The organism is Sphingomonas sp., from assembly GCF_039594485.1.
In the GTDB taxonomy this organism is placed as follows: domain Bacteria; phylum Pseudomonadota; class Alphaproteobacteria; order Sphingomonadales; family Sphingomonadaceae; genus Sphingomonas.
The window spans coordinates 1-57,671 of record NZ_JBCNNI010000025.1 but is presented as its reverse complement, the minus strand read 5'-3'; the positions used below and the strand labels follow the sequence as shown (position 1 = coordinate 57,671).

Genomic DNA, 57,671 nt, shown 5'->3' with positions numbered 1-57,671 from the left:
GGTGCCCAGGTGTCGCCCAATGGATTGCCATATGGCTTGTGGCATCGGGGTGCGGCCTATCCATATCGAACGCGGATTCCATCTGACCTGATCGACATCATCGGTCAGGCCCGGATAATCATTCGCTGAAGCCCGCCCTCGATACAAATCAGCTATCAATAATTTCGTTGTAGAATATGGACGATGAACTGTTGAAATCCTCAATATCTTGCAGCCAGGAATCCTAGATTGTCCAATATTCCTAGTACTTTGGCAATCGATCGCGAGATTCGCCGTCTGAACCGACTACGCTTTTCACCGGCAGTGGAAGCACAGTTTGATTCGGAAGGCGTGGAGCACCGCAAGCGTGTCGGCCACATTTCGCTGCTGGCTGGAATCATCATATTCAACGCGTTCCTTCTGGCCGATCAAAAGATCCTGCCCGATGTCTTCGGGTGGCTCGCCTTCGTCCGGCTGGGAATATTCACGCCGGTCTGCCTGCTCATATTATGGATCCTGCCCCGGACATCCACCACGTTGCAGATCGACACAATGGCGGTGGCGGGCACCGTCCTCGCCGTCCTGTTACCCACGGCGACCATGGTGTTCAGCCAGTCCCATTATGTCCTGATATATCAGTTCGCCAGCATGATAACGATCACCTATTTCACGCTCGTTCAGCGGGTCCGGGTCCGAATGGCTGCCATCGGGCTGGTGATCGTGGTCGCGGTCCAGCTTTCCTGCGTTTCGCTTCGGCCCGAGATCGATGGCCCGTCCTTTGCGTTTGTGGTCGATTTCTATCTGGCCGGCTCGGCGCTGCTGTTGATGGGCGCCTATATCCAGGAGCGGGTCGAGCGGCAGGCCTTTCTTGAGCATTTGCGCAGCGAGTTGCTGATCGAGCATATCGAATGGACCGCGCGCACCGACCTGCTCACGGGTCTCTCCAACCGCCATCACCTAGCGCAGCTTCGCGAGCAGCTGGCGACCGCTCCAGCAATGGAACCGATCGCGGCGATGATGATCGACATCGATCACTTCAAGACGTTCAACGATACGCAGGGACATCTGGCCGGGGACCACTGTATCCAGACGGTCGCAAAGGCGATCCTCGCCGCGCTGGAAGAGGCCGACCCGGGCGACGCCGCTCGCGGCCACGCATTCCGCTTTGGCGGCGAGGAGTTCCTGCTCCTGCTGATCGGATGGGACAATGCGCGGGCCGTAGAACTGGGAACCGCGGTCCGTCGCCATTTGCAGACGGCGCGCATCCCACATCCCGCGACGGGGGAAGGCGCCTGTGTGACCGCGTCGATCGGCGTCGCGACGTGCGAAGGGGACAGATACGATATCGACGACCTCATCGGCCGCGCCGATGCCGCACTCTACCGCGCCAAGCAGGACGGGCGTGATCGACTGAGGCTGGCCGCCTGATCCTGTCCTTTCGTCAGCACCAAGGATCAAGGCCGTACCGAAAGGCGTCCAGGCACCGGAACGCGCCTACGTCATGGATGAAAAACCATGGGACGGTCGGATCCCCCGGTTGTCGACCCAGGCGAAATGATACAGGGTATCTCGCAACTGCCATTTGCGAGATCGGCCCATGCTCCTGCCTGTCACCCCCCTGTCGTCGCCCGCTGCCCGTCGTCCGCTGCGCACCGTGGCGGTCGTCGCGAGTGGCCTGCTCCTCGCGCTCGGCACCGGGGGCAGCGCCGCGCCCAGGGAGGGCCGTACCGGCTATCTGACCCCCGGCGAGTTCGACGTGACGCAGGTGATCGAGCCCGCGCCGCGCAAGGGCGATCCGCGCTACGACACCGACCGCAAGATTTTCCGCGCGACGCGCAAGCTGGCGGATACGCCGCGCTGGCAAATGGCGACGAGCGATGTCGATACCTCGCCGCCCGCGCTGATGCGGGATTTCAGCTGCGCCGTGGGCGTCGCGCTGACGCCGGAGGATGCGCCCCTGACGCTGCGCCTCGTGTCGCGTGCCGGGGCCGACACCGCCGCGCAGACCAATATCGCCAAGAATGTCTATCGCCGCGCCCGGCCCTTTCATCAGGACAAGGGGCGGGTGTGCCAGCCGGTCGCGCAGCTCGCCGACAGTTTCGACTATCCCTCCGGCCACACCACCTGGGGCTGGACCTGGGCCTTGATCCTCGCCGAACTGGCGCCCGACCGCGCCGGGCCGATCCTGCGCCGTGGCCGCGCCTATGGCGACAGCCGCTTCGTCTGCGGCGCGCATAACGAAAGCGCGGTGGAAGGCGGCATGCTCTCCGCCAGCGCGACGATGGCGCTGGTCCGCACCAAATCGGCGTTCCAGGAGGATCTTGCCGCCGCCCGCGCGGAGATCGCCCGCCTGCGCGCCGATCCCGCAAGCCCCAGGCCGCAAGGCTGCACCGCCGAGGAGGCATTGGTGGCGCAACGCGTCATGCCGAAGCTCGACCGATGAAGCGTGCCCTATCCGTTCTGGCGCTGCCCTTTCTGGTGCTGATCAGCGCCACAGCGAGCGCGCAGGATTACAAGCCACGCGAGACCTTCGCGCCCTTCGACATGCCCCAGCCGGTCAATCGCTATCGCAGTGCGAATGGCCTGCCCGGCCCCGATTACTGGCAGAATCGCGCGGACTACCAGTTGCGCGTGGCGCTCGCCCCCGCGACCCGGACGATCGCGGGCACGGCGACGATCACCTATACCAACAACAGTCCCGACACGCTCGACGTGCTGTGGCTGCAGATCGACCAGAATCTCTACAAGCCGGGATCGCGCGGCGGCATGGCGAGAGGCGGTGCCCCGGCGGGCCATACCGACGGGATGGTGATGGAGGCGGTGAGTGTCGCGCTCGCCGGCGGTCCGGCGACGGCCGTGACGCCGCTGGTCAGCGATACGCGCGCGCAACTCCGCCTGCCGACCCCGCTCGCCCCGCATGGCAAGGCGGTGGTCACGATCCGCTATCACTATAGCATTCCCGAGGCCTGGGGCGGTCGCACCTCCTGGGGGAAATCCCGCGACGGCGATATCTACGACATCGCGCAATGGTATCCGCGCATGGCGGTGTACGACGATATTCGCGGCTGGGATACCGCGCCCTATCTCGCACAGGAATTCTACCTCGAATATGGCGATTTTGATTATTGGGTAACACTGCCCGCCTCGATGCTGATGGCCGGGTCGGGCGAGCTTGTGAACCCGCGCGAGGTTCTCACCCCGACGCAGGTCGCGCGGCTGGACACGGCGCGGGGCAGCGATGCGACGGTCGCGATCCGCAGCGTCGCGGAAATCGCCGATCCCACCTCCCGCCCCGCGCGCGGCGACACGCTGACCTGGCACTACCGGATGCGCAATACGCGCGACGTCGCCTTCGCCGCTTCGTCCGCCTTAGCCTGGGACGCGGCCCGCATCCGCCTGCCGGGCGGCGGCACCTCGCTCGCCATGTCCTATTATCCGGCCGAAAGCGCGGGCGACGCGCGCTGGGGTCGCTCCACCGCCTATGTGAAGGACACGGTCGAGCGCTTCTCGGCGCGCTGGTATCCCTATCCCTGGCCCGCCGCGATCAATGTCGCGGGGCCGACCAGCGGCATGGAATATCCAGGCATCGTGTTCGACGCGCCAGAGGATGCTGGCAAGGAACTGTTCTGGATCACCGCGCATGAGATCGGGCACAACTGGTTCCCGATGATCGTCGGCTTCGACGAACGCCGTCATGCGTGGATGGACGAGGGGTTCAATACCTTCATCGACGTCTATCAGTCCGACGACTTCAACCACGGCGAATATGGCCCCAAGCGCGACAGCGAATATGCCGAAGGCGGCGGCAATCCGGTCGACGAGATTCTTCCCGTGCTGGCCGACACGGCGGCGCCGCCGATCCTGTCCCGCGCCGATACGGTGGTCGAGACGTGGCGGCATCCCGTCACCTATTTCAAATCGGCGCTGGGCCTCGTCCTGCTGCGCGAACAGATATTGGGGCCGGAACGCTTCGACCCCGCCTTCCGCCGCTTCATCGCGGCCTGGGCCTATCGCCATCCGCAACCCGCCGATTTCTTCCGCGCGATGGAAAGCGAGGCGGGCGAGGACCTGTCCTATTGGTGGCGCGGCTGGTACGCCAACAACTGGCAACTCGATCTGGCGGTGACGGGAATCGAAACCGCGAAGGACGGCACGCCGCTGGTCCGCGTCGCCTCGCGCGACCGGCTGGTGATGCCGGCGACGCTGCGCGTCAGCTATGCCGATGGCACGACGCGCGATGTCCGCCTGCCCGCCGAGACCTGGATACGCCAGGCGTCGACAGCGGTGCCGGTGCCGGCGGGCAAGGTGGTGAAGGCGGAACTCGACCCCGACCACATGCTGCCCGATCGCGACCGCGCGAACAACATCGTCCGAAGCTGACGGCAGGTCGCGCGAAAACCTCTCCCGGGCCCTGCGCGGCCGATGAAGCCCCGCATCGGCCCGGCGGCCCGTGACATGAGGCTTGCCAATGCCGGACCATTGGCGGATGACCGACCGGATACGTCACGCCGGCCGTCGCCGGTAACACAAGGGCGACGATGGTCCTTATCAAGACTGGGTTGATCTATTTCGATCAGGCGATCCGCCACGGTTCGATCCGCAAGGCGGCGGAATCGCTGAACATCGCATCCTCGGCGGTCAACCGGCAGCTGTTGCAGCTCGAGGACGAACTGGACGTGCAACTGTTCGTCCGCATGCCGCGCGGGATACGTCCGACCGCGGCGGGCGAGGCGCTGCTGGCCTATATCCGCCGCTGGAAACGCGAGAGCGTCGCGCTGCGTCACGAGATGTTGCGGTTGCGTGGTGGGGAGCGCGGCCTGATCCGCATCGCCGCCGCCGAAAGCCTGGCCGACGACCTCGTTCCGCGCACCATCGTCCGCTACAAGGAACGCTATCCCCTGATCGAATTCTCGCTGCTGGCGGGGGACAATCACCGAGTGAAGGCGGAACTGCTGTCCAAGGATGCGGATGTCATCTGCGCCTTCGACCTGACCGGAACCTCGCGCACCGCGACCGTGGCGCATGTCCAGACGCCCATCGGCGTCATCGTGCCGCCCGGCCACCCGCTGGCCGAGCTCGACCAGGTGACCTTGTCCGACTGCGTTCCCCATGCGGTCGTGACGCCGCACGACGACTGGCTGAAGCAGAGCGTGCTGTACGATCTGTTCGACATGAGCGACGTGCCGCTCAAGCGGGTCGCCACGGTCGAGCGGATCGATACGCTCAAGAACCTGGTGCGCGCAGGGGTCGGCATCGCCTTCCTGTCGCGCATCGGGCTGGAGCGAGAGCTGGCGGCGGGCGAACTCTGCTGGATTCCGCTGGCCGAGGGGATCGTCCGCCCGGCCAGCGTGTCGATGCTGCTTCAGCGCGGGCGGGTGCTGCCCATCTATCTCAGCACCTTCGTCGACATGCTGAAGGAGGAATTCGCCCGGCTGGGCGACTAGCGGCCTTATCCCGAGGTCACCGCACGCGGCATGGCGGGCTCGGGCTCGGCCTCCACCGCGTCCGCCAGCCGCCGCGCGAGGAAGGCGCAGGCGATGAGCTGCAACTGGTGGAACACCATGAGCGGCAACAGGACGACGCCGACCTGCGCGGGCGGGAACAGCACGCCCGCCATCGGCACGCCCGTCGCCAGGCTCTTCTTCGATCCGCAGAAGCGCATCACGACTGCATCCTCCGGCGCCAGCTTCATCGCCCGCGCGATCAGCCCGGTCAGCACCAGCACCAGCGTCAGCATCAGCGCGCACCATCCGACGAGTTCCGCCAGTTCCAACGCCCCGACCTGCGACCACAGCCCCTGGGTCACCGCCGCACCGAAGGCGGTATAGACGACCAGCAGGATCGACCCGCGATCGAGCGTCGTCACCAGCCGCTTGCGCGCCGCGATCCAGTCACCGATCCAGGGGCGCAGCAAATGCCCCGCCGCGAACGGCACCAGCAGTTGCAGCACGATCGCCCGCACGCTGTCGAACGACAGATCGACTCCGCCGGTGCCGGGAAGCAACAGGGCGGCCAGCGCGGGCGTAATGACGATGCCCAGCAGGTTGGACAGCGAGGCGCTGCACACCGCCGCCGCGACATTGCCGCGCGCGATCGCGGTGAAGGCGATCGAGGATTGCACCGTCGAGGGCAGCAGGGTCAGGAACAACAGGCCGGTGGCGAGATCCGGCGCCGGCAGGCCGCTTGCCGTGATGGCAAGGCCAAGCAACGGGAACAGCACGAAGCTGGTCGCAAGGATCGCCGCATGCAGCCGCCAGTGCCGCGCCCCCGCCAGCAGCGCGCCGCGCGACAGTTTCGCGCCATGCACGAAGAACAGCGCGACGATCGCGGTATCGGCAGCGATGTCGAAGATCGGAACGCCGACGCCGCGCGGTGGCAGAACGGTCGCGAGCAGTACGGTCGCGAGCAGCATCAGAATATAGGGCTCGATGGTGGCGAGCAGTCGACGGATCATCGGGGCACTCCGGCACGAAAACGGGATCAACTGCCCCGATAGGTGGAATAGCTGTAGGGCGAGACGAGCAGCGGCACATGATAATGACCGCCGTCCGGCGCGATGCCGAAATCGATCGTCACCCGGTCGAGAAAGGGCGGATCGGGCAGCTTCACCCCGACCTCGCGGAAATAGTCGGCCACCGCGAAGCACAACGCATGGCGTCCCGGCGCGATCGATACGGCGGCCAACGCGGGACAGCGCCCGTCAGCGTTGGTCACCCCGTCGAACAGCCGCGCGCCATTGCCGTCGAGCAGGGTGACGGCGATGCCCGCCGCCGGCTTGCCATGCGTCGTGTCGAGGACATGGGTGGACAGGGTCGCGCTCATGCCGCCGCCTCCGTGCGCGGCCACGATCCGACGAATTCGGGCTCGTCATAGTCGAGATAGGCGGCGATCATGGCGTCGCGGTCGTCGAGGAACAACTGGTCGGCCACCCCCGCCACCAGCCGGGGCAGCGCGTGGCGCAGGCCCGACAGCGCCGAGGCCGACAGGCCCAGGCTGATGAGTCCCGAATAGTTGAACGCGAACAGCCCGTGCAGCGCCGCCGCATCGTCGGGCGTGCGCGGCAGGAACTGGAATTGCGGCCCAAGATAGGGATGCGCGTCGATCAGCGGATGCGACGCCGCCGCGTCGGCCGGGCAATAATGGTCGGACCAGCGCGCAATCCCATCGGCGACCAGTGCCAGTTCGGGCCGCAACGCCGGATCGGTGACCAGCCCGGTCGACAGGACGAGGAAATCGAACCTCTCCGTCCCGCGCGGGGTCGTGACCGCCACCGCGTCGCCGGTGTCGGCCACGTCCAGCCACGGGGTGCCGAGATGCAGGTGGAAGCCGGGCAGCGCCGAGGCGCGGTCGAAGGTGTCGTTGGTCGGCGGCTGGCTGCGGTCGAAAAAGGCGACCATCATCCGGTATTTGGCGGCATCGTCCAGCGCGGGAAAGCGGCCGATGATCCCGCTGCTCTCCATATGGCGGATCGGATTGACGCGGGGCAGCGCCGGACGGCGGACGAACACATGCGCCTCGGCCACCCCGGCGGACAGCGCCGCATGGGCATTGTCGAACGCCGAGGCCCCCGCCCCCAGCAATGCGATGCGTTTTCCGGCAAGCGCCGCATAGTCGATCGCCGCCGAGGTATGGGCATAGCGCGTGCCCGGCAGGCGATCGCGCACCAGCTCGGGAACATGCCAGTTGCCGCCCCCCTGGATACCCGTCGCCAGCACGACCTTGCGCGTCAGCAGCGGCGCATCGCCGGCGATGTGGACGCGGAACCGGCCGCCCAGCGGCTCGATCAGCGTGACCCGCGCCTCATTGCGCACCGGCAGGTTCAGCACGGCGCGATACCAGCGCAGATAGGCCATCCAGTCGCGGCGCGGGATCTTGTCCAGCGCGTCCCAGCCCGCGCTCCCATGCTGCGCCTCCCAGAAGGCGCGGAAGGTCAGCGAGGGCAGCCCCATGTCGATCGCGGTCAGATGCTTGGGCGTGCGCAGCGTCATCATCCGCGCATAGGTATCCCACGGCCCCTCATAGCCCGCCGGATTCTCATCGAGGACAAGGATGTTCGACACGCGCTCGCGCAGCAGCCCGAACGCCGCGCCCAGCCCGCTCTGCCCGCCGCCGACGATGATGACGTCATGGACATGGCCATCGGGCGTTTCCTGCGGCACGGTCCAGGCGGGGCCGCCATGCGCAAGCCGTTCGAGATCGGTCGCGACCTGCTGCGCCAGGGCGGCCAGGCCGATGGGTTGGGTCATGCCATGGTCTCCAGTCGCAGGCGGACGATGTGGCCGATCTCGGCCAGCGCCGTCGCCACCTCGGTCTCGCGGTCGTTGCTCAGGCGCTCGGCCATCGCGCGCAATATGCCCGCCCGGTCGGTCCGCCGGACGCAGATGACGAAGGGAAAGCCGAACTGGTCACGATAGGCGGCATTGAGCGCGTGGAATCGCTCGAACTCTTCCCGAGTCATGCGGTCCAGTCCGGCCGAGGCCTGCTCGCTGCGCGACTCCTCGGTCAGCGTGCCTGCGATCGCCGCGCGTCCCGCCAGTTCGGGATGGGCGCGGATCACCGACAGGCGTTCGTCGGGCGTCGCATCGGACAGCACCGCCGCTATGCCCTCCGCCAGATCGGCAAAGGGCCGCCGCGCCGCCGCCCGCTCCACCACCCATGGCGAATGCTCGACCACGCCACGATAGCGCGCCACAAAAGCATCGGGCGACAGCGTGTTGAAATCATGGATGTTGCAATCCCCATTGGTCATGATCCCGCCCCCTCGATCGAGACATGCGCGGCGACGACCTTCCAGCCATCGGGAAAACGGACCCAGGTCTGGCTCTGGCGTCCGCGCCGCGTATCGCCTTCACGGAAGAATTCGGCATTGGCGGTGGCATGGTCGCGGCCGAACGTATGGATCGCCACATGCCCCAGGCGACGCTGCGGCGATCCGCCCCGCCCCTTGCGAAAGGCGCGAATGGCGTCCGCGCCATAGAGCACCTCGCCCACGCCATAGCGGATCGTGGTCGGATGGTCGTGGAACAGCCGATCCATCGCCGGCACGTCATCGGCCATCAGCGCCGCTTCATAGGCGTTGAAGGCGGCGGTCACCTCTGCCACCACATCGGGTTCGTCGATCATCATGTCGGTCGTCATGCCGGGTGCTCCTGCTGCCAATGTCGTGCGATATCGATGCGGCGGGCGATCCATGCGTCGCCGCTGGCCACCACATGGTCGACGAAGCGGGCGAGCGCCGCCGCGCGGCCGGGCCGACCGGCGATGCGGCCGTGCAAGCCCACCGACATCATCCGCCCGCCCTCGCGGCGCAACTGCTCGAAGGTGTCGCGCAGATAGCGGAAAAAGGGCTCGCCATCGGCAAAGCCGTTATAGGCGACGAACTTCATGTCGTTGGCGTCGAGGGTATAGGGCACGATCAACTGCGCCCGCCCGCCATTGGCCTCGGCATGGCGACGATCCCAATAGGGCAGGTCGTCGGCATAGCTGTCGGCGTCATAGACGAACCCGCCCTCGGCGGCGACCAGCGCGGCGGTCGCGGGCGAGGTGCGCCCCTGATACCAGCCCAGCGGTCGCGTGCCGGCAAGGCGGGTGTGCAGCGCGATCGCCTCGGCGATATGCGCGCGTTCCACCTCGGGCGGGACATATTGGTAATCGATCCAGCGCAGGCCGTGGCTGGCGATCTCCCAATTGGCGGACAGCATCGCATCGACCGCCGCCGGATTGGCGGCCATGGCGGTCGCCACCGCGAACGCCGTCACCGGCACCTGCCGCTCGGCGAACAGCCGGTGCAGCCGCCAGAAGCCCGCGCGCGCGCCATATTCGTACAGGCTTTCCATCGCCATCGCGCGGGCAGGATGGCTAGCCGCACCGACCATCTCCGACAGGAACGCCTCCGACCCGGCATCGCCGTTCAGGACGCAATTCTCCGCGCCCTCCTCGACATTGACGACGAACTGGACGGCGACGCGCGCGCCGCCGGGCCAGCGGGGATCGGGCGGTGACGCGCCATATCCCACCAGGTCGCGCGGGCCGGTCATACGGCATAGCTTTCGAGCGCGGCATCGACCCCGGCCCCGGAGGGCAGCGTCATCCCCTCGGCCCGCAACACCGCCTCCAGCGCGGCCAACGTCAGCAGCACCTTATGCTTCATCGCATTGTAGCCCATCGCGCCGATGCGCCAGACCTTGCCCTGGAGCGGGCCGAAGGCGGTGCCGATCTCGATCTCGAAATCCTCGCGCATCCGGGCGCGCACGCGCTCGCCGTCCACCCCTTGCGGGATGACGATGCCGGTGACGTTGGTCATGCGGAAGCGATCGTCGCCGAACACCTCCAGCCCCAGCGCGCGGGCCCCGGCCACCACCGCCCGGCCCGCCGCCGCATGGCGCGCGAACCGTGCCTCCAGCCCCTCGCCCAGCGCGACACGGGCGCATTCGCGCGCGCCGTAGAGCATCGTCGTCGCTTCGGTATGGTGGTTCAGCCGCTTCTCCGACCAATAGTCCATGATCATGGCGAGGTCGAAATAGTTGGTGCCGATCCGCACCCCGCCGGCATCGGTCAGGTCGTCGCGACGAATGCCCTTCTCGACATGACGGCGGCCCAGGATGTGCTCGGCGGCGCGGGGCGAGATGGTGATCGGAGCCGATCCCGACGGACCGCCCAGGCATTTCTGCAAGCCGCCGGTGACGATATCCGCGCCCCAGCGGTCGGCGGCGATCTCCATCCCGCCGATCGTCGCGGTCGCATCGACATAGAGATAGGCACCCGCTGCCTTGCACAGCGCCCCCACCCCGTCGAGCGGCTGCGCCATGGTGGTCGAGGTGTCGCCATGGACGCAGGCGACGACCATCGGAGCGGTCCGCTCGATCGCGTCGGCGATGGCGTCGAGCGGCACGGTCTCTCCCCAGGGCACCGACAGCCGCTCGACCTGCGCACCGATCCGTTCGCCGATCTCCTGCAGCAACAGCCCGAAGCGGCCGAAATCGACGACCAGCAACCGGTCCCCCGGCGCCAGCAGCGACACCAAAGACGCCTCGATCGCCGCGCGTGCGGTGCCGTCGATCAGGAAGGTCCAGTGGTTCTCGGTCCCGAACACCGGCCGGTAGAGCGCCATCACCTGGTTCATATAGCCGGTCATTTCCGGGTCGAACTGGCCGAGCAGGTCGGCGCTCATCGCGCGCAGCACGCGCGGATGGGCGTTGACCGGCCCCGGTCCCATCAGCAGGCGCTGCGGCGGATCGATCTCGCCGAAAAGGTCAGGCGTCACGATAGTCTTCTCCCAATCGGTCGATAAAGCCGCGCATTGCGGCAAAGGCGGCATCGGCGTCGGCCGGATCGACATGTTCGGCCGGGTTGTGGCTGATCCCCCCGGCACAGCGAAGGAACAGCATCGCGACCGGCCCCAGCGCGACCATCGCCATCGCGTCATGCCCCGCCCCCGACATCAGCCGGCGCGAAGGCTGTCCGGTGGCGGCGACCGCCGCGTCGAGCAGGTCCATCAACCCCGGATCACACGGGCAAGGCGGCAGGTCGTGGACCGTCGCGACGGTCAGCGTCACGCCCCGGTCGCGCGCGATCGCGTTCATCACCTCGCCGATCGCGGCGGCGGCGCGGTCGCGGCGGTCGGTCGCGCCCGCGCGGATGTCGACGGTGAAGCGCACCTCGCCCGCGATCACGTTGGCCGCGCCGGGGGCGACCTCGACCCGCCCGACCGTCGCGACCAGATCGGACGCTGCGGCGACCGCAATGTCCTCGATCGCCGACACCATCCGCGCGGCGGCGGCCAGCGCGTCGCGGCGCAGGGGCATGGTGACGGTCCCGGCATGGCCCGCGACACCGTTCACCGTCACCTCAAGGCGGAGCTGCGCCGCGATGCCGGTCACCACGCCCAGCGCCAGCCCCTCCGCCTCCAGCACCGGGCCCTGTTCGATATGCGCCTCCAGATAGGCGAGCATGGTTCCAGGCGCGCGGCGCGCGGTGGCGAGGGCGGCGGCGTGGCTGCCGAACGCGCGCAGCGCGGCATCGACGCCGATCCCCGCCGCATCGGCCATGTCGGCCGCGCCGGGCGTCAGCGTGCCCGCCACCGCGCGGCTGCCCAGCATCGCGGCGGGGAAGCGCGACCCCTCTTCGTCGCCGAACCCGATCACCTCGATGGCGAAGGGCAGCCTGCGCCCCTCGGCATGAAGCGCGGCCACGCATTCGATGCCCAGCATCACGCCCAGCGGCCCGTCATAGGCCCCGGCATCGCGCACGCTGTCGAGGTGACTGCCGATCACCAGCGCGGGCGCGTCGGGCCGTAAGCCTTCGTAGCGGCCGATCAGGTTGACGGCAGCGTCGCGGCGCACCGTCATGCCCGCATCCTCCATCCACGCGCCGACGCGTTCGATCGTCGCGCGATAGGCGGGGGTCAGCCAGCCTCGGAACAGCCGGTCGGGCCGGTCGCTATAAGGCGCGCGCGACAGTTCGAGGCAGCGCGCCGCCGCGCGGGCGCCGGATGCGGTTGTCGTTACCATGTCGCCACCATCCCGTCGCTGCGCGGATCGGCCGCGCCCTCGATCATGCCGCCGGGATGGCGCAGGATCGCCCCGGCATGGCCCATCATCGACGACCAACCGGGCACGCGTTCGACCGCATGGCCCGCTGCCTCCAATTGTTCGTACAGCACCGGATCGAACCCCGCCTCGATCTTCAGCGTCGTGCTCTGATCGCCCCAGGTCCGCCCGAGCAGCCAGCGCGGGGCATCCACCGCCGCCTGCAAAGGCTGGCCGAACAGCGCGTGGCGGGTGAAGATTGCCGCCTGGGTCTGCGGCTGGCCCTCGCCGCCCATCGTGCCGTAAGCCATGACGCGGCCATCGTCGAACCGCGCCAGCGCGGGGTTCAGCGTGTGGAACGGCCGCGCACCCGGGCGCAGCCGGTTGGGACCATCGCCGTCGAGCGCGAAGGAGCATCCCCGGTTCTGCCACACGATGCCGGTCTGCGGCAGCACGACGCCCGATCCGAACTCGAAATAGGTGCTCTGGATGCAGCTCACGACCTGCCCCCGCGCATCGGCCGCGCCGAACCAGGTGGTGTCGCCCAGCGCCGGGGGATGCGGCCATGGCGCGGCGCGGGCGAGGTCGATCGCCCCCGCCATGCGATCGAGCGCGGCACCGTCGCCCAGCAACGCCTGCGCATCCTGAGTCATCGTCGCCGGATCGCCGACATGCGCGTCGCGCCAGCGGAACGCCTGCTTGGTCGCCTCGACCAGCCGGTGGACATGATCGAACCCATCGGCCTCGGCCGCGCGCAGCCGGTCGAACAGCGACAGGATCAGCAGCGACGCTACCCCTTGCGTCGGTGGCGGCAGGTTGAACAGGCGCGCGCCGGTGATCCCCACCTCCAGCGGCGCGACAGTCCGCGCGTCGAAGGCGGCGAGGTCGGACGCCGCGAGCGGACTGCCGAGCTGCGCGAGATCCTCGGCGATCGCCTGCGCCAGCGCGCCGCGATAGAAGCCGTCCAGCCCCTCCCCCGCCAATCGCTCCAGCGTCGCTGCCAGCGCGGGCTGACGGAGCATGTCCCCCTCGACCAGCGGACGGCCTTCGGGCTCGAAGATGGACGCATAGGCACCGGGCAGGTCGCGGAGCGCGGGCGACGCGACGGCGGCGACCTGTGCCCCGCCCGCCGTGACGATCACGCCGGTCCGGGCGTGGTGGATGGCGTCGCGCAACAGCCGGTCGAGCGGCAGGGTCGCGCCGCTCTGCGCCAAGGCCGCCCGCCACCCCGCGACGGTCCCCGCCACCGTGTTCGCCGCCAAGGGGCCGCGCCACGGAATGGTCGCATGGTCGCGGTACAGCGCGCGGTCGGCCGCCATCGCGGCCGCGCCGCATCCGTCGATCGCCCAGGTCCGTCCATCCGGCTCGGCGACCAGCCAGAAGCCGTCGCCACCGATCCCGGTCATGTGCGGATAGACGACGGCGAGGCAGGCTGCGGTCGCCACCGCCGCCTCCACCGCGCTCCCGCCCTCGGCCAGCACGTCGCGCCCGGCCTGCGCCGCCAGATGGTGCGGCGCGCTGACCATGCCGCGTGAGCAACGGGGGGTCGCGCGCATCATGCCGCCTCCACCAGAGCAGGAACGGGCGTACAGGCTACCAGCCCCGCCGCAACCAGCGCCGCCGCCGTGTCAAACAACAGCGCCTCACGCCCCGGCGCGGCGATCATCTGCACGCCGATCGGTAGCGCACCCTCCGCCTGGGCAAGCGGCACCGACAGGATCGGCACCCCCGCCAGGCTCAGCGGCTGGGTATGCAGGCCTAGATCGGCGCGCGCGGACAGCGTCTGCCCGTCGATAACGATCGTCGTCGCATCGATCCGGGGTGCGGGCATCGGCGTCGCGGGGGCCAGCAACAGGTCATGCCCGGCCAGTGCGTCGGTGACCTCGGCCACGAACCGCGCGGCGACCGTTTCGGCGTCGTGCACAGCAGCCACCGGCTGAAGCGCACCCGCGATCAACCGGTCGCGCGTCGCCGGATCGAACGCCATCGCGTCGCGGCGCAGCGCGGGCAGATGGCGATGGCCGCCCTCGGCCCCGGTCAGCAGGAAACCGGCGGATCGCGCCGCCGCGGCGGAGCCCAGCACGACCGGCGACCCCGCCTCCAGATGCGCCGCGATACGGTCGATCCCGGCAAGGACGGCGGGATCGGCCCGCCCCGCGAACCAGCCGCCCAGTGCCGCGACACGCAGTCGTCCGCCCGTGACCGGCGGCAACGCCTCGCCCAGCATCACCGCATGGGCGATGGCCAGGTCTTCCGGCGACCGGGTGAAGCATCCCACCGTGTCGAGCCGCTCGACAAAGGGATAGACGCCCTCGACCGACAGCGCGCCGAAGGTCGGCCGGAGCCCGAATATCCCGCACAGGCTGGCGGGCACGCGGATCGATCCATTGGTATCCGATCCCAGCGCCAGGGGGACCAGTCCCGCCCCGACCAGCGCCGCCGACCCGCCCGACGAACCGCCCGCCAGCCGGTCGGGATCGTGCGGGTTGCGGGTGGTGCCGTAATGCGCATTCTCGGTTGAGAAGCCATAGGCGAACTCGTCCATATTGGTCGTCGCAACCAGCACCGCCCCCGCCGCGCAGAGCCGCGCGACCACTTCGGCATCGCGGGTGGCCGCCGGGGCGGTGGCGCGGTGCCGCGCACCGGCGGTCGTCGTCTCCCCTGCGACATCGAACAGGTCCTTGACCGCAAAGGGGACACCCGCGAGCGGGCCGGGATCGCGCCCGGCGGCGACGGCCGCATCAACCCGCGCCGCATCGTCCAGCGCCCGCTGCCGCAACAGCCAGGTGGCCGCGTTCAGGCCATCGTGCCGCGCGATGCGGTCGAGCGTGTCAATCGCGACTTTCTGGGCGGACAGCCGCCCTTCGCGAACCTGGGCGGCGATGGCGCATGCGGTTTCGGGCAGCCCGCTCACTGCACCGTCTCCGCCAGGGCTTCGCGCACGACAGCATGATGCCGCGCCAGCAACTGCTGGTTGGCGACGACGCCGTCCAGCACCGCCGCCGGAAGGCGCAGCCCCAGGCGTTCCGCCTGAAGAATGGCGGCGTTGCGTTCGTCTTCCGTCGCCTGGGTCATGCTATCGTCTCTCCATCGCTGGGCGCGTCAGAAGCTGTACCGAACGCGACCGATGACGGTGCGCGGCGGGATAAGCTGGTCGAAGGTGGCGTTGACGCCGAAGACGTCGGTGAAGCGCGTGCTGATCCCGTCGGTGTCGAACAGGTTCTGCGCGCTCAGGCTGACGTCCCAGCCGCCGCCGAACCGCACCCCGCCGGTCAGGTTGACCTGGCTATAGCCGGGGATGTGGTCGATCGCGGGATTGTTGAAGACGCGCGCCTCCATCGCCCCGCGACGGATGAACAGGCCGGAGGCATAGCCGCGCACCCCGTCGCCGAACTGATGGTCCCAGTTCACCCCGGCCGTGGCGCTGAACGCGGGCGTCTTGGCGAGTTGGTTGCCGTACAGGTCGCCGATGACCGCCGCGCGGGCGAGCGTCACCGCCGGCGCGAAGATGCTCATCCGCTGATTGACCACCAGGTTCCGCTCCGCCGCCGTCGCATTCACGCTGTCGAGTGCGCGGGTGTGGCCGCTGACCTTGCTGTCGAGCAGGGTGAGCCCGGTGTTGAACCGCAGATCGCGGCTGGGAGCGAAGGTCACTTCGGCTTCCGCGCCCAGGATGCGGCTGCGCGGGATATTGGCCACGCCGCTCGACCGGTTGCGCGGGTCGCTGGTCATATATTGCAGGTCGGCATAGTCATAGCCGAACCCGGCCAGATTGGTGCGCAGCCGCCCGTCAAGGAAATCGGCCTTCAGCCCCAGCTCATAGGCGTCGATGCGTTCCGGGCGGAAGGTGCGGAACACCAGATCCTCGGCCACGTCGGGAATGCCATAGGTCAGGTTGTTGCCGCCCGGCTTGAACCCGCGCGTATAGGAGGCATAGGCCATGCGATGGCTGCCCAGGTCCAATTCCACCGCCGCGCGCCCGGTCACCGCCGTCCCCTGCGACGTGATCAGCGCGGTCGGTCGCCCGGTCGGCAGGGTGAAGAAGTTGTAGTTGCGGTTGGTCGCACGGTCGTCGGTATAGCGCAGCCCGCCGGTCATCCGCAGCCGGTCGGTCGCATGCCATGTTGCCTGCCCATAGAAGGAGAAGGAACGGCGCTCGGGGAAGAAGTCGCTCTGGAAACCGATGTCACCGGCGGGCGGCAGGCCATTATTGGCGACCGCATTGAACGGATCGAACACCCCATTGCGGTTGCGGTCCACCCGCTCGAACGAATGCGCCTCGATCTTCTGCTGGAACCAGAAGGCGCCGAGCACCCAGTCGACGCTGCCGAACAAGGGCTTGCGCGACACGAGGTTCAGCTCGGAGGTGTAGGAGCGATGCGCCTGGTCCTGCCGCTCGTAGAAGCTGCGCTCGACAGCCAGCGGCCCCACCAGCGCCACGTCGGAAAAGTCGTTGTCGCGGTATTTGCGGACATCCTCGCGCTGGTGGCTGCCCAGATACTTGACCGTGAAGCCCGGCAGGTCCCAGGTCGCCACCAGGCTGTACAGTTGTGAGCGCAGGAACAGGTGCGACGGCGAATCCTGCGCGAGCTGCCGGTTGCCGTCCGCGTCGCGGCGCGGGGTCGGATCGAGCAGGCCGAAGCGCGCGGGGCCGTTGGTATCACTGCGGAATTGCTGCGCGGTCAGGTCGATATGGAAGTTGTCGGCCGGTTTCCACAGCAACTGGAACCGCCAGGCCGCGTCGTTGCGCTGGTCCAGCTTCTGTCCCAGGGTGATGTTCGTCGTGGTACCGTCCTGCTTCAGCCAGCTTCCGGTCGCGCGCACCGCCATCGTCGATCCGATGGGCAGGTTCACCGCCGATCGCAGGTTGCGATAGTCGAACGACCCATAGGCGGCATCGACATAGCCCTCGGTCCGGTCGAGCGCGGGCGCGATGGTGACCAGGTTGATCGCCCCGCCGGTCGAGTTCTGGCCGAACAGCGTGCCCTGCGGCCCGCGCAACACCTCGACCCGCCCCACATCCAGGAAGTTGCCGCCCAGCGCGAAGGGCGACACGATATAGACGCCGTCCTGGTGATAGGAGACGGACGGCGCGGCGACGTCATTCTGGTTCGCCTCCTGCCCGACGCCGCGGATGGACAGCGTCGTGCGCTCCCCCTCGGCATTGCCGACGGTCAAGCCCGGGGCCAGCGCGCTCAGATCCTGGAAGGTGTTGATGTTGTTCGCGACCAGCGCATCGCCGGTCAGCGCGGTGATCGCCTGCGGCACCTCCTGCAGGCCCGCCTCGCGCTTTTCGGCGGTGACGACGATGTCGGGCAGATACGCATCCTGCCCCCCATCCGCCGACGCGACCGGGGCGTCGGCAGGTGTGGCGACCTGGGCCGCGCAAGGTTCGATGAGCAGCGTCGCACACGACAAGAGCGACCATTTCGTCCAGTTCGTCATTTGCCCCCACAAGCGATTTCGCATGGCATGAGGCGACGCTCTCCGGTCATCCGCCGGATGGTTCTGCGCGGCGCCGCCCGCTCTCGAACGCTGTGTTAGCGGCGACGAATTGTGTATCGGAAGCACAATATTGCGCTCCAAGCGCGCGCATTTTTCGCTCACTCGGCGCATCCGGGCAGTCAGTCGAACGTCTGCCGTTCGAACCTGTCGAAGTCGTGTTCGAGGCGCGCTTCCAGGCGCGCCTTCACATGGGTCGCGACAAAGGCGCGGCAGGCGGCCGAGTCGAGGAGGCGACAGGCCGCGACGCGCGGACCACCGGCACGGTCCTGCCACAGGCTTTCCCCCGGCAGGAAGGAATAGTGCAGCGAATCGCGCGCCATCTGCTTGAGATCGGGGTAGCGCAGCTTCTGCTCGGTCACCCCGCGAAGATATTCATTGGTCATGTCGCTGCGCGAGACGCCTTCGTCATCGGTCGACAGCACCACCGGCACCCCCTCCTGCCGATAGAGGGACAGCGGATGGTCGCGCCCCTTCACGCCCAGGATCACCGCATTGCTGGTCAGGTTGATCTCCACCGCCACCCGCTCGCGGGCCATGCGGGCGAGCAATGCGCGGGCATCGGTTTCATAGGAAATGTCGATACCATGCCCGATCCGGCGCGCGCCCGCGACCTCCACCGCGTCATGGATGTGAAAGGCCAGGTCGCGCGGCGGCACGAGCCCCAGCGTCAGTTCGCCCGCGTGCAGCGACAGGGGAACGGCGGGATAACGCGTCTTCAGGAAGCGCAGCATCCGCATGTGGAGCGCATAGTCACGCAGCGCGACCGGATCATGTTCGGGCGCGACGATATTGACCGCGACGAAGCGCGGATCGGCTTGCGCCAGCGCAAATCCCAGCGCGAGTTCGGTGAACACCTGCACCGGCGGCCGGGTGCGGATGGCGGCATATTGATAGCGGATTTCCGTCGCGCAGGCGGGCTTCGGATTGGCCGTGGCGCAACCGTCGATCGACGCCATCTCCGCGTCATAGGCGTCATATTGCGTCCGCGTCGCCTGCACTGCGCCGGGCAAGTCGGGTGCGATCCTGGCATAAAGCGCGGCCAGGTCCCCCACATCGCCATCCCCGACCTTCGCCAGCAACGGCTGCGTCGCGGCCGAACCCGTGCTCAGTTCGGCATAGGAAACGCCATCGGCCGCCGCCTGCTGGCGCGCGAGGGCGATCACCTTGCCGCCATGCCGCGCGGCGATCGGCCAAAAGGCATCGAAGGTCGAAAAGAAGCGATCATAGCCGGATATGCGCGGATCGCCGGTTCCGGCTTCGAAACCACGGGTGGAGAAGGCGTCGACAAAGGCGGCGTAGCGCGGATAGTTGCGGACCAGATCCGCCGCCGCGACCCGGCCGGGCGCGTCGCAGGGTGCCGGCGCCACGCCGACCGGATCGCGCGACAGGCACAATCCGTCCGCCGCCGCCCATCCGAGCATATCCTCGGCATAGATTGCACCCCCGGCATGATTGTGCAGGTCGCCGCCCTTGGGCATGGCCTGCAGGAAGATACGCAGCCGGGGCGGGCTGTCCGCGATCCGGTCCAGATACGCCGCCGTCCTGGCCTCGGGCGTCATCGGCGCGCGGGGCGCCGTCGCCCCGCCCAGCATCGCGGCCGCCAGTACCAGCATCATCCTCGCCGCGCCGGAGCGCGCGCACCTGCGTCCGTCATTGCAACGGGCGTTCATTCGCTATCCCCCTTCATGATGCCTGTCGATCGTGGCGCAGGCCCCCTGACCGACTGTCTAGGGTCCGTCTTCCGCCTCGCCCATCGCAATATCCGGCACGTCGCGTTGCCTTAAAACGTGCGCCCGAACGGCGGACGACCGATGCGCGATGAGAGGCGAGGGACTGGAAGTGCGCTCATTTTTGCAACGATCTATGCCGTTCATTGATGTAGATCGGTCGGGTCGCTGGTGGCATGAGGGCCGCAAAGGGCGGCTTGCGGGGGATAGCATGACAGACACGGCAATGAAGGAAAGACCGACATCCACCATGCTGGAACGCCGTTTCCTGCTGACCGAGCGCGGCACCTCTGTTCGGACCGAAGTGCTGGCCGGCACCACGACCTTCCTGACCATGGCCTATATCGTGCTGGTCAACCCCGCGATCCTGGGACAGGCCGGGATGCCGGTGGCGGCGGTCGCCGCCGCGACCTGCTTCGCCGCCGCCTTCGCCTCGATCCTGATGGGCACGGTCGCCAATGTGCCGCTGGCGCTGGCGCCCGGCATGGGCCTGAACGCCTATTTCAGCTTCACCGTCGTGCAGCAGATGGGCATCGCCTGGCCGGTCGCGCTCGGGTGCGTGCTGATCTCCGGCTTCTGTTTCCTCCTCCTCACCCTGACCGGGGTGCGACAGTTGATCGTCTCAGTCATTCCGCCGCACCTGTTCGCGGCGGTGGCGGGCGGGATCGGCCTGTTCATCGGCTTTATCGGGCTGAGGAATGCCGGGATCGTCGTCGCCAACCCCGCCACCCTGGTCGCGCTCGGCCCGCTGACCCAACCCGGTGCGGCGCTCGCGCTGCTCGGCCTGGTGCTGATCGGGGTGCTGAGCATCTGGAATGTCCGCGGCGCGATGCTGATCGGGATCGTCATCACCACCGCCATTGCGTGGATGATGGGACAGGTCACGATGAAGGCCGAACCCTATAGCCTGACCATGCTGACCGAGACCGCGTTCCGCGTCGACCTGCCCGGCGTGTTCGGGGCGGGCGGGAAGCATGGACTGGGCCTGTTCGAAATCCTGTTCGTGTTCCTGTTCGTCGACCTGTTCGACAATATCGGCACGCTGGTCGCGGTGACCAAGCGGGCCGGGCTGATCGACGCGAACGGCCGCATTCCCCGGCTGAACCGCATCCTTCTCGCCGATGCGGTGGCGACCATGGTCGGCGCGGTGGCGGGCACCAGCACCGTCACCAGCTATGTCGAGAGCGCGGCGGGCGTGCAGGCGGGCGGGCGCACGGGCCTGACCGCCATCGTCACCGGATTGCTGTTCCTCCTGACCATGTTCGTCGCCCCCTATGCGCAACTGGTGCCGTTGGCCGCCACCGCGCCCGCGCTGATCGTCGTCGGCGGGCTGATGCTGCTGCCGCTGGTCGAGGTGAAGTGGGACGATCCGCTGTCGGCGATCCCGGCTTTCCTGACCGTCGCGCTGATCCCGCTGACCTTCTCGATCGCCAACGGGCTGGCCTTCGGCATCACCGCGCATGCGATATTAAAGGCGACGCGCGGTCAGGCGACCCGGGCCGACTGGTTCCTGTTCGTCCTCGCGGCCCTGTTCATCGCCCGCTTCGTATGGATGGGCGGGGCGTGACGCGATGACGATCCGCTTCCTTCTCGACGATGCGGTCGTGGAGATCGCCGATGCCGCTCCGACCGCGACCTTGCTCGACCATCTCCGCTATCGCCTGCGCCGGACCGGCACCAAGGAGGGATGCGCGGAGGGCGATTGCGGCGCCTGTACCGTGCTGGTCGGCGAGCCCGTCGGAGAGGGCATCGCCTGGCGCGCGGTCAATGCCTGTATCCTGTTCCTGCCGATGATCGACGGCAAGGCGGTGCTGACGGTGGAGAGCCTGTCGCGCGACGGTGCGCCGACGCTGCTCCAGTCGTGCATGGCGCGCAATGGCAGTTCGCAATGCGGCTTTTGCACGCCTGGCTTCGTCATGTCGCTCTATGGCCGCGCGGTGGGCGCGTCGGGGCACATGCTGCCGGTCGCCGACGTGCTCGCGGGCAATCTGTGCCGGTGCACCGGCTATGGCCCGATCCTGTCCGCCGCGCAGGAGGTGTCGCGGATCGATCGCGACGACCGGCGACTGGCCACGGCGCTGGCCGATCTTCGCGCCGCGGCAGCGCCGGAGGAGAAGAGCTGGTTCGCACCGCGATCGGCCGACGAACTGGCCGCGCTGCTGGTCGAGCGCCCGGACGCGCGGCTGATCGCCGGGGCCACCGATGTCGGGCTGTGGGTGACGAAGGGCCTGCGCGACATCGACACGCCGGTCTTCATCGGCGACGTGCCCGAACTGCGCGTGATCGAGGAGGATGCGACCGGGATCACGCTGGGCGCGGCGGTGCGCTATGCGGACGCGCATGAGGCGCTCACGCGGCTGCATCCCGATCTGGGCGAACTGGTGCGGCGCATCGGCGGGCTGCAGGTCCGCAATGCAGGCACCATCGGCGGCAACATCGCCAATGGCTCGCCGATCGGTGACGGGCCGCCCGCGCTGATCGCGCTGGGCGCGTCACTGATCCTGCGCCGTGGCGACCAGCGCCGGACCTTGGCGTTGGAGGATTACTTTCTCGGCTATGGCCGCCAGGATCGGACGCCCGGCGAGTTTATCGAGCGCATCCATATCCCACGCCCCGCGCCCGATGCGATCGTCCATATGGCGAAGCTGTCGCGCCGGTTCGACAGCGATATCTCCGCTGTGTGTGGTGCATTCGCCCTGACTTTACGGGACGACATCATCGCCGAAGCGCGAGTGGCATTCGGCGGGATGGCGGCAACGCCGCGCCGCGCTTCGGCCTGCGAAGCCGCACTGTCCGGCGCGCCCTTCTCCGAAGCGACGATCGCCCGCGCCGTCGCCGCGCTGCGCGAGGATTTCGATCCCTTGAGCGATGTGCGCGGCAGTGCCGCCTATCGGCACGAGGCGGCGGGCAATCTGCTGTGGCGGCTCTGGCACCGGGAACAGGGCGAGCCGGTGTCGGTCCTGGAGACGCTCTGATGGCCGACCATCCCGCCCCCTTCCCCTCCGCGGCCAGGCCGATCGCCAAGCCCGCGCTGCCGCATGACAGTGCCGTCCTGCATGTCACCGGCGCGGCCCGCTATGTCGACGACGAGCCCGAACCCGCCGACCTGCTCCACCTGGCCTTCGGCCAGGCGACCGAGACGCATGCCGACATCGTCGCGGTCGACCTGTCGGCGGTGCGCGCCGCACCCGGGGTCGTGGCGGTCTTCACCGCGGCCGACATACCGGGACATAATGACGTCAGCCCGGTCGCGCATGACGACCGGCTGCTCGCGGACGGCGAGGTCCTGTATCGCGGCCAGCCGGTCTTCCTCGTCGCGGCGACCAGCCGGGGCGCGGCACGACGCGCGGCGCGGCTGGGCAAGATCGACTATGCTCCCCGCCCCGCGCTGCTGTCGGTCGCGGACGCCCGCGCCGCCGCCTCGCTGATCGAGCCGACCCAGCGCATGGCGCGGGGCGATGCCGCCGCCGCGCTCGACACCGCCCCGCATCGCCGCTCCGGCCGGTTCGCCATGGGCGGCCAGGATCATTTCTATCTGGAGGGGCAGGTCGCGCTCGCCCGCCCCGGCGAGGATGGGCAGATCCATATCGCCAGTTCGACCCAGCATCCCAGCGAGGTGCAGCATCTGGTCGCCGACCTGCTGGGCGTCAGCTCCGCCGATGTCACGGTCGAGGTCCGTCGCATGGGCGGCGCGTTCGGCGGCAAGGAGACGCAGGCGGCCCCCTTCGCCGCCGCCGCCGCGCTGGTTGCCGCCAAGACGGGTCGGCCCGCCAAATTCTGCTGCGACCGCGACGACGACATGGTGCTGACCGGCAAGCGTCACGATTTCGAGATCGCTTATGATGTGGGCTTCGATGATGAGGGCCGGATCACCGGGCTCGCGCTGACGCTGGCGTCGCGGTGCGGGGCGACGGTCGACCTGTCCCCTGCGATCAACGACCGCGCGATGTTCCATGCGGACAATTGCTACTGGCTGCCCGCGATCGAGATCGTCTCCGAACGGCTGAAGACCCACACCGTCTCCGCCACCGCCTTTCGCGGTTTCGGCGGGCCGCAGGGGATGCTGGCGATCGAACGGGTGATCGACGTGATCGCCGCCGCGCTCGGCCGCGATCCGCTCGCGGTGCGCATCACCAATCTCTATGGGCCGGGACGCGACGTCACACCCTATGGCATGACGATCGCCGACAATATCGCGCCCGCACTGATCGCCCGGTTGCGCGACGACAGCGATTATGACGCGCGCCGCGCCGCCGTCCGCGACTTCAACGCCCGCCACACCGTCCTGAAGAAGGGCATCGCACTGACGCCGGTGAAGTTCGGGATCAGCTTCACCACCACCCATCTCAACCAAGCGGGCGCGCTGGTGCACCTTTATGCCGATGGCAGCATCCAGGTGAACCATGGCGGGACCGAGATGGGCCAGGGCCTCTATATCAAGGTCGCGCAAGTCGTCGCGGACGTGTTCGCGGTGCCGGTGGCCCAGGTGCGCATCACCGCCACGCGCACCGACAAGGTGCCCAACACCTCCGCCACCGCCGCCTCGTCGGGCGCCGACCTGAACGGCATGGCGGCGTTCGAGGCAGCACGCACGATCCGGGAAAGGCTGGCGGGCGTGGCGGCGTCGATCGGCGGCTGCGCGGCGGAGGCGGTGCGCTTCACCCCGGCCGGGGTCGTCGCCGGTGCCGAGACGATCCCCTTCAACACCCTGTGTCGCAAGGCGCATCTGGCGCGCGTGTCGCTGTCCTCGACCGGCTTCTATGCGACACCGGACATCGCCTATGACCGCGCCGCGCATCGCGGTCGCCCCTTTTACTATTTCGCCTATGGGGCCGCCTGTGCCGAGGTGGTTGTGGACACGCTGACCGGCGAGCACCGTGTCCTCGCCGTCGACATCCTCCACGATGTCGGCCGGTCGCTCAATCCGGCGATCGACCTCGGCCAGATCGAGGGCGGATTCCTGCAGGGCCAGGGCTGGCTGACCACCGAGGAACTGGTGTTCGCCGAGGATGGCCGGTTGCTGACCCATTCGCCCGCGACCTACAAGATTCCGACCGCCGCCGACCGGCCGCGTCGTTTCCGGGTCGCGCTGTGGGACGGGGAGAATGTCGAGCCGACCATCAATCGGTCGAAAGCGGTCGGCGAGCCGCCATTCATGCTGGCCCAGTGCGTCCTGTCCGCACTGGGCGAGGCGGTGGCCGCCACCGCGCCCGAGCGGCGCGCCTTTCCGCCGCTCGACGCCCCCGCCACGCCGGAGGCGATCCTGCGCGCGATCGCCGCCCACCGCGCATGAACGCCCTGTGGATGACCAGGCTGCGCGCCGCCACGCCCGGCGAGCGCATCGCGCTGGTCACGGTGCTGGCGACCGAAGGATCGGCTCCGCGCGGGGCAGGCACGCGGATGGTGGTGACCGAAGCCAGTTCGTTCGACACGATCGGCGGCGGCGCGCTGGAACATCAGGCGATCGAACAAGCCCGCGCGATCCTCGCCCATCCGCCCGGCACCTGGCGGATACAGGATTATCCACTCGGGCCCCTGCTCGGCCAATGCTGCGGCGGGCGCGTGCGCCTGTTGATCGAGCGGATCGAGCCCGATGCGCTGGACTGGATCGCGGCGGCGGCGAGCGGCACGACGCTGACGACCCTGCTGCACCCGTCCGGCATCACCCGCACCACCGATCCGACCGCGGAGATCGCGCCGCTGTCCGCACGCGGTGAACGTCCCGGTGCCGGCGCGCGCTGGGCCGAACGGCTCGGCCAGTGGCACCGGCCGCTTTACCTGTTCGGCGCCGGTCATGTCGGCCAGGCGATCGCGCGTCAGGCGGTCGGGCTGCCGCTGCGGCTCGCATGGTTCGACAGCCGGGCGGAGATGGACGGCGTGGAGGGCGTGACGATCGTCGATGGGGATCGCCTGCCCGCTTGTCTCGCCGACGCGCCCAGCGAGGCCGCGGCGGTGATCCTGACGCATGACCATGGGCTCGACTATCAGCTCACCCGGGCAGCACTGACGCGACCGCCGCTGGCCTTTGTCGGGCTGATCGGCTCGGCGACCAAGCGCGCCCGGTTTCTCGCCCGGCTGACGCGCGACGACGTGCCGGACGAGGCCCGCACCCGACTGACCTGTCCCATCGGGCTGCCGGCGATCACCGGCAAGGAACCCGAAGTGATCGCGCTGTCGGTCCTGGCCCAGCTTCTCGCGCTGGGCCGGAGCCCCGCCCCCCTCCCCGTTATTGCCGAGTGACCATGACCTTACGCCTTTTCCGCGCCGAACTTCTGTCGATCAGCGCCGACCCCCGCGACGATCCGACCGCGATCCGGCATGAGCCCGACGGGCTGCTCGCCGTCGAGAACGGGCTGGTCGTGGCGCGCGGCGATTATGCGACTCTCGCGCCGCAGTTCGAGGGCGTGGCCGTCGAGCGGCTGCGCGGCATCGTCGTCCCCGGCTTTGTCGACGCGCATGTCCATTATCCGCAGATGGATCGCATCGCCTCGCATGGCGAACAGTTGCTCGACTGGCTGGAACGCCACATCTTCCCGGCCGAAAAAGCCTTTGCCGATCCCACCCATGCCGCCGCCGTCGCCGATGCGTTCCTGACCGAGCTGCTCCGCCACGGCACGACCAGCGCACTGGTCTTCCCAACCGTCCACCCGGGATCGGTCGATGCCCTGTTCGAGGCCGCGCTCGACCGGCACATGCGGATCCTGTCGGGCAAGGTGCTGATGGACCTGGGCCCCGATGGCCTGCGCGACACGCCCGAGAGCGCGCGTGCGGATAGCGAGGCGCTGATCCGGCGGTGGCGGGGACGCGGGCGGCTGGGCTATGCGGTGACGCCGCGTTTCGCGCTGACCTCATCCGACGAACAGCTTGTGCAGGCCGCCGCCTTGCTCGATGCGAACCCCGATGTGCTGCTGCACACCCATCTGGCCGAGAATCGGTACGAATGCGCCGCCGTCGCGGAACGTTTCCCGCACGCGCATGACTATCTCGACGTCTATGACCGGTTCGGGCTGGTCGGTCCGCGATCGGTGTTCGCGCACGGCATCCACCTGACTGACCGGAGCTGCGCGAGGCTGGCGGAAACCGGGGCGGGCATCGCCATCTGCCCGACCTCCAATCTCTTCCTGGGGTCGGGCTTTTTCGATTTCAGGCAGGCGGACGCGCACATGTTGCGGCTGGGCCTGGGCAGCGACATCGGCGCGGGCACGTCCTTCTCGATGCTCCACACCGCCGGAGTCGCCTATCAGGCGGCGCTCGCGCGCGAGTTGCGGCTCGATCCCTTCCGTGCGCTGTATCTCGCCACGGCGGGCAGCGCGGCGCTGCTCAACATCGGCGACCGGGTCGGCGCGCTGCTCCCCGGGCAGGAAGCCGATTTCGTCGTGCTGGACGAAGCGGCCACCCCGCTGCTCGCGCGGCGGACCGCAGGCGCGGACCTGGCCGCACGGCTGTTCGCGATGCAGGTGCTGGGCGACGACCGCACCGTGCGGCGCACTTATGTGATGGGCGAATGCGCCTGGGATCGGGGGATGGGTTGATGCGCAAACTGGGGGTGGCGCTGCTCTGGTGCCTGATGGCGCTGCTGGCGATGACGATACCCGCGCAGGCGCAGGAGGCGCGCCGCCTGGTCATCATCGACGACGAAGGCTTTGGACTGGGCCATGTGATGCTGCTCGACGCGCCGGACGTCGAGGTGCTGGGCATCACCACCGTCACGGGCAATGTCTGGGTCAACCGCGCCACCGCCCTGGCGCTCAAGGGCGTCGAGCGGATGGGCAAGACCGTGCCCGTCGCCCAAGGCGCGACCTATCCGCTGGTCAATTCGGAGGTGCTGACCGAACGCTGGGAGGCATTGTACGGCAAGCTGACCTGGAAGGGCGCGTGGATGCGCCAATGGGTCGAGCCGACGAAACAGAGCACCCCGCCCTATCATCATGCCGATGATCCGGTCGACCTGCCCGGTGGCAATCCGACCACCCGCCCCTCGCCAGAGATCGCCGCCAACTTCCTGTTGCGCATGGTACATGAGCACCCCGGAAAGGTGACGATCATCGCGATGGGGCCGCTCACCAACCTGGCGCTGGCGCAGCGGCTCGATCCCGCCTTTGCGGGTCTGGCGAAGGAGCTGGTCTATATGGGCGGCAGCCTCAATCCCCGCCAGATCCGGGACGGCGTGTCGGCCAGCCAGTTCGCGCGCGAATTCGCCCATTCGCCGCGTCGCGAGTTCAACGCACGCTTCGATCCCGAAGCGGCCAGCATCGTGTCGCGCAGCCCCTGGCGACACATCACCGTCGTCCCCGCCGACCCGTCCACCGCGACCGAACTGACGCCCGCGCTGATCGCGCGCCTGCGCGCGGTGTCGCCACCCGCCGTCGCCGCCTGGATCGGTTCGCTCGAACCCGGCTTTCCGATGTGGGACGAGATCGCCGCCGGAGTCTGGCTCGACCCGTCGATCGTCACCACGCGCGAAACCACCTTTGTCGATTACGACACGCAGTTCGGGCCGGGTTATGGCGACATGCTGTCATGGACCCCGGGCTATCAGCCGGGAATCGGCGAACAGCGCGCAGAGGTGATCCGCACCATCGACCCTGCCAGACTGGAGGCGCTGATGCAGCGGTTGCTGGCGCGTCAGGCCCGGGGCGGCGAATAGGCGAACTGGGTGAAGCCCGCCTCGATCTCCCGCAGGACCATGGCGGCGGCATAGGAAGGCGTGCGCGCGGTCGCGGTACACAGCGCCAGCGTCATCGGGCGCAGCACCTTGTCGACGATGCGGGTGAAGGCCAGCGATCCGGCACGCACCTCGGTCGAGACGTCCAGCGAGGTCAGGATGCCGACGCTCCCGCCCTGCTGGATCAGGGAGGCGATCATCTGGATATTGTCCGACGTCACGCGCCGGTTGAGCGAGACGCCGGATGTCGCCTCCAGCACCGCGACCTGTTGATGAACCGCCAGGGGTGCGGCGGGAAGGATCACCGATTCACCATCGCAATCGGAAAAGCGCACCTCCGGCTTGGCCGCCAGCGGATGCCCCGGCGGCGAGACGACACCCAGGACCACGTCGACAAAGGCGCGAACCGTCAGATCCTGATAGGATTGCGGGTCGAACAGGATGCCGAAGTCGACATCATTGGCGGCGATCGCACGCCGCACCTGCTCATTGCCCAGCACATGCAACCCCATGGTGATGCCAGGATGGCTCTGCTGGATCGCATGGAGCGCGGCGGGCATATAGCCCTTGGCGAGCGCGTCGATCACGGCGATGTCGACATGGCCCCGCTTCAGCCCGCGCAAGTCCTCGATCTGCGCCAGCGTGTCGCCGAGCTGCTTCTGCCAGCGTCCGCCCGCCGCCATCATCACCTCGCCCGCCGCCGTCAGCCGCAGCCCGGTGGGCAGCCGTTCGAACAGCTGCACCCCCAGATTCGCCTCCGCATTCAGGATTTGCCGGTCGATCGCCGACGCCGAAACCGAGAGTTCATCGGCGGCGCGTCGGATCGACCCCAACCGCCCGACCGCCATGAAGTATCGGATGAAGCGCGATAAAGCGGGCATGCGCTAATTTTTGCAACGGATCGTCGTGATCATTGCGTTTGAATGCAACGATCCCTCACCGTAGGTCAATCATGAAGTCGGAATTGTAACGCGACCACCATGCGATGGCCGCGCAAACCGCACTGGCGTGACGACAGCGGGCATTCACCGCCGCGGACACGGGGGGAGAGGTCAGGGACAATCGCGACGGACCGATCACGGGGAATGGATCGGGCGTCACATGGGGGGCTGACAATGAAGACGCTTGCTTGCTCGGTATCGACGATGCCGCACGACTCGAAGCTGGTGCGCCGCACCGGAGTCGCCATACTCCTTTCGCTGCTTTGCGGGACCGCGCTGACCGCGCCCGCCTTCGCGCAACAGACGATGGCGGCTGCACCCACAGCATCCGCCCAGCAGGAAGGACCTGACGTCGTCGTCACCGGCTCGCTGGACGCGCTGCCGGTCAAGGATGTCGGCTCGATCTTCGGGTTCGACAAGACGCTGGTCGAAACCCCGCGTTCCGCCTCGACGATCAGCGACGAACAGATCGAGCGTTTCGGCATCACCGACATCTACGACTTGGTCGCGCAGTCGCCCGGCACCTTCACCAACTCCTTCTTCGGGGTGGGCGGCGCGCTCGACATTCGCGGTACGCCGGGCGAAACCTATTTCCGCGGCGTCCGTCGCCTCGACAATGCGGGCAACTATCCGACGCCGATCGCGGCGGCCGACCGGATCGACATCGTGCGCGGCCCGGCCTCGCCCATCTATGGACCGTCCAAGACGGGCGGTTACCTGAACTTCGTGCCCAAATCGGCGCGGGTCGCGGGCGGCGCGCTGCTGAGCGGGCCGACGGGCGAGGTAAGCTACACGGGTGGCAGTTGGGATCGCAACAATCTGCGCGCCGAGGTGCGCGGGCCGCTTCACCTGGCGGGCGCCGATCTCGGCTACAGCCTCTATGCCGAGGTCGAGGATTCGGGCAGCTATTACCGCAACATGTCGACCAAGCAGACGATCCTGCAAGGCGCGTTCGACCACAAGCTGACGGACGACATTCGGGTCGAGTTCGGCGGCCAGTATCAGAATTTCAAGGGCCAGCAGAATGGCGGCTGGAACCGCCTGACGCAGAAGCTGGTCGACAACGGGACCTATATCACCGGCACCGCCAAGCCGCTCGACACCAATGGCGACGGCCAGATTTCGCAGGGTGAGATCAACGCCGCGGTTCCCGGCGGCCTGTCGATCTTCGGCAATTTCACCTGCCCCAACAGCACGTTCAGCCCGTTTGCGGCCGGCTTCACCAATGCCTGTTTCACCCAAACCTATCCGCAGCTCAACCTCATCAACACCGGCACGACGACGCTCAGCCGCCGGGACGTGCTGACCGGGCCGAACGACAAGCTGGAGAACAAGCAGACCACGCTCTATTACGATATCACCTTCGACGGCCCCAACGACCTGACCGTCAAGAACCAGCTATTCTTCGACCACACCCAGAACATCAACAACAACGATTACGGCTTTGCGCAGCGCGTCAAATCCTATGTGATCGAGGACAAGATCGTCATCGCCAAGTCGATCAAGACGGACATCGGCAAATTCTCCGGCCAATTTTCGCCATCGGTTCGCTATGTCAACTTCAACTATGGCGACGATTTCAATTATGAGTATTTCCACCGCGTCGACCTGACGCAGAGCTACACGCCCGCATCGAACCGTCTGCTCGCGACCGAGTGCAATTGCGGCTATACCGACCGGGTCTTCGGCCACACCACCGACTATGGCCTGGCCGCGCTGGTCGACCTGGATTTCAACTTCGGGCTCGATCTGCTGCTGGGCGGACGGTACGACAAGGTGGACGCCTCGTCTCGCTATGATCCGACCGTGATGGACCGGGTGCCGACCCGGACCTCGGCAAAGGGCAGCGACGATGGCTGGTCCTGGACCGCCAGCGCGTCGTACAAGCTCCCCTTCGGCCTCATCCCCTATGCGACCGCGTCGCAGCAGGCGACGATCGTCGTCGGCCAGGGTGCCGAGGTCCTGCCCGAGGCGGTGGCATCGGGCTTCATGTCGACGTCGCGCCTGTACGAAGGCGGCGTCAAGGGAAGCTGGCTGAACGAGAAGCTCTATGCGGCGCTCTCGGTCTACAAACAGAACCGGACCGACTTCAACATCCAGTCGATCACCGTCAACCAGGCGGTCGAGACCAAGGGTGTCGAGGCCGAGGCCCGCTGGGCGGTCGACCGCCATCTGCTCCTGACCGGCGCCTATACCCATACCGAGGTCGTCAACCTGACCGGCCTGCAAACGGGCTCGCTCTTCAGCTTCTTCGGCATCCAGGATCTGGTCAACGTCTCCGACCCGACCCTGTATCTGGGCGGGCAGCCGACCGGCCTGATCCCGATCAAGACCCGCGACCAGGCGCGCCGGGCCGGCATCCCCGCCAATCTCTACTCCGCCACCGCCACCTATGGCTTCGACAATGGCCTGTCGCTCAGCGGCAGCGTAGTGAAGGTCGACTCGGTCTTTTCGGGCCAGTCGCAGGCGGTGCGGCTGCCCGGCTATACGCTGGTCGACCTGTCGAGTTCGTATCAGACCGGCCCGTGGCTGTTCCGCGTCGTCGTCAAGAACGCGACCAATGCGCGCTATTTCCGCGCCAACTTCACCGAATTGTTCGGCAGCACCATCGTCCTGCCCGAACGCCCGCGCAGCTTCCTGGCTTCCGCGGTCTATAAGTTCTGATTGTGCGGGCGGGGATGCGAGCCACCCGTTCGCATCCCCGTCCAGCCGGAGTATCGATCATGCATCCTCTCATCACCGGCCTGCTGCTCGCCGCTGCGGCACCGACCCCCGCCGCGCAGGCCGCCACGCCGCCCTCGCTGTGCGCCATCGCCGCCCCCTGCCCCCGCCCCTTGCCGGTGCGGATGGTCGTCGTCAGCATGTTCGAGATCGGCAAGGACGAAGGCGATGTCGCGGGCGAGTTCCAGCTCTGGAAGACACGACGCGACCTGCGCCAGCGCATTCCGTTCCCGCACGGCTATCACGACCTTTACTACAATCCCGACACGCAGATATTGGGCGTCGTCACCGGCGTCGGATCGGTGCGTTCCGCCGCCGCGATCACCGCGCTCGGCCTCGATACGCGGCTCGATCTCTCGCACGCCTATTGGCTGGTGGCCGGGATCGCCGGGATCGATCCCGAGGATGCCTCGATCGGCTCGGCGGCATGGGCGCGCTATGTCGTCGACGGCGATCTGGCGCATGAGATCGACGCGCGCGAGATACCTGCCGACTGGAAGAGCGGCTATTTCCCGCTCGACCGCAAGGGGCCGAACGACCCCGCGCCGCCCCGGCTCGATGGCGGTGAGGTGTTCGCACTCAACCCGAAGCTGACGGAATGGGCCTATCGGCTGACCCGCGACGTGCCGCTGCCCGACGATCCGGGAATCGCGCGCGAACGTGCCCGCTATACCGACCATCCCAATGCGCAGAAGCCGCCCTTCGTCCTGATCGGGGACCAGTTCTCCGCGATGACCTTCTGGCACGGCGCGCTGCTCAATCGCTGGGCCAACGACCACACCCGCTATTTCACGCAGGGCAAGGGCAATTTCGTCACCAGCGCGATGGAAGAGACGGGCACGCTCCAGGCGATCGACTATCTCTCGCGGATCGGCCGGGTCGACAAGAACCGCGTGCTCGTCCTGCGCGCGGGCAGCAACTATACCATGCCGCCGCCGGGCGTGACCGCCGCCGACTATCTGCTGCGCGAGAATGAAGGCTATGCCGGGCTGAATGCGTCGGTCGAGAGCCTCTACCGGGTCGGCAACCGGGTGGTGGAGGAATTGCTGACCCATTGGGACCGCTACGGCAAGACGCCGCCCCAATGACGCTGACCGTCCTGCACTCCGCCGCCATGCTCGTCACGATGGACGATGACGGGCGCGAGATCGCCGATGGCGCGATCGCGTGGCGCGGCGGGGTGATCGCAGCGGTGGGGACCACACAGGACCTCGCACCGCTGCGCCGGACGGCCGACCGGACGATCGACGCGGGCGGCTGCGTCGTCACGCCGGGGCTGGTCAACACGCATCACCACCTGTTCCAGTCGCTGACCCGTGCGGTGCCGGGGGCGACCGATGCCTCGCTGTTCGGCTGGTTGAAACGGCTCTATCCGATCTGGGCGAGCTATCGCCCCGACGACGTGTTCGCCGCGACCCGCCTCAGCCTTGCCGAACTGGCGCTGGCGGGCTGCACGCTCAGCACCGATCATCTCTACCTTTATCCGAACGGCGTCACGCTGGACGACACGATCGCCGCGGCGGCCGATATCGGCCTGCGCTTCCACCCGACACGCGGCAGCATGAGCGTCGGCGAGAGCGCGGGCGGCCTTCCCCCCGACACACTGGTCGAGCGCGAGCCCGCGATCCTGGCGGACACCATCCGGGTGATCGACCGGTTCCACGACTCCGCGCCCGGTGCGATGGTCCGCATCGGGGTTGCCCCCTGTTCGCCCTTTTCGGTCAGCGAGGGCCTGATGCGCGATGCCGCACTGCTGGCGCGCGACAAGGGCGTGATGCTGCACACCCATCTCGCCGAGGATGAGGACGATGTCGCCTTCTCGCTCGAACGCTTCGGCTGCCGCCCCGGCGTCTATGCCGAACGGCTCGGCTGGACCGGCCGGGACGTATGGATGGCGCATGCGGTCAAGCTGGACGCCGATGAGATCGCGCTGTTCGCCGCGACGGGCACCGGGGTCGCGCATTGCCCCTGCTCGAACTGCCGACTGGGCTCGGGGATCGCGCCGATCCCGCGGATGCTGGCCAGCGGCGTGCCGCTGGGACTGGGCGTGGACGGGTCGGCGTCGAACGACAGCGGCCATCTGTTGCAGGAGGCGCGGCAGGCGATGTTGCTCCAGCGCGTGGTCGGCGGGGCGGGTGCCCTTGCCCCTCGCGCCGCGCTCCGGCTGGTGACACGCGGCGGGGCTGAGATGCTGGGACGGGATGATTGCGGCGCGCTGATGGTCGGTCGGCGTGCGGATCTGGCGGTGTGGAACGCAGGCGAGCCCGGCAATAGCGGTGCCTGGGACGTGGTGGCGGGGCTGGTGCTGTGCCCGCCCGCCGGGGTGCGCGACCTGTTCGTCGAGGGGCGCGCCGTGGTGGCGAACGGCGCGCTGGCGACGGTGCCGCAAGCCGAAATCCTGGCCGATGCCCGCCGGTCGGTGGCACGGCTGCGCGCGGTCACCTGACCGAGCGGAGAGACTCTACGCCACCGCGCTGTCGCTGCTCGTCCGGGTGCTGAAAAAGGCGTTCAGGCCGACCGCGCTGATCGACGCGAGCACGATCCCCGAATGGAGCAGCGGGGCGAGCGCGGTCGGCATCGCCTGGAAGAACCGGTCGGACAGGACCGGGATCAGCCCGACCGCGATCGACACCGCGATCGTCACCAGCCGCTCGAAGGTCAGTTCGACCGATCCCAGGATGCGGATGCCGGTCGCGGCGATCATCCCGAACATGACCAGCGCCGCGCCGCCCAGCACCGGCAACGGCACCGCCGCGACCAGGGCCGCCAGCTTCGGACAGACGCCCAGCGTCAGCAGGACCACGCCCGCCCCCGCGCAGACGAAGCGCGAACGAACGCCGGTGATGCTCAGCAACCCGATATTCTGCGCGAACGAGGTATAGGGAAAGGTGTTGAAGATGCCGCCCAGCAGCGTCCCTGCCGCATCGCCGCGCAAGCCCCGCACCATCTGCCGCCGGTCGACCGGACGGCCCACCATCTGCCCCGCCGCCATGAACATGCCGAAGGATTCGATCATGACCGTCATCATGACCAGGCACATCGCGATCGACGCCGACAGGTCGAAGGTCGGCAATCCGAACTGGAATGGCCGCACCAGCGCGAACCATGGTGCCTCGTGGACGGGCGTCAGGTCGACCTGGCCGGCGGCCCCCGCGATGACCGTTCCCGCGACCGTGCCCACCAGCACCGCACCGCTTCGCAACAACCCGCGCCCGAACCGCATCAGGCACAGCACGACGCCCAGGGTCAGCAGCGCCAGCAGCAGATGGGCGGGGGCGCCATATCCGGGATCGGTCGGCTGCCCGCCCGCCGTCCAGTTGATGCCGACCCGCATCAGGCTCAGCCCGATCGACAGGATCACTGTTCCGGTCACTGCGGGCGGGAACAGCCGCGACACCCGGCCGACGAACGGCGCAATCAGGAAACCGAACAGGCCGGCGACGATGACCGCGCCGTAAATACCCTGCAACACCATGGCGGGCGGCGTGCCATCGGCCTTGCCGGTGGCGATCATCGCCAGCATCGGACTGATCGAGGCGAAGGTCACGCCCATCACGATCGGCAGGCGGATGCCGACCAGCGGCAGGCCCAGCGTCTGGATCAGCGTGGCGAAACCGCAGGCGACCAGATCGGCGCTGATGAGCATACCCAGTTGCGCGGGCGGCAGGCCCAGCGCGCGGCCGACCACCAGCGGCACCGCCACCGCCCCGGCATACATGACCAGCACATGCTGCAAGGCCAGCGGAACCAGTCGCCGCGCGGGCAGCACCGCATCGACACCGTCATCGACCCGGAGATCGGCCGGGGCGGCCGCATGGTCGGCCCTGCCCCGTTCCACCAGGGGCCGTTCCTTGATCGCCGATTGCATGAGCCTGGTCTCCGTCCGTCCGCAACGTTGCGGCGGTCATGGTATCGACAGGGAACAGCCCGCCACCAGCGCCGAATCTGGAACGAAGCGATCGAAAAAAGGCAGCACCCGCCACCGCCCGCCCGCTCTCGCGACCGCCCGCGACCGGGCGAGAAATCGCGTATCGGGGCTATCGTCGGGGTCGTCGATTGCGCATGATGAAGCGCCCGCCACCCCTGTTTCCCGACGGAGCCTGCCTGCATGACCGACGACGACTTCATCACCGCCATGCCCAAGGCCGAGTTGCACCTTCATATCGAGGGCAGCCTGGAACCCGAATTGATGTTCGAGCTGGCGCGTCGGAACAGGGTCGCCATCCCGTTCCGATCGGTGGAGGAGGTTCGGGCGGCCTATGCCTTTTCCAAGCTGCAGGATTTCCTCGACATCTATTATGCCGGTGCGGATGTTCTGCGCGAGGCGCAGGACTTTCACGACCTGGCGGTCGCCTATTTCGACCGCGCGGCGGCCGATGGCGTGGTCCATGCGGAAATCTTCTTCGATCCCCAGACCCATACCGATCGCGGCATCCCGTTCGACGTGGTGATGGAGGGGTTGCTGGCCGGAATGGCGGCCGCGCAGGACCGGCATGGGCTGACGTCGAAGCTGATCCTGTGCTTCCTGCGCCACCTCGACGAGGAAGCCGCCTTCGCCACCTTCCGACAGGCGGACAAATGGCTCGATCGCATCGACGGCGTCGGCCTCGACTCCTCGGAAGTCGGCCATCCGCCCTCGAAATTCGCCCGCGTCTTCGCCGCCGCCGGGGATGCCGGCCTCAAGCGCGTGGCCCATGCCGGTGAGGAAGGGCCGCCCGCCTATGTCCATGAAGCGCTCGACCTGTTGAAGATCGACCGGCTCGACCATGGCAACCGGTCATTGGAAGATCCCCTGCTCACCACGCGCTTGGCGCGCGAGGCGATGACGCTGACGGTATGTCCGCTCTCCAACCACAAGCTATGCGTGGTAAAGGACATGGCGGATCATCCCATCGACCGGATGCTGGCGCTCGGCCTGCGCGCGACGATCAATTCGGACGATCCCGCCTATTTCGGTGGCTATGTCGGGGACAATTACCGGGCCGTCGCCCGGTCGCGGCCCCTTTCCCGTGCGGACCTGGTGACGCTGGCGCGGAACAGCTTTCTCGGCTCGTTCCTCGACGACGGCGCGATCGCGACGCATCTCGCCCGCCTCGATGCCTTCGCCCAGGGTTCCGCCTGACCGACAGAGGCGACGCTTGCCCTTCCGACAGGAGGGGTAGAACCTGATCGCCGATTTCGGGCATGGCCGTCTCCACGCGTCACACAAACAATGATGATGGAAGTTCCGTGGTCACCAAAATCTATCTGTCCGCCGATCGCCTGCTGGAAGATTCGTTCCGCCTGGCCAATCTGGTCTTCGATTCCGGGTTTCGCCCGACCCATATCGTCGGCATCTGGCGCGGCGGCGCGCCGGTGGGGATCGCCGTCCAGGAACTGCTCGAATATCGGGGCGTGCAGAGCGATCACATCGCGATCCGCACCACCTCCTATACCGGCATCGACCAGCAGGATCCGCAGGTCCGCATCTATGGCCTGGGCTATCTCGTCGACGTTCTCAATCCAGAGGATCGCCTGCTCCTGATCGACGATGTGTTCGATTCGGGGCGTTCGATCCGCGCCGTCCTGAAGGAATTGAAGGAGCGGTGCCGGAACAACATTCCAGACGAGGTGAAGGTCGCGACCGTCTATTACAAGCCGTCGCGCAACGTGACCGACCTGAAGCCCGATTTCTTCGTCCACCAGACCAACGACTGGCTGATCTTCCCGCATGAGATCGACGGACTGACCGAGGCGGAGATTCGCGAGCACAAACACGGCGCCGACGTCATCCTGCGCTGAGGCGGGCCGGGCCGGGGCACCATGCGTGTCCCCGGCCTGAGAAAATTGGAGGGTGCGGGCGGCGGCGCGATTCGCCGCCGCGCCTTCGAACGACCATCCGCACAGGCGGTCTGGACCGAGCGCCTCAGTCCCGCGCCTTGTCCGATGCGCTGTCGCCCGGCCCGCCGCCGGGCGCTTCGCCTCCCTCGCCGGAGACCTGCTTCCCGCTGGGCGCCTGCCCCCGGGACTGGGCCTTGCGGCGCTTCAGATTTTCCCGCAGCTCCGCCGCCAGCCGCTCCGCGCGTTCGTCTTTTGTCATCGCAAAGCGCATAATCCCGCCAACAAGCGCTTGACAATGTCCGCCCGATCGTCTCTAGGCGCGCTTCCCGCGTTGAGACGCGAGTGCTGCCGTAGCTCAGTGGTAGAGCGCATCCTTGGTAAGGCTGAGGTCGTGAGTTCAATCCTCACCGGCAGCACCATTTTTCTCCTGCCCCATTCCCCCTGAAATGGGGGACTTTGGGGACCTCATATAAAAGTTGGTTGGGATCGTTTCACCCGCTCGCTAGCTATGGTGGCATGAGATTCCGTTTTTCCTTCGGGGCGCAGGTGTTCGTCGGCATGGCCGTCGGCCTCTTGCTGGGCCTGTTCGCACGGTCGCAGAATATCGCCGGGCTGGCCGAGGGCCTGCGCATCGTCGGCGAGAGTTTCGTCCAGTTGCTCAAGGTGCTGGTCGTGCCGCTGGTGTTCACCGCCATCGTCGCCTCGATCGCGGCGCTGCGCGACCTGAACAATGCCGCACGGCTGGTCGCGGCGACCTTCATCTGGTTCGCGATCACCGCGCTGATCGCCGTCACCATCGGCCTGACGCTGGGCACGGTGCTGCAACCCGGCCTTCATGCCGGTGTCGCCCCGGGCAGCGCGGTACGGCCCGACACGGCGGGTTCGTGGCTGGATTTCCTGCGCGGGCTGATCCCGTCCAACATCCTGGGCCTGTCCGCCTCGACCAGTGCGGGCGATGGCGGCGCGCTGAAGACCGGGCTGTCGTTCAACATCCTGCAGATCATCGTCATGGCGGTCGCGATCGGCGTGGCGGCTGTGCGCGTGGGCGACAAGGGCGAGAGCTTCCTGTCGTTCAATGCCTCGGCGCTCGCCATCTTCCGGCGCATCCTGTCCTGGGTGATCCGGCTGACCCCGATCGGGTCGGGCGCGCTGCTTGGCAATGCGATCGTCCGCTATGGCTGGCAGTCGCTGTCCGCGCTCGGCAGCTTCGCGCTGGCGGTCTATATCGGGCTCGGCCTTGTGCTGTTCGTCGTCTATCCGTTGCTGCTGCTCGCCAACGGCTTGTCGCCCAAGCGCTTCTTCGCCGCCGCCTGGCCCGCGATCCAGCTCGGCTTCGTGTCGCGCTCGTCGATCGCCACCCTGCCCGTAACCGAGGACGCGGTGGAGCGGCGACTGGGCGTACCGCGCGCCTATTCGGCCTTCGCGGTGCCCTTTGCCGCCACCACCAAGATGGACGGGTGCGCCGCCATCTATCCGGCCATCTCGGCGCTGTTCGTCGCGCAATATTACGGCCTGCCGCTGCATGTCGGCGACTATGTGCTGATCGTGCTGGTGTCGGTGCTGGGCTCGGCGGCGACCGCCGGGCTGACCGGCGCGGTCGTCATGCTGACCTTGACCCTGTCGACGCTGGGCCTGCCGCTGGAGGGCGCCGGGCTGTTGCTGGCGATCGATCCGATCCTCGACATGGGGCGGACCGCGATCAACGTGGCGGGGCAGGCGCTGGTCCCGACCATCGTCGCGCATCGCGCCGGCCTGATCGCGGACATGCCCGCGCCAGACCGCTTGCCCGAAGTGCCGCAAACGGGGTAAACTGCATCATGAGCTTGCGCGCAGTGTTCTGGTAAAGTAATACACGCAATGGCCGTTCGCCGGAACCCTGTCATGCGCCCCGATCCATTTAATCCCGACCGCGTACCGATCGACCGCCCCTATGAGCCGGTCGGTCCGCATTACCCCCTTTACGACGCGGAGACGCAGAGCTGGTCCTTCGGCGACGACACGCCCGAGGAGCAGGAGGCCCCGCGCCGTCGCATCCGCTGGGGCCGGTGGATCGCGCGCGGCGCGGGCGCGGGCATCATCCTGCTGGTCCTGGCGATCATCTGGCTGGCCGTCACCGCGCCGCTGTCGCGCTCGCTCCAGCCTCCGACGCCGCCGTCGATCACGCTGACCGCCGATGACGGCACGCCGATCGCCCGGCGCGGGGCGATCATCGGCGCGCCGGTCGACGCCGCCAAGTTGCCCGCCCATGTGCGGGAGGCGTTCCTGGCGATCGAGGATCGGCGTTTCTACTCGCACTGGGGCATCGACCCGCGCGGTATCCTGCGCGCCGCCTGGCACAATGTCGGATCGGGCGGGGTGCGCGAGGGCGGATCGACCATCACCCAGCAGTTGGCGAAGAACGCCTTCCTCGATTCCGACCGCACGGCGGGCCGCAAGATCCGCGAGGCGATGATCGCCTTCTGGCTGGAGGCATGGCTGTCGAAGGACGAGATCCTGTCTCGCTATCTGTCGAACGTCTATTTCGGCGACAATGTGTACGGCATCACCGCCGCGTCGAAACATTATTTCGGCCGTACGCCCGACAAGCTGAACATCGGGCAGGCGGCGATGCTGGCCGGCCTGGTCAAGGCTCCGTCACGCCTGGCCCCGACCGCCAATCTGAAGGGGGCCCGTGCCCGACAGGCGGTCGTGGTGGCGGCGATGGAGGATGCGGGCTTCCTGACCAGGCGCGAGGCCGATGCCGTCCAGCCGCAGCGCGTGCTCGCCTCGCGTCCCGAAACGCTGCCCAGCGGCACCTATTTCGCCGACTGGGTGCTCCCGGAAGCGCGCGACCAGGCGGGCGAGATCAAGACCGAGGCGACCGTCCAGACCACACTCAATCCCCGGCTCCAGCGGATCGCCGAGCGGACGGTGCGCAGCGCGGGGCTGAACCAGGCGCAGGTCGCGCTGGTCGCGATGCGGCCCGACGGACGCGTCGTCGCGATGGTCGGCGGCAAGGATTATTCCAAGAGCCCGTTCAACCGGGCCACCCAGGCGCGACGTCAGCCTGGTTCGGCGTTCAAGCTGTTCGTCTATCTGGCCGCGCTTCGCTCGGGCATGACGCCGGACTCGACGATCGAGGACGAGCCGGTCGATATCGCCGGGTGGAAGCCGCGCAACAGCGACGGCCGCTATCTGGGCAAGATCACGCTGCGCCAGGCCTTTGCCCGCTCCTCCAACGTCGCCGCCGCGCGCCTGACCCAGCAGGTCGGGGTGAAAGCGGTCATCAAGGCGGCGCGCGACCTGGGCATCACCACCCCGATCCCCAATGAGGCGACGATCGGGCTGGGCACCTCGACCGTCAGCCTGCTGGAACTGACCGCGGCCTATGCCGCGATCGCGAACGAAAGTTATCCGGTCGCCGCGCGCGGGCTGGCCGACGTCAAGGAAAAGGGCTGGTACCAGTCGCTGACCGATCGCAGGACCGGCTTCGCCTCGGCGGTGCATGACGGGATGCTCGATCTCCTGTCCTCGTCGATCAAGACGGGAACCGGGCGTCAGGCGATGCTGACCATCGATGCCTTTGGCAAGACCGGCACGACGCAGGATTCGCGCGACGCGCTGTTCGTCGGCTTCGCACGCGATCTGGTGGTCGGCGTGTGGGTCGGCAATGACGACAACACCCCCAATCCCGGCCTGTCGGGGGGCGGGGTGCCTGCACGGATCTGGCGCGCCTTCATGCAGTCCGCGCTCGACATCGCGCCGGTCCCGGCGCCGGTGGTCGAGGAAGAGGTCGATCCCGACGCGATCGCCAATGGCATGGACGAGGAAACCATTCCGACCGAAAGCGATCCGGTGGGCGACATCATCCAGGGCATGGGGCTGGACGTGAAGATGGGCGACGACGGATCGATCACCGTCGGCCCCGGCCGCCGCCGCCCGGATCGTGCCGGCCCACCCCCCGAAGACCGCCGCCCACCCGACGAGCGTGAGGGCGAGGAGGAATAGGTCGGACCGCCATCCGGTACGGCAGGTGCAATTCCGCCCCGACCGGACGCTGCGCCAGCCTTGACGGCCCGTCCCGCGATACCGATCGAGGACGGGCCGGGCAGGATCACTCGATACTCTTCGACGCCTGCTCGAACAGGTCCTTGGACAGGCCCGGCGTGCCCACGATGCGGATCAGTTCCGCGCACATCAGCCGCGACCGCTTGGTGTCGAAGCGGCGCCACCGGCCGAGCGGGGGGAGCAGTTTGGCTGCCGTCTGCGGATTGAGCCGGTCGAGCGCGATCAACTGGTCCGCCAGGAAGCGATAGCCCGATCCGTCGGCCGCGTTCAGCGCGCGCTGGTTCATGCCGAACGCACCGAGCAGCGCCCGCGCGCGGTTGGGATTGGCCAGCGTGAAGTCGGGGTGCGTCGCCAGCCGCTCCACCACCGCGCCGGTGTCGCCGCGCGACGACAGCGCCTGGGTCTGGAACCATTTGTCGAGGACCAGCGGATTGTCGGCATAGCGCGCATGGAACCGGGCGAGCGCAACGTCCCGCTGGGGCGCGTCCGAACTGACCAGCGTGGTCAGCGCCGCCTGCCGGTCGGTCATATTGTCCGCCGCCTCGAACTGCGCAAAGGCCAGCGTGGCGGCATCGGGCGCGCCGCTGGCCGCGATATAGCCCAGGGCGACATTGCGCAGGCGGCGGCGCCCCTTGGCCTCGGGCGAATAGACATAGGGGCCTTGCGCCATCTCGGCATAGAGCCGCCGCCACACCGGCTCCAGTGCCTGGCCCAGCCGCCCGCGCAGTTCCTCGCGCGCGGCATGGATCGCATCCGGGTCGACCGTCACCAACTGGTCCCCGACGAAATTCTCGGAAGGCAGCAGCACCGCCTCGGCGAGGAAGGCGGGCTCAAGCCCTTCGGCGTCCAGCGTCCGCGCCACCGCGTCGATCACCGCATCGGCCTGAACCGTGCCGTTGATCGTGCCCGCGACCAGCGTGTCGAGCATGAGCTGCTGCATCGCCTCGTACCGGGCGAAGGGATCGTCGTCATGCGCCGACAGGAAGCCGAGGTCCTCCGCCGTCCGGTCGCTCTCCACCACCACGGGCGCGGAAAAGCCGCGGTTGATCGACAGCACGGGGCGCTCGCTGACGGCCTCGAAGGTGATCGTCTCGGCCACCTGGTCGAGCAGGATCAACCGCTCGTCGGTCAGCGGGCGGCCGGTTTCCGCGCCGAACAGCCGGACCTTGAGCGGCAGGACCATCGGCTGCTTGACGCTCTGTCCGGGCGTGGCGGGGACATGCTGGGCAAGGCGCAGCTCCGCGCGCCCGCCACCATGTTCGTGGCTCAGACCCGCCGAGACGCGCGGGGTTCCGGCCTGCGAATACCAGAGGCGGAATTGCGACAGGTCGATATCGCCCGCCTCCTCCATGCAGGCGACGAAATCCTCGCAAGTCGCGGCCGTCCCGTCGAAACGGTCGAAATACAGGTCGGTCGCGGCGCGGAACTTCACCGGCCCCAGCATCGTCGCCATCATGCGGATCAGCTCGGCGCCCTTGTTGTAGATGGTGGCCGTGTAGAAATTGCTGATCTCGATATAGCTTTCCGGGCGCACCGGATGCGCAAGCGGGCCCGAATCCTCCGGGAACTGGCTGGCGCGAAGGCCGCGCACATCCTCGATCCGCTTGACCGCCGCCGATCCCTGGTCGGCGGAGAAGCTCTGGTCGCGATAGACGGTGAAGCCTTCCTTCAGGCTCAACTGGAACCAGTCGCGACAGGTGATCCGGTTGCCCGACCAGTTGTGGAAATATTCATGCGCGACGACGGCGGCGATCGCGTCATAGTCGTAATCGGTCGCGGTGTCGGGATCGGCCAGGATGTAGCGGCTGTTGAAGATGTTCAGCCCCTTATTCTCCATCGCGCCGAAATTGAAATCGTCGACCGCGACGATGTTGAACACGTCGAGGTCATATTCGCGGCCATAGACCCGCTCGTCCCACGCCATGGCGAGCTTCAGGGCGTGGAGCGCATGGTCGGTCTTGGCCAGATCGGCGGCGCGGACCCAGATGCCGAGCTGCACCTCGCGCCCGCTCATCGTGGTGAAGGTCGAGGCGTTGACCGCCAGATCGCCCGCGACCAGCGCGAAGAGATAGGAGGGCTTGGGGAAGGGATCGTGCCACTCCGCCCAATGGGTGCCGTCGTCATTCGTCCCCTGCGCCACCGGATCGCCATTGGCGAGCAGCACGGGGTAGCGCCGCGCGTCGGCGGTCATACGGACGCGGTAGACGCTCAGCACATCGGGCCGGTCGGGGAAGAAGGTGATGCGGCGGAACCCCTCCGCCTCGCACTGGGTGCACAGATTGCCGCCCGAGGCATAGAGGCCCATCAACTGGGTATTGTGGTCGGGTGCGATGGTGACGTCGGTTTCCACGACATGGGCGTCGCCGGACAGCGGCACGACGAGCTGTTCGCCCTCGATCCGCCAGGCATCGGTCGCCACGCCGTCGACCTTGACCGACAGCGGCGTCTGGCCCGCGCCATCAAGCCGCAGCGGCTCGTCATGCGCGCCGCTGCGCTCCACCGACAGGGTCGCGCGCACCCGCGTCTCGGCCGGGTCCAGTACGAAGTCGAGCGCCGTCTCCGGCACCCGCCAGGCGGGGGGCACGTAATCCTCGCGCCGGATGGCGGTCGGGGTCATGCCGGGCTGAGCGGCGCTGCGCTGAATGTCCATGGGCGGAATATAGCCGCGCCGGGCAGGTTGGACCACTGGCGGCGGCGCAGGAAAAAGCGGAGCGAAGCGCTTTCGGCGGGGTTGATCGCGGGGGGTGGCGTGTTACCCCCTTGTCATACTCGCCCGAGAGGTTCTGCATGTCGCGTTCGACGGCTTTGTTGCCGCTGCTTTTCCTGTCCGCCACCGCCGCCGTCAGCCATGACCTCGATCCTCAGCCGGTGCAGGCCGCCGCCCCGGCCGCGCAAGCTCCCGCGAACCCGCCTGGTCCGGCGGCGCGCAACGCCGTCATCACCGCGCCCCTGCCGGAGGATCAGGCCGCCATGAAGGCGCATGTCATGTTCCTGGCGTCCGACGCGATGGCGGGGCGAGAGGCGGGGACGCGCGACTATGACATCGCCGCGCAATATGTCGCCGCGCAATTCTATGCCGCGGGCTTGCGCCCTGGCGGCGACGATGGCGGCTATCTCCAGAAGGTGCCGCTGGTCGCCTATCGGGTCGCGGACAAGGGCAGCGCGCTGTGGACCCCGCCGGGCGGTCCGCCACGCGAACTGGCGTTCGGCGAGGATTTCGTGCCCCTGCCCGTGCCCGACAGGCGCGAGACCAGCCTGTCCGCGCCGGTGGTCTTTGTCGGCTACGGCATCGATGCCGCGCAATATGGGCTGACCGATTACAAGGGCGTCGACGTGCGCGGCAAGATCGTCGCGTTCGTCCCCGGCACGCCCGAGGGGCTGGACGGCGAGGCGCGGGCCTTCTTGGGATCGGCGGGGAACAAGGCGTCGCTGGCCGCCGCGCACGGCGCGGTGGGCGCGATCCAGATCGACATGCCGCGATCCGGCCCGCGCCAGCGGTCCTTCGCGTCGCTCGCCAGCTTCTACGACGCGCCGCGCGTGACCTGGGCCAATCCCGACGGCACCGCCCATGCGATGACGCCCTCGACCCCGGTGCTCGGCACCCTGTCACAGGCAGGCGCGACCAAATTGTTCGGCAGGGGCTGGGACGCGGTGATGAAGGCAGCGGAGGCGGCCAGGCCCGCCTATAAGCCGCTGCTCGCGAAAGGGCAGTTGACCGTCGCGTCCAAGACCAGCTTCAAACCGATGGACAGCAGCAACATCATCGGCCTGATCCCCGGCAGCGACCCCAGGCTGAAGGACGAAGTGGTCGTGCTGTCGGCGCATCTCGACCATATCGGCACCGATGATGGCGGCGATGGCGACCGGATCAACAATGGCGCGCTCGACAACGCCATCGGGATCGCCAGCCTGATCGAGGAGGCCCGGCGCTTCAAGACCGCCACGACGCCACCCGGACGCACCGTGATGTTCCTGGCGGTGACGGCGGAGGAAAAGGGGCTGGTCGGCTCCGACTATTTCGCCAATCACCCGACCGTGCCGCTGACCTCGATCGTGGCCGACGTCAATCTGGACATGCCGATCCTGACCTACAGGTTCGAGGACATGGTGGTGTTCGGCGCGGACCGCTCGACGCTGGGGCCGATCGTGCGCAAGGCGGTGGGCGCGCTTGGCCTGCCCGTCTCGCCCGACCCGATGCCCGAACAGGGGGTCTTCGTCCGCTCCGACCATTTCCGCTTCGTGCAGAAGGGCATCCCCTCGGTCTTCCTCTGGCCGGGCCAGAAGGGCCCCGGCAAGGCCGCGGTCGAGGACTTCATGAGCCACCGCTATCACCGGCCCGGCGACGAGGTGGACCAGGGCATCGACTGGAGCCAGGGGCCGCGCTTCGTCAGCGTGAACTATGCCATCGCGCGCGAGATCGCCGACGCGCCCGAAAGGCCGGTGTGGAACAAGGGCGACTATTTCGGCACGCTCTACAAGGGGCCGATGGCGGTTCGGTGATGGGGTGCGGAGCATGAATCGGTTGTTCGTCTTCGGCATGGGCTATGCCGCCGGGCATCTCGCGGCGCTGCTGCAGGGCCGGGGCTGGTCGGTCACGGGGACGACCCGCGACGGGCGCGGCGGCACGCTGCGTTTCGACGACCGGGAACGTGTGGCGGCGGAGATCGCCACCGCCACGCATATCCTGTCCTCCGTGCCACCGGCGGGTGAGGTCGATCCGGTCCTGGTCGCTTATGGCGCGCAACTGGCCCAGTCGCAGGCGTGGCTGGGCTATCTGTCCTCGACCGGCGTGTACGGCGATACGGGCGGCGCATGGGTCGACGAAACTGCCCCGATCGGGTCCGGGCGACGCGCGGCGCGGGCGGCGGCGGATGCCGAATGGCAGGCGCTGGACGCGCGCGTCTTCCGCCTGCCGGGCATTTACGGCCCCGGCCGCTCCCCCATCGACCGGGTGCGGGCCGGGCGGGCGCATCGTGTCGGCCTCCCCGGACAGGTGTTCAGCCGGGTCCATATCGCCGACATCGTCTCGGGCGTGATCGCCGGGTTCGCGGGGCCGGCGGGACCGTACAACCTGTCCGACGATTTCCCCTGCGATCAGGATGCGGTCGTCAGCTATGCCGCCACGCTCGCGGGGGTGGCGCCGCCGCCGCTGGTACCGCTCGAAAGCCTGTCCGACGCGGCGCGCGGTTTCTATGCCGAGAATCGGCGGGTGGCGAACGGCAAGGCGAAGCGGGTGCTGGGCTGGCGGCCCCGCTATCCCGATTACCGGTTGGGCCTGCGCGCCTTAAGCGCGATGACCAGCCCCAGCGCCGTGACGCCCGCGCCCGCCCCCGCCAGCAGCGACCAGCGATAACCCTCGAACACGGTCGACAGGCTCATCGCGATGACGGGGACGATGACGCTGGAATAGGCCGCCTTGGCCGGTCCGATGGCCCGCAACACCCGGTAATAGAGCGGGAAGGCCAGGGCCGAGGCGAACAGGCCGAGATAGACGATGCCCGCGACATAGCCCGCGCGCATCTCGAACACCGGAGGCCCGTTCAGGCTGTACGCGATCAGCGCGTCGAGCGCCGATCCGATCAGCATCGCGACGCTCAGGGTCGCATGCATCGGGAACCGCTTGGCCGTCTTGGTCGCCTGCATGACATTGGCGATGGAAGCAGACAGGATCGCAATGAGGGTCAGCGCGATGCCGGTCAGCGCGCGGGCGGGCCCGGCGGGATCGACCCGCGCCTCATGCACGAACAGCAGCGCCGCACCCGCCATCGCGATGGCGGAGCCGACCAGCAATTGCCGCCCCATGCGCTGCCCCAGGAAGATCCGCGCGAAACCGGCATTGGGGATCAGCAGCATCGCGAACACGACCGCGACGAGGCCCGAGGTGATATAGGCCTCCGCCCGGTAGACGAAGTTGAAGTTCAGCACGAACTGGAACAACCCGATCCCGGCCGCGAACAACAGGCCGGTCGTGCCCAGCCGGAAACTCTCCCGCCGGGCGAGCGCGAAGGCGCCCATGGCGAGACCGCCGATCAGGAAGCGATAGCTGACCGACCAGGTGGCGGGGACGACCGAAATCTGGTCGCGGATCACCAGCCAGGTCGATCCCCAGATCAGCGTGACGATGGCGAAGGGAATGAGGACGGAGGCGCGGGTCGAGCGGGGGCCGGTGTCGAACTCGCTCATAGCGCGGCGATCGCATCGGCGAGGCGGCCGACCACCTTGGCATCCGTGTCCCAGGCGGTGACGAGACGGATTTCGCCCTCCGCCCAGTCATAGAAGTCGAAGCCCTGCGCACGCAGCGCGGCGGCTTCCTCCGGGGTCGCGCGCAGGAAGACCTCGTTCGCCTCGACCGGGTGGACCAGCCGCTCACCCGCCGCGCCGGCCAGCCGCTCGGCACAGGCATTGGCGAGCGCACCATTGGCGATCCACAGATCGTCCTCGACCATCGCCAGCAACTGCGCCGCCAGATAGCGGCCCTTGGACATCAACAGCCCAGCCCGCTTGCGGCGGCGGCGGGTGACGTCCGCCAGACCGGGCTTGAAGAAGACCAAAGCCTCGGCACTCATCGCGCCGTTCTTGACGAAGCCGAAGGACAGCGCCTCGACCCCCGCCTGCCAGGTCAGCGCGGCCGGCGTGCAGCCCAGCCGCGCGACCGCATTGGCGAAACGCGCACCGTCCATGTGGAAACCGAGCCCACGCTCCTTCGCCAGCGCCCCGATCGCGGCGACCTCGTCGGGATTGTAGACGCGGCCATATTCGGTGGCATTGGTGATCGAGATGGCGTGCGGCTGGACCCTGTGCACGTCGTTGGCGATGGCGTCGATCACGCCCCGGATCGTATCGGGGGTCAGCTTGGCCCCCTCGCCATCGGCCAGCATCAGCTTCGCGCCGTGCGTGTAGAATTCCGGCGCACCGCCCTCGTCATTCTGGATATGCGAGTCGCGGTGACAGACCACCCCGCCATAAGGCGGGCAGAGCGCGGCCAGCGCCAGGCAGTTGGCGGCGGTGCCCGTCGGCACCCACAGCACCTCGACCCCGGTACCGAACAGCTCGGACAGCCGCCCGTCCAGCGCCCCGGACCAGCGATCGCCGTCATACGCGGCATCCATCTGATCGGCCCCGGCAATGGCCTCCATCACCTTGGGGTGGATACGGGCGGCGTTGTCCGAGAAGAAGCGCATGGCCCATGCGTTTGGGGGAGGCGGTGGACCAGGTCAACACCGCTTCCCTTCCATCCGTCCTGTCCTGGCGTCAGTGCGGCACCGCGCCCAGTTCGACCCCCGTCCTGTCGTGCAGCGCGAAGCGGTCGACCAGGTCGGCGCTCGCCCGATCATAGCCGATCACCTCGACCAGCGAACCGTCGCGGCGCAAACGGGCCACGATCTTGTCGAGCGCGCCGACGCCCGAAATGTCCCAGAAATGCGCCGCCGACACGTCGATCAGCACCGGCCGTCCCCGCTCCGCCGCAAAGGCGCGGGTGAAGCGGTCGACCGAGGCGAAGAAGATTTGCCCCGTCACCCGGTAACGGACCGCTTCGCCCTCCTCGATCCGCTCGACCGCGAACAGGCGGCGGACCTTGCCCGCGAAGAAGATGCCCGACAGCAGCACTCCGGCCAGCACGCCCTGCGCCAGATCGCGGGTGGCGACGACCACGGCGACCGTGACCAGCATGACCACCGAGGAGGTCGGCGGATGGCGGCGCAGATTGGGAATCGCGTTCCAGCTGAACGTCCCGATCGACACCATGATCATGACGGCAACCAGCGCGGGCATCGGGATCCGCCCGACGATCGGCCCGAGCCCGGCGAGCAGGATCAGCAGCACGACCCCGGCGGTCAGCGTCGACAGGCGCCTGCGCCCGCCCGAACTGACATTGATGACCGACTGGCCGATCATCGCGCAGCCGCCCATGCCGCCGACCAGGGCCGCCGCGATGTTCGCGCCCCCCTGCCCCAGGCACTCCCGCCGCTTGTCGCTATCGCTGTCGGTCATGTCGTCGACGATCTGCGCGGTCAGCAGCGATTCAAGCAGGCCCACCGCCGCCATGGTCAGCGAATAGGGCAGGATGATCCGCAACGTCTCCCAGGTCAGCGGAACATGGGGCAGGGCCAGGCTGGGCAGGCCCTCGGGCAACCGCCCCATGTCGCCGACCGTGCGCACCGGCAGATCGAGGGCGATGCTGATCGCCGCCAACACCAGGATCGCGACCAGCGGAGAGGGCACCGCCCTGGTCACGCGCGGCAGAAGGTAGATGATGGCAAGGCCCGCGCCGACCATCGCATAGCTGTGCCAGGTCACGCCGGTCAGTTGCGGCCATTGTGCCATGAAGATCAGGATGGCGAGCGCGTTGACGAAGCCGGTGATGACCGAACGCGACACGAACTGCATCACCAGATCGAGGCGCAGCAGCCCCGCGACGATCTGGATCACCCCCATCAGGATGGTCGCGGCGAACAGGTAATCGACGCCATGGTCGCGGACCAGCGGGGTCACGACGACCGCGACGGCGGCGGTCGCGGCGGAGATCATCGCGGGCCGCCCGCCCAGAAAGGAAATGACGATCGCGATCGCGACCGAGGCATAGAGCCCGACGCGCGGATCGACGCCGGAGATGATCGAGAATCCGATCGCCTCCGGTATCAGCGCGAGGGCAACGACCAGCCCGGCGAGCACGTCGCGACGCGCTTCGCCCAGGGTCGAGAACCATTGGGTTCGACAGGTTTCAACAGTCATGAATATACCGGAATATCGCGCATGACGACCGCCCTCACCGAAGGGAGCGGGATAAAGGGTCATGGCTTGCCGTTGTCCGGCGGATCGGCGGCCGGAATAGCCACCCGGAATTGCACCGGGTCCTTGCGAATGACGGCGCGTTTAACCGGCAAGACGGGGGAAGGGCAACCCCCTCCCCCGCCATGAGAGGAGGAATTACCCGGTCTTCCCCTTTGCGTTCAGGAAGCCCTCCATCACGATCCAGCGGTAGAAGGCGTCGAACCAGCCGGTGCTGGTCGTCGTCTTCGGATACATGCCGAAACCATGACCACCCTGGCCGTACAGGTGGAACTCGGCCGGCTTTTTCGCCGCCATCCAGGCGTCGACCAGCCCGAAGCCCTTGCCCGCGAACAACGGATCGTCGGCGGCGATCGCCGCGAACATCGGCGGTGCATCGGCCGGGACCGTCATCGGCTGGAGCGGACCATAGATGTCGCCGATAAAGGCCGGTTTGGCCTGGCCGTCGAGCACCGTCGCGACGGTCAGCATCGCGCCCGCCGAGAAGCCGACCATGCCGATCCGGTCGGGATCGACCTTCCACTCGGCGGCGCGCGACCGGACCAGGGCAAAGGCGGCCCGGGCATCGGCGACCTGCGGCGACAGGCCCTTCAACGCATCGGCGGGGCTGGGCCGTGCGGCGGGGCGTGCGACGCTGGAGAACATCGCCGCCATCGACTTTTCGAACGCGCCCATATCGGCAGGCGTCTGGTTCAGCCGATACTTCAGGACGAAGGCGGCGATACCACGCGCGGCCAGCGCCTTGGCGACGTCCCAGCCCTCATTCTGCATCGACAGGGTGCGGAAACCACCGCCGGGCGCGACGATCACCGCCGCGCCGGTCGCCTTGGCGGGATCGGGCAGGAAAGGCGTCAGCGTCGCCTGGGTCACGTTGCGGGCGAACACGCTGTCATATTGGCTGTGCCAGCTTTCCGCATTGCTCGCGCCGGGCAGCGGGCCGGTGTTCAGCGCGATGGCATTTGGCTGTGCGGGCGTTGCGATCGGTGTCATCCGGTCATTCTGCGCCATGGCGGGCGTGGCGACCGAAAGCGCCAACAGGGCGGCCAGAGCATGGCCGGCCCAGCGATTGGATGTCATATCCCCTCCTGTTCTCCGTGGGTTATGTCCCGACGGTCGAGCGGGGATGGTACGCTTCGCAAGGTGGCGCGCAAGCAAAATGTTAAGGCTAACAATCACATTCCCACAGCGGGTCAGGGCGATGCCTGCCTCAGAACAGCCGCCCGCCATCCGGCACGGCCTGATCGGGCCCGATCAGCACCACCTGCCCCTCCGCATCCGGGAAGCCCAGCGTCAGCACCTCGGACATCATCGGCCCGATCTGGCGCGGCGGGAAATTGACCACCGCCGCGACCTGCCGCCCGACCAGCGTTTCGGGCGTATAATGCCGGGTGATCTGTGCCGAGGATCGCCTCACGCCCAGTTCCTCGCCGAAATCGATGGTCAGCTTGATCGCGGGCTTGCGCGCCTCGGGGAAAGGTTCGGCGGCGATGATGGTGCCGACGCGGATGTCGACCGCCAGGAAATCCTCGATCCCGATCGTGGCGACGGGCGCGTCAGAAATCGACATTGTCGTAATGCGATGGCGGCGTGACCATCTCCATCCGCTCGGACAGGAGCGGGCGGAACGAGGGGCGGCTCTTCAGCCCGCGATACCAGCGCGCGGTCTGTTCATGCCCCTTCCAGTCGATGCCGCCCAGATAATCGGCGACCGAAATCTGCGCCGCCGCCGCCAGATCGGCCAGGCTCATCGTCGCACCGCCCAGCCAGTTGCGATGGTCGAGCAGATAATCGGTATAGTCGAGATGGCCGACCGCCGCCTTCATCGCCTCCCGCAAGCCCTTGGCATCAGGGCTGCCGGTGCGGGCGACACGCTTGACCATCCGCTCGTGGAGCAACGGGCCGGTCACGTCCTGATAGAAATGCGTGTCGAACCACGTCACCAGTCGCCGGATCTCGGCGCGGCCGACGGCGGTGCCGTTGATCATCGCGGACTTGTCGACCGTCTCCTCAAAGAACTCCGAAATCGCCATCGAGTCGACCAGCAGCACGCCGCGTTCCTCATCGACCATCACCGGGGTCTGTCCGGCGGGATTCATGTCGAGGAACTCGTCGCGCCGCTGCCACGGCGATTCGCGGACCAATTCATATCCGACGCCCTTCTCCCCCAGCAGCAGCCGGACCTTGCGCGAAAAGGGACAGAGCGGGAATTGGTAGAGTTGCCACATGCGCCCCATCTAAGCGGGCGCGACCCTCCGCGCCAAGCCCGATGGCGATGTTTTCACCCGCCCCCGCGCGCGGGACGCCGCAATCGCCGCCAGCCGACCACCACCCCGCTGACCGACAGGACCATGCCGGCGATCGACCAGAGCCACATCCACGCATCCCAGGCGGGGCGCCGCGCGGTCAGCCACGGCCAGTCCCAGGTGTGCAGCAGCGTATAGACCCAGCGATAGGCGCGCCGCGTGCGGTCCTGTCGCTGGACGAGCGCACCGCTCATCGGATCGACGTAAAGCCATGTCGCCGCCGGATCGTCGAACCGCATCCGCACGACCGGCAGGCGCGTGGGCGAAGTCCAGTAGAAGTCGGGACGCGCCAGCCGCTCGCTCGCCACCAGCCGCCCGCCCGGCACCAGCATCGCGGCGCGCGCCGGGATGCTGGCCCGCGCCGGGGCCAGGCTTTGCCGATCCAGCCAGCGGGGATGGGGCGAAGCGCGGTCGATCGCGATCCGCTTCAGCCCCGCATCGCCGCTCCACTCGACGCTGCGCGCCCCCACGGCAATTCGTGCCAGCCGATCCAGCGCGACGGGTTCCCCCGCCTGGCCCGCATAGGCCCGCATCGCCTCGGGCGGCGCGGCCGACCCGGCAAAGGCATGCCCCGGGTCGACCGACAGCCAACCGCTGACGATCCACGTCGTCAGCATCGCACCGCCCAGCAATCCGCTGACATGATGCCACAGCATCCAGCCGCGATAGGGCGTCATCCGCCCGTCGCGATATCGCCGCCGCCCCGCCCGCAGGCGCAGGATACCGATCCACAGACCCGTCAGCGCGACCGCGATGCACGGCCCCGACACCCACATCACCACCTGCCGCCACAGCCCGCCGTCACGGCGCAGCACCGTGGGATAGATCCAGTGCGGCACCGAGCCCAGCCAGTTCCAGACGCGCTGGCTGCGCGTCGTTCGCTGCACCACCTGCCCGGTCAGGCTGGAGACATAGAGTTCGGTCCGGGCGGCATCGACCAGATCGGCCTTCCACAGGGGACGATGCCGGTCGAAACCGCCCGCCACCGTCCACTGGTCATGCCCGATCGCCTCGACCCGCGCCACCTCGGCCCCGCCAAAGCGCGCGGCGACGCGGCGGACATAGGCCGTATCGACGGCGACAGGGACAGCCCCCGCTTCCGCCGACAGGATATGCGTGTCACCTTCCGCCCCATCGATCCGCCAGACCGGCGCGCCGTCCCGCATCTCCAGCGTGATCCGCCGGGCACCACCCTGGCCTTGCGGCGCACGACCGACCCGGCTCCAGTCGATCGGCTCGGCCCCCGCCCAACCCTGCGCCGGCGACAGCGCGGGATAGGGCATGTAGAGCATCACCAATCCGCTCGCGAACCACATCGCGAAGAACAGGCATGCGACGATCCCCGCCCAGCGATGGACGAGGAAGGCCAGCCGCAGGGCCGACCTTCCCCAATTGCGCTCAGAACGCCGCACGAATGCCCACATCCAGCGAGCGTGGCCGCCCCAATATCCATTGCTGGTCGCCATAGGCGGTGATCGCATAGGCCTTGTCGAGTAGGTTATAGACCCGCAGGTCGAGCGCGAGGCGTGGGCTCAACGCATAGGACAGGGTCGTGTCCACCGTCGCATAGCCGGGAATACGGAACGCATTGCCATTGTCCGAAAAGCGCGGCCCCACATAACGCAGCCCGGCCCGCGCCTGTACCTTGGCCGACGCGTCCCAGCGCAGCCACAGATTGCCCAGCGTCTCGGGCACGTTCGGCGGGGTGCGGCCGGTATAGTCGACGCCGCTCGACCGGAAATCATCGAACTGGGCATCCAGCACCGTGCCATTGGCATCGATCCCGAACCCCTGTGGCAGATCGACCGACACCGCCGCCTCGATCCCCTGCGCCGATCGCTGCCCCACCTGTTCGACGGGGCTCGACAGGGTGCGCTGCGCCAGCAGCCCGGTCTTGACGATGCGATAGGCCGCCAGCGTCGCGCTGCCCCGGCCGCCCAGGAACAGCCATTTCGCCCCCGCCTCGACCTGATGCCCACGCGCATTGCCGAACCGCACCTGCCCGGTCGACACGGTGGTCAGCGTCGCCAGTGGATCGACGCCGGTGGCATATTGGCCATAAAGCGACAGGTTCGGCACCGGCTGATAGACGACACCCGCCCGCCAGGTCGCGTTGCGGAAGGTCTTTTCAAAGGCGAAGCTGTCGGTCCGCGTACCGCCCGGATAGCTGATCGCCCAGCGGCGGACCTGATCCTCCTCGTAGCGGAAACCACCGACCACCGACCATTTCCGGCCCAGCGTCACCCGATCCTCGGCAAAGACCGCCAGCGCGGCGGTGCGGGTCCGGTAACGCGGCGCGATCCCCTGCGTGTCGAGGAAGCGGCCGGGATCAAAGGCGAAGGGATCGACCGCATCGACCTGCGCCGCCGATCCGAAGTCGTTCTCATGGGTGAAGCGGACCAGATTGGCATCGACGCCGACCACCAGCGCGTTGGCGATACCGGGGCTCAGCGGGGTGCGCAGCGTGACGCTCGCCTGATCGCCCCATTGGGTCTGGTCGTGACGGATGCCGTAATTGCTGCTGCGCTGGATCGTGCCGGGGGTGCCGGTCGAACCATTGCCGCAAACGCCGGCCGCCCCCACCCAGCAATAGCTCTCCAGATTGCGCCAGAAACGATCGCTGGTCAGGTAATAGGTGATGTTGGACAGGCTGACATTCGCGCTCGGCGTCCAGTCGATCTGGACCGAGGCGCGGTCGTCGCGGAAGCGCATCCGTCCGTCGCCCACATTGTAATTGCGATCCCGCACGCGCAGATCGAGCCGCCCGTCGATCAGCGGTGTCCCGAAATAGCCGATCGGGTGCTGGTCGCCATGATCGCCGCGGATCGTCACCGCCAGCTCGGACGTCGGCTGCCACTTCAGCGTTCCCGACAGCGCGAAGCTGTGCGAATCCCCCCGATCGACATATCCGTCCGATCGGCGATAGCTGGCATCGACGCGGTAGCCGAGCGTATCACCCGCCGGACCGCCGATCCCGGCCGCGAGACGCAGGCTGTCCTGCGCGCCATAACCGATCTCGGCCTGCCCCTGGGTCCGGGCGGTGGGCTTGCGCATCACGACGTTCACCGCGCCGCCCAGAGCCCCCTGCCCATACAGGACCGAGGCGGGACCGCTCAGCACGTCGATCCGCTCGACCATCCACGGATCGGTCGGAAAGGTGATCGTCCCCGCCGCCGGGAACAGCCGCAACCCGTCGATCAGTTGCAGCACCGATCCCTGCCCCGAAAAGCCCCGCGCCGACAGCGCGGTGCCGCCATTGCCCGGATTGGCGACGCTCGACAGGCCCGGTGCGCGCGTTTCCGCCTCGACGATCGACAGGTCGCCGCGTGCCCGGATCATATCACCATCGAGCGAGGTAATGCTGGCGGGCGTCTCCAATGGGGTCAGTCCCAGCCGGCTGCCGGTCGCATTGGGTGTGTCGAGCGCCTGCTTCACACGGGCTCCGACGACCAGGACGGTGCTATCCCCGCCGACGGGCGGATCGCCCTGCTGTGCGATGGCCGGGACGGCTCCCAGGATCAGCGCGCCGCCGCACAGCAGCGCATGACCCGACTGACGAATCACGTAATGATATAACATACAATAGCCCATAGCGTCTTGCTGCGAACAAGCCGAGGCTTTCCGCTCGATCCGAACGGCCGGGTGCCATGCGAACGGCACGCTTTTCCGCACTCGTCATGGCCACCCCTGCGCCTCCGCCACCTTTGGCGTCGCTCGTCGGAAAAGACCTTAACCACGGCCATCCCCTGGACCGGGCATGAGCGACCTGACGCCGGCAGGTCTCCTGGCTCACGGGTCATCGCGGATCGAAGCGCCTTCCCAGGTTACCCCAGTGGCTGAACCGAGCTTGGCCGGTTCGTGCTCATCCGCTCACCGCTTACAGTTGCAGGGACAGCCTCGGATTCGGATGGTCGCCCACCCTCACCGCGTTCCCTTTTAATCCCCCTTGTCGGGAGAACCGGCGCGATCATGACCGGATTATTCCGGTCCCGTTCTGGTTGGGGGATATTGCCCTTGGCGTCAAGCGAGTGCCGCGCCGTCCTGTTTTGCGTTATGGGCGGCGAATGGCCCGCAAGACCCGATATCTGACCGCGACGCTGCCCGACGGATATGTGAAGACGATCGGCCCGACATCGGCCCCCTTCACCCATTACTGGCGCATCGTCGCGGAGCGGGCCGACGGGCGGACCGAAGTCTTCTGGGGCCATGCCAAATCGCGCAAGGACGCCGCAAGCAAGGATACCGCCATGGCCGAGGCCGTCCGCCAGCGCGGCTGGGCCAGCTATGTCTTTGACGTGGTGGAACTGACGGAGTCGGCGGAGCCTCCCATGGCGGGCGCCGGTGCAGGCGGCCCGCGTGGCCGACGTCGATAGAGCGGTTTCCGATCGACTTGGGGATCATCGTGGAGGTGATCAGCGTCCGAGTCCGAGCGCACGGGAACGGCGCTGCCTTATGGAAAAGGGGTGTCAGCGTAACGCGAGACAGCCCGCTAAGTCATTAGACTTGCGGGCTTTTCGGAATGGTTGCGGGGGCAGGATTTGAACCTGCGGCCTTCAGGTTATGAGCCTGACGAGCTACCGGGCTGCTCCACCCCGCGGAGGTGTGTATATGGGCGATGACGAGTGAATGGGTTTTATGTGTGTTCG

At 67.9% G+C, this 57,671-nt stretch carries 45 protein-coding genes, 2 tRNA genes, 1 riboswitch and 1 other annotated feature; of the genes, 21 read left to right on the top strand and 26 right to left on the bottom strand.

The window, feature by feature from the left end; all coding sequences use genetic code 11:
- The first annotated feature begins 303 nt into the window (after positions 1–303).
- From ABDV78_RS13170 to ABDV78_RS13155, 4 genes are all read left to right on the top strand, one after another.
- Positions 304–1,407 (top strand): GGDEF domain-containing protein, encoded by a 1,104-nt coding sequence (locus ABDV78_RS13170; RefSeq protein WP_343527841.1) that lies wholly within the window; start codon positions 304–306, stop codon positions 1,405–1,407.
- 169 nt (positions 1,408–1,576) lie between these two features.
- Positions 1,577–2,422 (top strand): phosphatase PAP2 family protein, encoded by an 846-nt coding sequence (locus ABDV78_RS13165; RefSeq protein WP_343527840.1) that lies wholly within the window; start codon positions 1,577–1,579, stop codon positions 2,420–2,422.
- Positions 2,419–4,359 (top strand): M1 family metallopeptidase, encoded by a 1,941-nt coding sequence (locus ABDV78_RS13160; protein WP_343527839.1) that lies wholly within the window; start codon positions 2,419–2,421, stop codon positions 4,357–4,359. The genes ABDV78_RS13165 and ABDV78_RS13160 overlap by 4 nt, the downstream gene beginning before the upstream one ends.
- Positions 4,360–4,538: 179 nt before the next feature.
- Positions 4,539–5,423, top strand: a complete 885-nt coding sequence (locus tag ABDV78_RS13155; RefSeq protein WP_343527838.1) for a LysR family transcriptional regulator — start codon at positions 4,539–4,541, stop codon at positions 5,421–5,423.
- A gap of 5 nt (positions 5,424–5,428) precedes the next feature.
- Here ABDV78_RS13155 and ABDV78_RS13150 read toward each other — a convergent pair whose 3' ends face one another.
- The 13 genes from ABDV78_RS13150 to ABDV78_RS13090 all read right to left on the bottom strand — a co-directional run bounded on the left by ABDV78_RS13150 (position 5,429) and on the right by ABDV78_RS13090 (position 19,681).
- Complete coding sequence (locus ABDV78_RS13150; RefSeq protein ID WP_343527837.1) at positions 5,429–6,433, bottom strand: bile acid:sodium symporter family protein; 1,005 nt, start codon at positions 6,431–6,433, stop codon at positions 5,429–5,431.
- Between the two features lie 26 nt (positions 6,434–6,459).
- Positions 6,460–6,801, bottom strand: a complete 342-nt coding sequence (gene uraH / locus ABDV78_RS13145; protein WP_343527836.1) for a hydroxyisourate hydrolase — start codon at positions 6,799–6,801, stop codon at positions 6,460–6,462.
- The gene (locus tag ABDV78_RS13140; protein WP_343527835.1) at positions 6,798–8,225 is read right to left on the bottom strand and encodes an NAD(P)/FAD-dependent oxidoreductase; all 1,428 of its coding nucleotides are present in this window, start codon (positions 8,223–8,225) and stop codon (positions 6,798–6,800) included. The genes uraH and ABDV78_RS13140 overlap by 4 nt, the downstream gene beginning before the upstream one ends.
- Positions 8,222–8,728 (bottom strand): 2-oxo-4-hydroxy-4-carboxy-5-ureidoimidazoline decarboxylase, encoded by a 507-nt coding sequence (gene uraD / locus ABDV78_RS13135; RefSeq protein ID WP_343527834.1) that lies wholly within the window; start codon positions 8,726–8,728, stop codon positions 8,222–8,224. The genes ABDV78_RS13140 and uraD overlap by 4 nt, the downstream gene beginning before the upstream one ends.
- On the bottom strand, positions 8,725–9,105 hold the full coding sequence (gene hpxZ, locus ABDV78_RS13130) for an oxalurate catabolism protein HpxZ (protein ID WP_343527847.1): 381 nt from the start codon (positions 9,103–9,105) through the stop codon (positions 8,725–8,727). The genes uraD and hpxZ overlap by 4 nt, the downstream gene beginning before the upstream one ends.
- A gap of 8 nt (positions 9,106–9,113) precedes the next feature.
- Entirely contained in the window at positions 9,114–10,016 is a 903-nt protein-coding gene (puuE, locus tag ABDV78_RS13125) for an allantoinase PuuE (RefSeq protein ID WP_343527833.1), read from the bottom strand.
- On the bottom strand, positions 10,013–11,194 hold the full coding sequence (locus ABDV78_RS13120) for an alanine--glyoxylate aminotransferase family protein (RefSeq protein ID WP_343527846.1): 1,182 nt from the start codon (positions 11,192–11,194) through the stop codon (positions 10,013–10,015). Before ABDV78_RS13120 ends, puuE begins: the two co-directional genes overlap by 4 nt.
- Before the next feature lie 37 nt (positions 11,195–11,231).
- The gene (locus ABDV78_RS13115) at positions 11,232–12,488 is read right to left on the bottom strand and encodes an allantoate amidohydrolase (RefSeq protein ID WP_343527832.1); all 1,257 of its coding nucleotides are present in this window, start codon (positions 12,486–12,488) and stop codon (positions 11,232–11,234) included.
- Positions 12,482–14,062, bottom strand: a complete 1,581-nt coding sequence (locus ABDV78_RS13110) for a gamma-glutamyltransferase (protein ID WP_343527845.1) — start codon at positions 14,060–14,062, stop codon at positions 12,482–12,484. The genes ABDV78_RS13115 and ABDV78_RS13110 overlap by 7 nt, the downstream gene beginning before the upstream one ends.
- Positions 14,062–15,420 carry an AtzE family amidohydrolase gene (locus ABDV78_RS13105; protein WP_343527831.1) on the bottom strand — a complete coding sequence of 453 codons (1,359 nt, stop codon included), beginning with the start codon at positions 15,418–15,420 and terminating at the stop codon, positions 14,062–14,064. Before ABDV78_RS13105 ends, ABDV78_RS13110 begins: the two co-directional genes overlap by 1 nt.
- Positions 15,417–15,581, bottom strand: coding sequence for a hypothetical protein (locus ABDV78_RS13100; RefSeq protein WP_343527830.1), 165 nt, complete (start codon positions 15,579–15,581; stop codon positions 15,417–15,419). Before ABDV78_RS13100 ends, ABDV78_RS13105 begins: the two co-directional genes overlap by 4 nt.
- A 27-nt stretch (positions 15,582–15,608) precedes the next feature.
- The gene (locus ABDV78_RS13095; RefSeq protein ID WP_343527829.1) at positions 15,609–17,951 is read right to left on the bottom strand and encodes a TonB-dependent receptor; all 2,343 of its coding nucleotides are present in this window, start codon (positions 17,949–17,951) and stop codon (positions 15,609–15,611) included.
- A 179-nt stretch (positions 17,952–18,130) separates the two neighbouring features.
- Complete coding sequence (locus ABDV78_RS13090; protein WP_343527828.1) at positions 18,131–19,681, bottom strand: adenosine deaminase; 1,551 nt, start codon at positions 19,679–19,681, stop codon at positions 18,131–18,133.
- A gap of 268 nt (positions 19,682–19,949) precedes the next feature.
- Here ABDV78_RS13090 and ABDV78_RS13085 point away from each other — a divergent pair, with 268 nt between their 5' ends.
- From ABDV78_RS13085 to ABDV78_RS13060, 6 genes are read left to right on the top strand one after another with little or no spacing between them, the layout of a single operon-like run.
- Positions 19,950–21,305: an NCS2 family permease gene (locus tag ABDV78_RS13085; protein WP_343527827.1), complete on the top strand. Its 1,356-nt coding sequence runs from the start codon at positions 19,950–19,952 to the stop codon at positions 21,303–21,305.
- A 4-nt stretch (positions 21,306–21,309) separates the two neighbouring features.
- Positions 21,310–22,713 (top strand): xanthine dehydrogenase small subunit, encoded by a 1,404-nt coding sequence (gene xdhA / locus ABDV78_RS13080; RefSeq protein ID WP_343527826.1) that lies wholly within the window; start codon positions 21,310–21,312, stop codon positions 22,711–22,713.
- Positions 22,713–25,031 (top strand): xanthine dehydrogenase molybdopterin binding subunit, encoded by a 2,319-nt coding sequence (xdhB, locus tag ABDV78_RS13075; RefSeq protein ID WP_343527825.1) that lies wholly within the window; start codon positions 22,713–22,715, stop codon positions 25,029–25,031. The genes xdhA and xdhB overlap by 1 nt, the downstream gene beginning before the upstream one ends.
- Positions 25,028–25,978 (top strand): xanthine dehydrogenase accessory protein XdhC, encoded by a 951-nt coding sequence (xdhC, locus tag ABDV78_RS13070; protein ID WP_343527823.1) that lies wholly within the window; start codon positions 25,028–25,030, stop codon positions 25,976–25,978. The genes xdhB and xdhC overlap by 4 nt, the downstream gene beginning before the upstream one ends.
- 2 nt (positions 25,979–25,980) lie before the next feature.
- Entirely contained in the window at positions 25,981–27,270 is a 1,290-nt protein-coding gene (guaD, locus tag ABDV78_RS13065) for a guanine deaminase (RefSeq protein WP_343527822.1), read from the top strand.
- The gene (locus ABDV78_RS13060; protein ID WP_343527821.1) at positions 27,270–28,385 is read left to right on the top strand and encodes a nucleoside hydrolase; all 1,116 of its coding nucleotides are present in this window, start codon (positions 27,270–27,272) and stop codon (positions 28,383–28,385) included. The genes guaD and ABDV78_RS13060 overlap by 1 nt, the downstream gene beginning before the upstream one ends.
- On the opposite strand, the gene ABDV78_RS13055 is transcribed toward ABDV78_RS13060, so the two are convergent.
- Positions 28,364–29,284, bottom strand: coding sequence for a LysR family transcriptional regulator (locus tag ABDV78_RS13055; RefSeq protein WP_343527820.1), 921 nt, complete (start codon positions 29,282–29,284; stop codon positions 28,364–28,366). The genes ABDV78_RS13060 and ABDV78_RS13055 overlap by 22 nt on opposite strands.
- A gap of 234 nt (positions 29,285–29,518) precedes the next feature.
- Here ABDV78_RS13055 and ABDV78_RS13050 point away from each other — a divergent pair, with 234 nt between their 5' ends.
- Genes ABDV78_RS13050 through ABDV78_RS13040 form a run of 3 tightly spaced genes read left to right on the top strand, consistent with a single transcriptional unit; the run spans position 29,519 to position 34,511 of the window.
- Positions 29,519–32,008, top strand: a complete 2,490-nt coding sequence (locus ABDV78_RS13050) for a TonB-dependent receptor (protein ID WP_343527819.1) — start codon at positions 29,519–29,521, stop codon at positions 32,006–32,008.
- Positions 32,009–32,067: 59 nt separating this feature from the next.
- On the top strand, positions 32,068–33,153 hold the full coding sequence (locus ABDV78_RS13045) for a purine nucleoside permease (RefSeq protein WP_343527818.1): 1,086 nt from the start codon (positions 32,068–32,070) through the stop codon (positions 33,151–33,153).
- Positions 33,150–34,511, top strand: a complete 1,362-nt coding sequence (locus tag ABDV78_RS13040; RefSeq protein ID WP_343527817.1) for an 8-oxoguanine deaminase — start codon at positions 33,150–33,152, stop codon at positions 34,509–34,511. Before ABDV78_RS13045 ends, ABDV78_RS13040 begins: the two co-directional genes overlap by 4 nt.
- Positions 34,512–34,526: 15 nt before the next feature.
- On the opposite strand, the gene ABDV78_RS13035 is transcribed toward ABDV78_RS13040, so the two are convergent.
- Complete coding sequence (locus tag ABDV78_RS13035) at positions 34,527–35,903, bottom strand: nucleobase:cation symporter-2 family protein (RefSeq protein ID WP_343527816.1); 1,377 nt, start codon at positions 35,901–35,903, stop codon at positions 34,527–34,529.
- Between the two features lie 270 nt (positions 35,904–36,173).
- On the opposite strand from ABDV78_RS13035, the gene ABDV78_RS13030 reads away from it, so the two are divergent.
- A complete protein-coding gene (locus ABDV78_RS13030) occupies positions 36,174–37,187 on the top strand; it encodes an adenosine deaminase (RefSeq protein WP_343527815.1) in 1,014 nt (337 codons plus the stop codon).
- A gap of 62 nt (positions 37,188–37,249) precedes the next feature.
- Positions 37,250–37,846, top strand: a complete 597-nt coding sequence (locus tag ABDV78_RS13025) for a phosphoribosyltransferase family protein (protein WP_343527814.1) — start codon at positions 37,250–37,252, stop codon at positions 37,844–37,846.
- A gap of 124 nt (positions 37,847–37,970) precedes the next feature.
- On the opposite strand, the gene ABDV78_RS13020 is transcribed toward ABDV78_RS13025, so the two are convergent.
- The gene (locus tag ABDV78_RS13020) at positions 37,971–38,144 is read right to left on the bottom strand and encodes a hypothetical protein (protein WP_343527812.1); all 174 of its coding nucleotides are present in this window, start codon (positions 38,142–38,144) and stop codon (positions 37,971–37,973) included.
- An 85-nt stretch (positions 38,145–38,229) separates the two neighbouring features.
- Here ABDV78_RS13020 and ABDV78_RS13015 point away from each other — a divergent pair.
- The 3 genes from ABDV78_RS13015 to ABDV78_RS13005 all read left to right on the top strand — a co-directional run bounded on the left by ABDV78_RS13015 (position 38,230) and on the right by ABDV78_RS13005 (position 41,872).
- Positions 38,230–38,304, top strand: a tRNA-Thr gene (locus ABDV78_RS13015).
- A gap of 97 nt (positions 38,305–38,401) precedes the next feature.
- Positions 38,402–39,694 carry a dicarboxylate/amino acid:cation symporter gene (locus ABDV78_RS13010; RefSeq protein ID WP_343527811.1) on the top strand — a complete coding sequence of 431 codons (1,293 nt, stop codon included), beginning with the start codon at positions 38,402–38,404 and terminating at the stop codon, positions 39,692–39,694.
- Between the two features lie 72 nt (positions 39,695–39,766).
- On the top strand, positions 39,767–41,872 hold the full coding sequence (locus ABDV78_RS13005; RefSeq protein WP_343527810.1) for a transglycosylase domain-containing protein: 2,106 nt from the start codon (positions 39,767–39,769) through the stop codon (positions 41,870–41,872).
- A gap of 106 nt (positions 41,873–41,978) precedes the next feature.
- Here ABDV78_RS13005 and pepN read toward each other — a convergent pair whose 3' ends face one another.
- Positions 41,979–44,549, bottom strand: coding sequence for an aminopeptidase N (pepN, locus tag ABDV78_RS13000; RefSeq protein ID WP_343527809.1), 2,571 nt, complete (start codon positions 44,547–44,549; stop codon positions 41,979–41,981).
- A 170-nt stretch (positions 44,550–44,719) separates the two neighbouring features.
- Between pepN and ABDV78_RS12995 the strand changes: the two genes are divergently transcribed.
- Entirely contained in the window at positions 44,720–46,432 is a 1,713-nt protein-coding gene (locus tag ABDV78_RS12995) for a M28 family peptidase (RefSeq protein WP_343527808.1), read from the top strand.
- A 13-nt stretch (positions 46,433–46,445) separates the two neighbouring features.
- Positions 46,446–47,285, top strand: a complete 840-nt coding sequence (locus ABDV78_RS12990) for an NAD(P)-dependent oxidoreductase (RefSeq protein ID WP_343527807.1) — start codon at positions 46,446–46,448, stop codon at positions 47,283–47,285.
- Here ABDV78_RS12990 and ABDV78_RS12985 read toward each other — a convergent pair.
- From ABDV78_RS12985 to ABDV78_RS12950, 8 genes are all read right to left on the bottom strand, one after another.
- Positions 47,195–48,115: a DMT family transporter gene (locus ABDV78_RS12985; protein WP_343527806.1), complete on the bottom strand. Its 921-nt coding sequence runs from the start codon at positions 48,113–48,115 to the stop codon at positions 47,195–47,197. The two genes, ABDV78_RS12990 and ABDV78_RS12985, sit on opposite strands and share 91 nt — an antisense overlap.
- The gene (locus tag ABDV78_RS12980) at positions 48,112–49,113 is read right to left on the bottom strand and encodes a beta-eliminating lyase-related protein (protein ID WP_343527805.1); all 1,002 of its coding nucleotides are present in this window, start codon (positions 49,111–49,113) and stop codon (positions 48,112–48,114) included. The genes ABDV78_RS12985 and ABDV78_RS12980 overlap by 4 nt, the downstream gene beginning before the upstream one ends.
- Positions 49,114–49,183: 70 nt before the next feature.
- The gene (locus ABDV78_RS12975) at positions 49,184–50,665 is read right to left on the bottom strand and encodes a SulP family inorganic anion transporter (protein WP_343527804.1); all 1,482 of its coding nucleotides are present in this window, start codon (positions 50,663–50,665) and stop codon (positions 49,184–49,186) included.
- 70 nt (positions 50,666–50,735) lie between these two features.
- Positions 50,736–50,791: a sequence feature (sul1 is cis-regulatory element that is thought to sense ions involved in sulfur or methionine metabolism; They are found in Alphaproteobacteria), on the bottom strand.
- A 69-nt stretch (positions 50,792–50,860) separates the two neighbouring features.
- Positions 50,861–51,799, bottom strand: coding sequence for an alpha/beta hydrolase (locus tag ABDV78_RS12970; protein ID WP_343527803.1), 939 nt, complete (start codon positions 51,797–51,799; stop codon positions 50,861–50,863).
- Positions 51,800–51,929: 130 nt separating this feature from the next.
- The gene (locus ABDV78_RS12965) at positions 51,930–52,289 is read right to left on the bottom strand and encodes a tRNA-binding protein (protein WP_343527802.1); all 360 of its coding nucleotides are present in this window, start codon (positions 52,287–52,289) and stop codon (positions 51,930–51,932) included.
- Positions 52,276–52,947, bottom strand: a complete 672-nt coding sequence (locus ABDV78_RS12960) for a glutathione S-transferase family protein (RefSeq protein WP_343527801.1) — start codon at positions 52,945–52,947, stop codon at positions 52,276–52,278. Before ABDV78_RS12960 ends, ABDV78_RS12965 begins: the two co-directional genes overlap by 14 nt.
- Positions 52,948–53,000: 53 nt before the next feature.
- Complete coding sequence (locus ABDV78_RS12955; protein WP_343527800.1) at positions 53,001–54,437, bottom strand: PepSY domain-containing protein; 1,437 nt, start codon at positions 54,435–54,437, stop codon at positions 53,001–53,003.
- Entirely contained in the window at positions 54,424–56,604 is a 2,181-nt protein-coding gene (locus tag ABDV78_RS12950; protein ID WP_343527799.1) for a TonB-dependent receptor, read from the bottom strand. Before ABDV78_RS12950 ends, ABDV78_RS12955 begins: the two co-directional genes overlap by 14 nt.
- Positions 56,605–56,781: 177 nt before the next feature.
- Positions 56,782–57,003, bottom strand: a riboswitch (cobalamin riboswitch).
- A gap of 86 nt (positions 57,004–57,089) precedes the next feature.
- Here ABDV78_RS12950 and ABDV78_RS12945 point away from each other — a divergent pair.
- Positions 57,090–57,398, top strand: coding sequence for a hypothetical protein (locus tag ABDV78_RS12945; protein ID WP_343527798.1), 309 nt, complete (start codon positions 57,090–57,092; stop codon positions 57,396–57,398).
- Between the two features lie 147 nt (positions 57,399–57,545).
- Here the strand turns inward: ABDV78_RS12945 and ABDV78_RS12940 are convergent.
- Positions 57,546–57,622: transfer RNA gene (locus ABDV78_RS12940), tRNA-Met, on the bottom strand.
- Positions 57,623–57,671 lie beyond the last annotated feature (49 nt).

Bases quoted from the DNA above. Each gene is read 5' to 3' on its own strand.
- ABDV78_RS13165 (WP_343527840.1), top strand. From the start codon at position 1,577: ATGCTCCTGCCTGTCACCCCCCTGTCGTCGCCCGCTGCCCGTCGTCCG.
- ABDV78_RS13160 (WP_343527839.1), top strand. From the start codon at position 2,419: ATGAAGCGTGCCCTATCCGTTCTGGCGCTGCCCTTTCTGGTGCTGATC.
- ABDV78_RS13150 (WP_343527837.1), bottom strand. From the start codon at position 6,433: ATGATCCGTCGACTGCTCGCCACCATCGAGCCCTATATTCTGATGCTG.
- uraH (WP_343527836.1), bottom strand. From the start codon at position 6,801: ATGAGCGCGACCCTGTCCACCCATGTCCTCGACACGACGCATGGCAAG.
- ABDV78_RS13140 (WP_343527835.1), bottom strand. From the start codon at position 8,225: ATGACCCAACCCATCGGCCTGGCCGCCCTGGCGCAGCAGGTCGCGACC.
- uraD (WP_343527834.1), bottom strand. From the start codon at position 8,728: ATGACCAATGGGGATTGCAACATCCATGATTTCAACACGCTGTCGCCC.
- hpxZ (WP_343527847.1), bottom strand. From the start codon at position 9,105: ATGATGATCGACGAACCCGATGTGGTGGCAGAGGTGACCGCCGCCTTC.
- puuE (WP_343527833.1), bottom strand. From the start codon at position 10,016: ATGACCGGCCCGCGCGACCTGGTGGGATATGGCGCGTCACCGCCCGAT.
- ABDV78_RS13120 (WP_343527846.1), bottom strand. From the start codon at position 11,194: ATGGGACCGGGGCCGGTCAACGCCCATCCGCGCGTGCTGCGCGCGATG.
- ABDV78_RS13115 (WP_343527832.1), bottom strand. From the start codon at position 12,488: ATGGTAACGACAACCGCATCCGGCGCCCGCGCGGCGGCGCGCTGCCTC.
- ABDV78_RS13110 (WP_343527845.1), bottom strand. From the start codon at position 14,062: ATGCGCGCGACCCCCCGTTGCTCACGCGGCATGGTCAGCGCGCCGCAC.
- ABDV78_RS13100 (WP_343527830.1), bottom strand. From the start codon at position 15,581: ATGACCCAGGCGACGGAAGACGAACGCAACGCCGCCATTCTTCAGGCG.
- ABDV78_RS13095 (WP_343527829.1), bottom strand. From the start codon at position 17,951: ATGACGAACTGGACGAAATGGTCGCTCTTGTCGTGTGCGACGCTGCTC.
- ABDV78_RS13090 (WP_343527828.1), bottom strand. From the start codon at position 19,681: ATGAACGCCCGTTGCAATGACGGACGCAGGTGCGCGCGCTCCGGCGCG.
- ABDV78_RS13085 (WP_343527827.1), top strand. From the start codon at position 19,950: ATGACAGACACGGCAATGAAGGAAAGACCGACATCCACCATGCTGGAA.
- xdhA (WP_343527826.1), top strand. From the start codon at position 21,310: ATGACGATCCGCTTCCTTCTCGACGATGCGGTCGTGGAGATCGCCGAT.
- xdhB (WP_343527825.1), top strand. From the start codon at position 22,713: ATGGCCGACCATCCCGCCCCCTTCCCCTCCGCGGCCAGGCCGATCGCC.
- xdhC (WP_343527823.1), top strand. From the start codon at position 25,028: ATGAACGCCCTGTGGATGACCAGGCTGCGCGCCGCCACGCCCGGCGAG.
- guaD (WP_343527822.1), top strand. From the start codon at position 25,981: ATGACCTTACGCCTTTTCCGCGCCGAACTTCTGTCGATCAGCGCCGAC.
- ABDV78_RS13060 (WP_343527821.1), top strand. From the start codon at position 27,270: ATGCGCAAACTGGGGGTGGCGCTGCTCTGGTGCCTGATGGCGCTGCTG.
- ABDV78_RS13055 (WP_343527820.1), bottom strand. From the start codon at position 29,284: ATGCCCGCTTTATCGCGCTTCATCCGATACTTCATGGCGGTCGGGCGG.
- ABDV78_RS13050 (WP_343527819.1), top strand. From the start codon at position 29,519: ATGAAGACGCTTGCTTGCTCGGTATCGACGATGCCGCACGACTCGAAG.
- ABDV78_RS13045 (WP_343527818.1), top strand. From the start codon at position 32,068: ATGCATCCTCTCATCACCGGCCTGCTGCTCGCCGCTGCGGCACCGACC.
- ABDV78_RS13040 (WP_343527817.1), top strand. From the start codon at position 33,150: ATGACGCTGACCGTCCTGCACTCCGCCGCCATGCTCGTCACGATGGAC.
- ABDV78_RS13030 (WP_343527815.1), top strand. From the start codon at position 36,174: ATGACCGACGACGACTTCATCACCGCCATGCCCAAGGCCGAGTTGCAC.
- ABDV78_RS13025 (WP_343527814.1), top strand. From the start codon at position 37,250: ATGGCCGTCTCCACGCGTCACACAAACAATGATGATGGAAGTTCCGTG.
- ABDV78_RS13020 (WP_343527812.1), bottom strand. From the start codon at position 38,144: ATGACAAAAGACGAACGCGCGGAGCGGCTGGCGGCGGAGCTGCGGGAA.
- ABDV78_RS13010 (WP_343527811.1), top strand. From the start codon at position 38,402: ATGAGATTCCGTTTTTCCTTCGGGGCGCAGGTGTTCGTCGGCATGGCC.
- ABDV78_RS13005 (WP_343527810.1), top strand. From the start codon at position 39,767: ATGCGCCCCGATCCATTTAATCCCGACCGCGTACCGATCGACCGCCCC.
- pepN (WP_343527809.1), bottom strand. From the start codon at position 44,549: ATGACCCCGACCGCCATCCGGCGCGAGGATTACGTGCCCCCCGCCTGG.
- ABDV78_RS12995 (WP_343527808.1), top strand. From the start codon at position 44,720: ATGTCGCGTTCGACGGCTTTGTTGCCGCTGCTTTTCCTGTCCGCCACC.
- ABDV78_RS12990 (WP_343527807.1), top strand. From the start codon at position 46,446: ATGAATCGGTTGTTCGTCTTCGGCATGGGCTATGCCGCCGGGCATCTC.
- ABDV78_RS12985 (WP_343527806.1), bottom strand. From the start codon at position 48,115: ATGAGCGAGTTCGACACCGGCCCCCGCTCGACCCGCGCCTCCGTCCTC.
- ABDV78_RS12980 (WP_343527805.1), bottom strand. From the start codon at position 49,113: ATGCGCTTCTTCTCGGACAACGCCGCCCGTATCCACCCCAAGGTGATG.
- ABDV78_RS12975 (WP_343527804.1), bottom strand. From the start codon at position 50,665: ATGACTGTTGAAACCTGTCGAACCCAATGGTTCTCGACCCTGGGCGAA.
- ABDV78_RS12970 (WP_343527803.1), bottom strand. From the start codon at position 51,799: ATGACATCCAATCGCTGGGCCGGCCATGCTCTGGCCGCCCTGTTGGCG.
- ABDV78_RS12965 (WP_343527802.1), bottom strand. From the start codon at position 52,289: ATGTCGATTTCTGACGCGCCCGTCGCCACGATCGGGATCGAGGATTTC.
- ABDV78_RS12960 (WP_343527801.1), bottom strand. From the start codon at position 52,947: ATGTGGCAACTCTACCAATTCCCGCTCTGTCCCTTTTCGCGCAAGGTC.
- ABDV78_RS12950 (WP_343527799.1), bottom strand. From the start codon at position 56,604: ATGTTATATCATTACGTGATTCGTCAGTCGGGTCATGCGCTGCTGTGC.
- ABDV78_RS12945 (WP_343527798.1), top strand. From the start codon at position 57,090: ATGGCCCGCAAGACCCGATATCTGACCGCGACGCTGCCCGACGGATAT.